Origin of the sequence: Kitasatospora sp. NBC_00039, from assembly GCF_045160625.1 — a bacterium.
In the GTDB taxonomy this organism is placed as follows: domain Bacteria; phylum Actinomycetota; class Actinomycetes; order Streptomycetales; family Streptomycetaceae; genus Kitasatospora.
In genome coordinates this window covers 4,794,835-4,848,203 of the sequence record NZ_CP108289.1, presented here as the reverse complement: position 1 = coordinate 4,848,203, position 53,369 = coordinate 4,794,835, and the positions used below count along the sequence as shown (strand labels likewise).

Below are 53,369 nucleotides of genomic sequence, written 5' to 3'. Positions count from 1 at the left end.
CTCAGGCCCAGACTGCTGCCAGCCGCCGTCACTCCTCGGCTTCGGGCCCAAAGTAGTCACGGAGCAGGGATGGAAGGCCGTCACTGGACGGCAGCTCTGCGGTAGCGGGTGAGGACGAGGGCGCCGACCTGCTCCGCCGACAGGCACTCCAGGTTCGTCGGCGGGCCGTCGGCCGGGAAGATCCTCTGGCCGGCGCCGAGGACGGTGGGGAAGGTCATCAGCCGGTACTCGTCGACCAGGTCCTCGGCCATCAGCTGGCGCACGATGCCGAGGCTGCCCATGACGACCACGTCGCGGTCCTCGCGCTTGACTGCGGCGACGAGATCGCCGTCAAGGGGCCGGGAGTTCGCCCAGGCCGAGGTGTCGGTCAGGGTACGGGTGGCGACCAGCTTCGGGACGGCGTTCATCTGCGCGGCGAACGGGCCCTCGCGGTGCGGCCAGAGATTCGAGAACTGCTGCCAGGTCCCCCGCCCCTGCAGCAGGACCCCCTTCTCCAGCGTGCTCCCGATCCGGAACTTGTCGCCGTCGATCTCCTCACGGCCGAACCGGAACATCCAGCCGCCCTCCGGCGTGCCCGCAGAGCCGTCGGGGTCGGACACGACCCCGTCCAAGGTGGTGAACGCGATGACGATGACGCTCATGACGAGTCTCCTTCGGTGTGGTGTTCACCAGTACGTACCGGCGGCACCGACCGGACTCATCGCTCCCCGCGCAGCTTTTCGGAAGAAATCCGCGGGGGGAGGCCGAAGACCTTCAACAGCCGTGGATCGGCAAAGACCACGTTGTGTGTGATTCGGCCACCGTGGACGGTAAAGACCTGCAGACTGTGGAGTCGGAAGGCGTCCTCTGGCTCTGCCTCAGGCAGGTACGTGGCGAGCGCGGGCTGGCCGTTGGCGGTGAGCTGCCGGGTGGCCCAGCCTCGGCCGCGCATCTCGAACACCCGGTCCATGAACCGGCCGTAGTCCTGACGGCCGAGGTACCACAGCGGGACGGGCGGCATCTCGAGGATTGCATCCTCGGCCAACAGCCGCACAAGGGCAGGGACATCGGCCGCCTCGAAGGCGCGGGCGTAGCGCTGGACTACCTCGCGCGCCTCGGGGTTGTCCGGCTCGGTGAGTTCGCTCAGCTCGGTGCGCCCACCGGCGATGGCGAGGGTGGCGCGGGCGCGCTGCAGTGTGCTGTTGACCGCCGCGACCGTGGTCTCCAACTGGCCGGCGACCTCTGCGGCGGTGAACCCGAGCACCTCACGCAGCACGAGTACGGCCCGCTGTCGCGCCGGCAGCAGTTGGACCGCCGCCACCCAGGCGAGTCGCAGGTCGGCGCGCGTCTCCAGATCGAAGCGGGCGTCGGGGAACGGCTCCAGCCAGGGAATGTCTGGAGCCGGCACGAGTGGCACCCTCGGGTCCTCACCAGGCGCGCCGAGACCGGACGGCAGCGGACGCCGCGCGCGGCCGTCCAGCGCGGTCAGGCACACGTTGGTCGCGATCCGGTACAGCCAGGTCCGCACCGACGCCCGGTCCGGGTCGTACCGGTCCCGCGCCTTCCAGGCGCGCAGCAGCGACTCCTGCACCTGGTCCTCGGCGTCCTCGTAGGAGCCCAGCATCCGGTAGCAGTACGCCGTCAGTTCACCCCGGTACGGCTCGAAGTCCACCGGTCCATCATGCCGGACCTCAGTGACGGAAGGCCTGGTCCGGGCTGACGGTCTCGAGCGGACCCGGCAGGCAGCCGGCCGGCCCAGATGAGCTGTTCGGCAGAACGGTGGAGACATTGGGCTGGCGGACTGCGACGGGGCCCCTGATGGCCTCGATCCCGCAGAGTGAGTTCGCGTCGTCGTCGTTCACGCGGTGGCGGCCGATCGTGGCGACACACCCGCGCTAGCCGGTTCTGGCCTTGCCTGACCAGGTCGAACGCGGCCAGCACTGGTTGCAGTTCTGGTTGCATTCACCCTCGTCCAGCGACGTCCGAAGCCTGGCGAGCGAATCGTTTCTCCGCAGGTCAGAACGCCCACACCCACCCCTGAACGGCCGGACGAACAGTTGGAAAGCGTGTTGGGAGCAATCCCTCACGAGTTCGAATCTCGTATCCTCCGCCGACAGAAGGCCCGGACCGCATCACGCGGTCCTGGCCTTCATCGCGTTCCGGCTCGGCCGAGGTGGCACCCTCCCCTGTCGCCCCAGACTTCCGCCCAGCAGTTCATGCATGTCATCATGTGATGACATCGTCTGATGACATCACGTGATGACATCTCTCTGCACTCGATCTCTGACGAAGGAGGGCGTCCATGGAGACCCTGACGGGCCGGTCGACGCGACGTGAGCGGGCTCTGGTGCCCGTCCTGGTGTTCCTCAGTGCCGTGGTGGCGGTGATCAGCAGTCTCGGTGCGCCGATGATCCCGACCATCGCGACAGTCGACCACGTGCCACTCTCCGAGGCTCAGTGGTCGCTGACCGTCACGATGCTGGTCGGGGCGGTGTCCACCCCGGTGCTGGGCCGTCTGGGCGACGGCCCAGCCCGCCGTACGGTCACGCTCAGCGCTGCCGCCGTGGTGGTCGTCGGCAGCGTGCTGGCCGCACTGCCGCTCGGCTTCGGCTGGCTGGTCGCGGGACGTGCGCTGCAGGGTGTCGGGCTCGGACTGACCCCGCTGGCCATCGCCACCGCGCGGGACAGCCTGCCCACCGCGGCCTCCCGCTCGGCGGTCGCGCTCCTCTCCATCACCACCGTCGCCGGCGTCGGCCTCGGCTACCCGATCACCGGCCTGATCGCCGAGTCCTTCGGCATCCACGCGGGCTTCTGGTTCGGCGCCGTGATCAGCGCCCTGGCCCTGGTGCTGGCCGCCCTGGTACTGCCCCCGACCACGGGCCGCGAACGGCGCCCGCCGGACGCGCTCGGCGCGGTGTTGCTCGGACTGGCACTGGTCGGACTGCTGCTGGTGCTCAGCGAGGGCGAGACCTGGGGCTGGGCCGGCGCCCGCCTGTGGACGATGGCGGCCGTCTCCGTGCTTCTGCTGATCGGCTGGATCTGGCACGAGCTGCGCACCGCCCACCCGCTGGTCGACCTGCGCAGCCTGACCAGCCCCGTCGTCCTGACCGCGGACGTGGCCGGCCTGGTCGCGGGCGTCGGGATGTACCTGCTGATGTCACTGGTGATCCGCTACGTCCAGACCCCGACCGGCACCGGCTACGGCCTGGGCGCCTCGGTCGTGATCGCCGGCCTCGTGCTGCTGCCGTTCTCGGCGTTCAGCCTGCTGTCCGGCAAGGTGGTCCCGGTCCTCGCCCGGCGCACCACGCCCGCCCTGGTGCTGCCACTGGGTTGTACGGTCTCGCTGGTCTCGACGCTCTTCTTCCTGTTCGCCCGCGACCACCTGTGGGAGCTCCTGGTGGTGATGGGGATCGCCGGGCTCGGTGTCGGCTGCACCTTCGCCGTGATGCCGGGGTTGATCGTCAACGCGGTGCCCGCCCACGAGGTCGGCAGCGCGGTCAGCTTCAACCAGGTGCTGCGCTACGTCGGCTACTCCACCGGCAGCGCGCTGTGCGGCGCCGTGCTCCAGGCGCACACCGAACCAGGACGACAGCTGCCCACCGACGACGGCTACCGGGACGCGGCGCTGATCGGCTGCGCGGTGTGGGTGGTGATCGGGCTGGTTACGATCGTCCTGCCGCGGCTCAGTGCCGTGACCGCCTCCCGCAGGGGTGCGCTCGTGGACGAGGAGCTGATGGTGGACGAGAGCATCGTCGACGGCGTGGCCGGCGAGAGCGAGGTGCCCGTGCTGCGGGCCGGCGAGAGCGAGGTGCCCGTGCTGCGGGCCGGGGCCGAGCGGTGACCGGGGCTGCCCCCGGGACCGGCCCCACCACCACCGGCGGCGGTCGGCCGGAGCCGACGGCGCCCCGCCGCCGGGACTCCGCCCGCAGCCGGGAACTCCTGGTCCGGGCGGCGATGGAACTCTTCGCGGATCGCGGCTTCGAGCGCACCACCATCCGCGAGATCGGTGAACGGGCCGGCGTGGACCCGGCGTTGATCGCCCGGTACTTCGGCGGCAAGACACAGCTCTACCTGGCCACCGTCCGCGTCGAGCTGGGCGACGCGGTACCGGCCGACCTCCTGGAGGAGGACCGCTTGCGCGCTCTGCTGGAGCGCTTCTCCCAGCGCGGCCCCAGCCCCTCCTTCCAGGCCGCGGTGCTGCCCAACGACAACACCCAGGTGCAGCAGACCGCCCGCACCTACCTCCACGAGCGACTGGTCGGGCCACTGCGCGACCGCTTCGCCGCCGAGCAGGTGGACCGGCCGCAGTTGCGGGCCGAGCTGGCGGCGGCGGCCTTCGCAGGAATCGTCCTGGCGCGATCCAGCGGGGCGTTCGGCGAACTCGCCGAGGCCGAACCCGAGGAACTGCTGCCGCTTCTGCACGACCTGCTGGCCGCGAGCCGCCCGGCCCGGTGACGGAGTCCGGCCCCCGGATCCGGCAGGCACCACCACCCCAGCCGGACAACCTGCTCGTGGTCTCAGTTCTGGTCTCGTTCACCCCCGTCCGGCCAGGTTCAGCCACTGCTGAGCGTCCCGCTCCGCCCCAGGTCGGAACGGGCGCGGACCCTGGCGGACAGCGTTCGTGAGAATTGGAAAGCGTGCGCACCCGCCTACCAGGGCGACGAAGGACCCGACCGCACTGCGGTCGGGTCCTTCGTCGTTCACAGTCTCAACGGCCAACTCTCATGCCTTGGAGCGGAGGAGGCGCCACCGGCAGTGACGCCCCACCGGCCCGAGCCTCGTGGCTGATGAGCACCGCAGCACCTACAGGCTGCGGTACACGTCGCGGCGGTTTCCGGCAGCCATCACCCACACGATCAGCTGGCCGTCCTCGATCGTGTACACGACGCGGTAGTCGCCGACCCTGAGACGCCAGCGCGAACTGTGCCCTTGAAGAGCCTTGATGTCGAAAGCCGCTGTGCCGCCCTCGTCCAGCCCCTTCTGGAGTTCGGTCAGGCGACAGAGGATCCGCAGAGCATCGGGGCGCGGGATCTTGAGCATGTCCCGTTGCGCGTGCGGGGTGAACCGCGTCACGTAGCCCATGGAGATCAGGCGTGGTGGGCGCGGAGCAGGGCGGCCATCTCTTCGAGCGAGACCGAACCTTCGGCGCCTTCGGATTCCGCCTCGTCGGCCAACCGGTTCAGCCAGGACTCCTCGGCCTGCTCAGCCAGCCGACTCAGACGCCGGTACTCGAGGATGTCGATCACGACGGCTTCCTGCTTGCCGCGCCGAGTAATGATCGTCGGGGTCTCGTCCCGACGAGCCCGGTCGAGGACGTCCGCCAAGTGGCTGCGGACCTCGGCCATGGATGCGATCACCGGTTCACTCATGTCACAAATGTAGCAGATGTACATGTGGACGTTCGGAACTTCTGGGCCACCTACCTCCCAGCTCCGCCATCCGGTGCCTGGTTCGACATGGAGCGCGCACTTCCCGCGCGCTGGGCCACCGCCTCACCGAGCTGAGATGGGACTGGGCAACCGCCATCCCGCTGTAGTCGTGCGCGAGGTCCGCAATCCGGAGCCGGTGCGGGCGATCTACGCAGCGGTGCGGGAGCCGTCATCCGCCCAACCCGCGCTGCACAGACTGCTCGACGCACTACGGAGCGCAGCCACTCGACTCACCGAGCACTGAGCATGCCCGGGCCTTCCGTCGCCGGGGCTGCTTCCCCGGCTTCCGGGCCGCCATATCGCGCGCCGGCCGTCCATCGAGGTCCGGACCTCGATGGACGGCCCCGTCGAGATGCCCGATCCTTCGCACGTCCGCGTCCTGTTCGCATCAGCTCCGATGGCGGCGGGTCACCCGAGGCGGATGGGGCGCGTTCCTGACCGGTCTCGTCAGGACGCCTCCGGAGCGGCCATGAGCTGCCGGATCGCGGCCAGAATCCCCTCGACGGCTCCGTCGTGGGCTGCCAGGGCGGCCAGGGGTGCCGACGGCCAGCCCTTGTAGCCCTTCCCCCGCTGCGCCTCCAGCTTCTCGGCCAGACCGGGGACGGCCGGCAGGGACGCCGCGAACGCGGCCGCGCGGTCGGCGCCGAGGTGGTGGGTGATCGATCCGAAGCTGAAGGCGAGGTCCTCCTTCGCGGGGCCGTCGTACAGGGAGAGCGTCCAGACCGGCACCTGCCGGCCGGCGGCGGGATAGTAGACGGACATGCTCGGGTACTTGGCCGTTCCGCCCTCCAGGCGGCCGTTGGCCGCGGCGTGGTCGAGCAGTGCGGCCGCAACCCGCCGTGGCCCCGGCGCGAGTCGGGCCCGTATCGCCGCGTCCATGTCGGCACGCGTGGTCCGCTGCGTGATGCCGCGGCGGGAGGGCGACTTCGCCGCCGTGGCGACCTCGCCGTGGATGCGCGGGACGAGGACGCGGAGGTCTCCGCCGCCGCCGTACCGGGTCAGTTCGACCGCGTACACCTCGGTCTGCCGCAGCTGCCTGTTGAGGAACTCGACGATCGCCCTCAGCTCCAGCGGGATCCGGTCCGCGACGAACAGCAGCCGCATCTGCCCGGCGGCCAGCCGTTCCTCGACGGTCGTCCAGAACTCCTCCGGGGAGCGGTCGCCGAGCAGGTCCCGGTACGCGTCGTCCGGCTCCCGGCCGTCCGCGCGGCAGGTCTCCTCGAAGGAGCGCCGGAGCAGCGCGCCGGGCCAGTACCGCGCGCCGTTCGCCGCGTAGTCCAGCATCTGGCCCACCACCTCGCGCCGGATCCGCGTGTCGCTCGCGCGCTTGACCTCCACCAGCGTCGGGACGCCGTCGGCGTCGACGAAGAGGTGGTCCAGCCGGTACGCCGGGCCGCCGTCCGCGCTGGTCGGGACACCCATCTCCCGTGCCACCAGCACCAGGCGCAACGGCCGGCCGTCGGCCAGCGAACCGAAGTCCAGCACCCGCGGGTGGCGCGCGAGCAGCGCCTGGAACTCCGCCTCCGTCTCGAACGCGGTCGGCTCCAGGGCGTGCAGGTCGTCGCCCAGCACGAACACCTCCTGATCGGTCACTCGCTTGCTCGCCCCCTGTTGTGTCTGTTCCGCCCCGGCCGTGGCCGGTGGCCGCTTCCGCGCCCATTGATACCGGAAGCGGCCGACAACGGTGCCCGGCCCGCGGGCGGCTCACCCGGAGGGGGCTAGGGTGTGGGCGGCCGTCGCGAGGCGGCGGGCGGCGGTGGCGAGGTCGGCGGGGTCGGCAGCGGCGGCGAAGCCGAGGCGCAGGTGGGCGGCGGGTGCTTCGGCGGGGAAGTGGCGTCGGCCGGCGTTGACGGAGACCCCGTGGGCGCGGGCGGCTTCGGCGACGGCGGTGTCGGTGAGCGTGGGCGGGAGCCGGAGCCAGAGGTGGAGGCCGCCGGCCGGGCTGCGGGCGAGGGTCCAGTCGGGGAGTTCGCGGGCGAGTGCGTCGGCCAGGACGGTGCAGCGCTCGCGCAGCGCGGTGGCCAGGGCCCGCAGGTGGCGGTCCCAGGCGGGGGTGCTGAGGAGTTCGACGGCCGCCTCCTGGAGCGGGCGGGCGATGAAGAAGTCGTCGACCAGTCGCATCCCCTGCAGGCGCCGCATCACGGGGCCGCGGGCGATCAGGGCACCGATCCGCAGGCTGGGTGAGGCCGGCTTGGTCAGCGAGGTCAGGTGGACGACGGTGCCGTCGCGGTCGTCGGCGACGAGGGGGCGCGGCACCGGACGGCCGTGGCCGAGGTGGCGGGCGAAGTCGTCCTCGATCAGGAACGCTCCGGCTGCCCGGGCCACGTCCACGACCTGGTGGCGGCGTTCGGTGGCGAGCACGGTGCCGGTGGGGTTGTGGAAGGTCGGCTGGCAGTAGAACAGCCGGGCTCCGGTCATGGCGAAGGCGTCGGCCAGCAGGTCGGGCCGGACCCCGTCGTCGTCGATGGGGACGGGTACCGGCCGCAGGCCGGCGGCGCGGGCGGCGGCGAGCGCCCCGGCGTAGGTGGGCGACTCGACCAGCACCGGGCTGCCGGGCGCGGAGACGGCGCGGAACAGCAGGGAGAGCGCGCCCTGGCCACCGCCGGTGACCAGTACGTCCTCGGGGCCCACGCCACTGCCGGCCTGCCGGGCGAGGATCGCGCGCAGGGGGGCCAGGCCGGCCGCGGGGGCGCGGTGCCAGGCGTCGGGCCGGCGGGCGGCGCGTGCGAGGGCGGCGCCGAGCGCGCGGGTGGGCTGGAGGTTCTCGTGCAGGTAGCCGCCGGAGAGCGTGATGGTCCCGGCGGGCAGCGGTTCTGACGCTCCGTCCGCCACGGCCGACTCGGCACCGCGATCGGCGCCGGGATCGTGGTCGCGGCCGGCCAGTGCGACGGCCTGCCAGGAGGTGTCCGGCGCGGTGTCGCCGCGGGGCGTTCTGCGGGCGGCGACGTAGGTGCCGCTGCCGGGGCGGGTGACCACCACTCCCTCGGCGGCGAGCAGTGCGATCGCACGGGACACGGTGACCGGGCCGACGCCGTGACGGGCGATCAGGTCGCGGCTGCTGGGCAGCCGGTCGCCCGGGGTGAGTGCGGCGATCTCCGCCCGGAGGATCGCCACCAAGGTCTCAGTACTGCTACCGTCAGACATGAAGAACCAGGATAGCGCTTTCGCGCCAGCGACGGAACCGCTCCTCGACATCGCCGCCCTGCGGGCCGACACCCCCGGCTGCGACTCGGTGATCCACTTCAACAACGCCGGCTGCGGCCTGATGGCCCGTCCGGTCCTCGAAGCGATGCTCGACCACCTGAGCCTGGAGGCCGCCATCGGCGGCTACGAAGCCTCGGCGGCCCGGGCCGCCGAGGTCGCCGACTTCCACGCCTCGGTCGCCGAGCTCATCAACGCCCGGCCCGGCAACATCGCCTTCGCCGGCAGCGCCACCCACGCCTACACCAAGGCCCTGTCCGCGATCGACTTCCGCCCCGGCGACGTCGTCCTCACCACGCGCAACGACTTCATCTCCAACCAGATCGCCTTCCTCGCACTGCGCCGGCGCCATGGCGTGGAGGTCGTCCACGCGCCCGACCACCCGGACGGCAGCGGCGTCGACGTCGAGGCGATGGCCGCGCTGATGCGCGCCCGACGCCCTCGGCTGGTCGCCGTCACCCATGTGCCGACCAACTCCGGCCTGGTCCAACCGGTGGCCGAGATCGGCCGCCACTGCCGCGAACTCGACCTGCTGTACCTGGTCGACGCCTGCCAGTCGGTCGGCCAGTACCCGATCGACGTCGAGCGGATCGGCTGTGACCTGCTCACCGCGACCTGTCGCAAGTTCCTGCGCGGACCGCGCGGTTCGGGCTTCCTGTACGTCTCCGACCGGGTGCTCGCGGCCGGCTACGAGCCGCTGTTCATCGACATGTACGGCGCCCGCTGGACCGGTCCCGACACCTACCGGGCGGTCGACACCGCGGCCCGGTTCGAGGAGTGGGAGTTCCCCTACGCCACCGTGCTCGGCTGCGCGGCCGCCGTCCGCTACGCGCTGCGGGTGGGGATCGAGCCCATCTCCTGGCGCACCCCCGCCCTGGCCGGGCGGCTGCGCTCGCACCTGGCCGGCCTGCCCGGCGTCCGGGTGCTCGACGGCGGTCCGACCCCCGCCGCACTGGTCACCTTCGCGATCGACGGGTGGCAGCCGCAGCCGTTCAAGGCGGCGATGGACGCGCGCGGGATCAACTCGGCTCTGAGCTTCCGGGAGTTCGCGCAGTTCGACTTCGCCGACAAGGACGTGGAGTGGTGCCTGCGGCTGTCGCCGCACTACTACAACACCGAGGACGAGGTCGACGCGGTGGCCGGCACGGTCGCCGAGCTGGCGGGAGGAGCCCGATGACCGCGACTTCGGCCGGATCCCCTCCGGTCGGCAGCACCCCCGACCCCGACCCCGACCCCGCCCCCGACGCCACCGCTGATCCTGCACCGGCACCGGCACCGGCACCGGCACCGGCACCGCCCGAGAGCCTGTGGCGCAACGGCGACTTCCTCAAGTTCTGGCTCGGCGAGACGGTCTCGCTGCTCGGCACCCAGGTCACCAACCTCGCCCTGCCGCTGACGGCGATCCGCGCCTTCCACGCCACCGACGAGCAGGTCGGGCTGCTGCGCTTCCTGCAGCTCGTCCCGTACCTCGGGCTGGCCCTGCTGATCGGGGTCTGGACCGACCGGGTGCGGCGCCGGCCCGTCATGGTCGGCGCCAACCTCGTCCGGCTGGTCCTCGTCGCACTGGTCCCGCTGCTGTACTGGTGGCACGCCCTCGACCTGACCGTCCTGCTGGTGATCGCCTGCGCCGTCGGCATCGCGTCGGTGGTCTTCGACGTGAGCTGGATGTCGTACGTGCCGGTGCTGGTGCGCAAGCCCGAGCACTACGTGGAGGCCAGTGCCCGGATGGGCACCAGCTCCTCCGCCGCCGACGTTGCCGGGCCCGGGCTCGCGGGGCTCCTGGTGTCGGCGCTCACCGCACCGGTGGCCCTGGTCGTGGACGCCTGCTCGTACGCGCTGTCCCTCGTGTCACTGCTGCTGATCCGCACCCCCGAGCCGCGCCCCGAACCGGCCGCGGACCGGCACCTGTTGCGCGAACTCCGGGACGGGCTGGGCTGGGTGATGCGCGACGGCGTCCTGCGGGCCCTGGCGCTCGTCGGCTTCTGCTGCAACTTCTCCATGGTGACCGTCTGGACCATGTTCCTGCTGCACGGCACCAACGACCTCCACCTCGGCTCGACCACGCTCGGCGCGGTCTTCGCGACGGCCTCCGTGGGCGGGCTGATCGGCGCGCTCGTCTCCCGCAGGGTCATCGCGCGGTTCCCGCTCGGCCGGGTCTATCTGACCGCCCAGTCGGCGCTGCTGCTCGGGCCCGCCCTGATCGCCGTCGCCGCCGGGCCCCGGCCGGTGATGATCGCGATGTTCGTGCTGTCCTTCTTCACCACGTACCTGGGGCTGGGCGTGGCCGGCGTCGTCATCGTCAGTCTGCGTCAGGCCCTCACTCCGCAGGCGATGATGGGACGGATGACGGCGGCCTTCCGGACCCTGCTGTTCGGCGGTGGCGCCCTCGGTGGCCTGTCCGCCGGCGTGCTCGCCGGCCGGATCGGCGCGGAGAACGCGCTGACCGTGGCGGCCGCGGCCTCCGCCCTCGTCGTGATCGGGCTGGTCGTCTCCCCCGTCAGCCGGCTCAAGGCCCTGCCGGTGGCGGCGGAGCCGGCCGGCACTCCCTGACCCTGGGCGGCCCCGGCAGCTCAGGCAGCCGGGGCCGCCGGCGTTCCGCGAGCGGCGACTGCTGCTCAGGCCGGCGGGCCGATCGGGTCGGCAGGGCGAGCCGGTCAGGCGGGTCGGGGCGGGCGAGCCGGCCGGGGCGGTCACGCCGGTCAGGCCGCACGGGTGTCGCGGCGGTAGCCGCCGGGGGCCTGTCCGTACTCGCGCTTGAAGGCCTTGGCGAAGGCGTACTCGGAGCCGTAGCCGGCCTGGGTGGCGATGGAGGTGAGCGGGGCCTCGGACTCGCGGAGGAGCCGGGCGGCGGTGGTGAGGCGCCAGCGGGTGAGGTAGGCCATGGGCGGTTCGCCGACGAGGTTGGTGAAGCGGCGGGCGAAGGCGGCACGGGAGAGGCCGACCCGTCCTGCCAGCGACTCGACGGTCCACGGGGTCGAGGGGGTCTCGTGGATGGCGGCCAGGGCCGGGGCGACGGCGCAGTCGCTGAGGGCGGCGGCCCAGCCGACGGCGGTCACGGTGGGCTGGTCCTCGAACCAGGCGCGCAGGATGTACAGCAGCAGCGAGTCGATCAGCGCGGGGACGATCCCGGTCGATCCGAGCCGGGGGTTCTCCAGTTCGGCGCCGAGGAGTTGGACGGCGGCGGTCAGCTCGGGGTGCCGTCCCTGCCCGGTGGCCAGGTGGATGACCTCGGGCAGGTTGCGCACCAGCGGGTGCGGGCGCCCCTGGTCCAGGTGGTAGTTGCCGCAGAGCAGGCTGGTCCGGGGGCCGTCACCGCCGAGGGTGACCGTGCCGATCGGGGTGCTCGGCCGGTACTGGTCGGGCCGTTCCGGCTCGGCGGGCGTCGCGGGGTGGTCGGCGAGGACGTGGCCGCTGCCGTCCCGCAGGAAGACCACGTCGCCGGGGCTGAGGGCGATCGGCTCCTGACTTGAGGCGCACCCGAGCGGGATCAGCCAGCACGTGCCGTGCAGCACGACGTGGAAGCCGGCGCCCGCGACCGGGGGCAGACGCAGTCCCCAGGGGGCGCGGCCCTCGGTGCGGACGGACGTGGGGTGTCCGGTCCTCATGGAGCCGAGCGCCTCGGTCAGGATGTCCATGGCCTTCCCCCCGTTCACCGTTCTCGGCCCCACCCTAGGACCCTGCCCCTGCCGCGCCATTCCCCCACCCCCGTCACGCCACTCCCCCACCCCTGTCCGGTGCCGGACGGGACCCACCCCCGTCGGATCCCGTCCGGCACCGCTCCCGTCCATCCCCGCCCCGTTCAGGCGACGGTGAGGACGACCTTGCCCTGCACCCGCCCGGAGCCGACCAGCTCGTGGGCCTTGGCGGCGTCGTCGAGCGGGAAGGTCTCGGCGACGTGCGGGCGGATCCTGCCGGCGTCGACGAGGGCGGCGATCGCCTCCAGCGCGGCGTAGTCGGGCTCGACCGAGACGCCCGCGAACTTCCGCCCGGCCGCCTCGATCTCGGCCGCCAGATCCAGCTTGAAGTGCTCCATGATGCTGACCAGGGTGCCGCCGGGCCGCAGCACCGACAGGGCGCGGGTGCCCTCGGAGGACGAGTCGAAGACGACGTCGACGTCGCGCACCACCTCGGTGTAGTCGGCGGTCCGGTAGTCGATGACCTCGTCGGCGCCCAGGCCGCGCAGGAACTCGTGCTTGGGCTCGCTGGCGAGGGCGATGACGTGGGCGCCGCGGGCCTTCGCGATCTGGACCGCGAAGTGGCCGACGCCGCCGGCCGCGCGGTGGATCAACACCCGCTGGCCCTCGGACAGTTGCGCCGCGTCGACCAGGCCCTGCCAGGCGGTGAGGGCGGCCAGCGGGATGGCGGCGGCCTGCACGTGGTCGAGCGTGGCGGGCTTGCGGGCCACCTGTCGGGACGGCACGGCGACGTAGTCGGCGTATCCGGTGGCGGCGCGGGGGAAGAAGGGCATTCCGAACACCTCGTCACCCACCTTGAACCGGGCCCCCGGGGCAGCCTCCTCGACGACACCGGAGATGTCCCAGCCGACCCCGTACGGCGGCTCGCCGAGCAGCGGGAGGGCGCCGGAACGGACCGCCAGGTCCACCGGGTTGACGCCGCTGGCGTGCACCCGGACGAGCACCTCGCCGCTGAGCGGGGCGGGACGCTCGGTCTCGACGGTCTCGAGAACCTCGGGGCCGCCGAAGGACTTCTGGATGACTGCGCGCATGGGAGTTCTTCCTTCCGGATCGTCCGGCCCGCTGCCGGGTCGGCTTCTGATGTCCTCAACTCTAGGAAGATTGAACGATCCTCTGAATATCCTTCAGTCTTGGAAAGATGTCCGATCGTCTCGCCGGACGAGCGCCTCGGCCCACGGCAGGATGCGAGAGACCGGTCCCTCCCAGCCCAGCTCCGTGAACGTCACGCTGAATTGACCCATGCTTACACCCTGGAAGTGCCCTTTCCTGCCGGTCTGTCAGCCCATAGATTCGTGGTCATGACGAACCCCCGCATCGACTTCGCCACCGCCGCCCCGAAGGCCTTCAAGGCCCTGATCGGCTTCGACGCCGCCGCCCGCGAGGGCCTCGACCCGGCCCTCGTCGAGCTGGTGCAGATCCGCGCCTCCCAGCTCAACGGCTGCGCCTACTGCCTCCACCTGCACACCTCCGACGCCCGCAAGGCCGGCGAGAGCGAGGAGCGGCTGCACATGGTCGCCGTCTGGAAGGACGCCGGCCACTTCTTCACCGCGCAGGAACGCGCCGCCCTCGCCCTCACCGAGGCCGTCACGCTCATCGGCCAGGGCGGTGTCCCGGACGACGTCTACGCCCTCGCCGCCGCCCACTTCACGGAGGAGGAACTGGCCCGCCTGCTGGCCATGATCCTCACCATCAACACCTGGAACCGCATCGCCCTCAGCACCGCCAAGGTCCCCGGCACCGACGAGCGCGCGGCCCACTGACGCCGACCCCTGGCAGCCGCCGGAAACACCACCGGCCTCCCCGCTCCGGGGCGAGGCCCGGGCCGGGGAGGCCGTCGGAACGGTCGGGCCGCCGGCACGGTCGGACCGGCGCAACGGTCACGCCGCCGGCACGGCCAGGCCATGGAAGCGATCAGGCCGGTTCGACCGGGTCCGTCGAGGCGGCGACCCGGTGACGGGTGGCGGCCACGGTGGCGCTGAGGGCCAGCAGGCCGGCCACGACGAGCAGGTTGCGCAGCAGGTCGGGCCCGCTGAACGGCGGCCGCCAGTAGTAGGGCGGTGCCAGCATGACCGTCCAGGGCAGGACGGCCAGCGCGACTCCGGCGGCGCGGACGCGGTCGGTGTCGCGGCGGGCGAGGTTGAGCAGCAGGGCGATGCTCATCACCACGGCCGGCCAGGCGGTGGACACGTCCAGCAGGGTGCGGTTGGCGTCCGAGAAGACGTGGTCGACGGCCAGACCCTCCTCCGGCCAGGGCCAGATGACGGCGATCGCGCCCATCGGCAGGGCGAGTGCGAGCGCGGTGGCCACCATCTCGGAGCGGGCACGACGGGTGACGTCGATGCCGTCCGGCGGGGCGAGGAGCAGCGCGCCGAGGAGGAGCCAGAAGCCGACCAGGGGGAGGTACTGGAACAGCGCCAGGCTCTCGTGGGCGAAGAAGGCCGCGGCGGCCGCGGTCCGCACGAGGGTGCCGGCCAGGACGAGGAGCCGGGCCGCTCCCCAGCGGCCGGACCCCGCGCAGACCAGGGCGAGGATCCACGGAACGGTCTGCGCCGCCCCCACCGCGACCCGGGCGGCGGGGTGGCCCTCGTCGCCGAACTGGTCGGGCAGGAAGAGCCCGAGCAGCAGGTGGACCATGGCCAGGCCCGCCCCGCCGGCCAGCAGGAACGGTGCGGCGCCGGCGAGGAACCGGCCGGCCGGGTCGCTGGAGCTGAGCCGGGTGCGCAGCCGGACGGCATGCGCGGCGACGGTGGCCCATTCGCGCAGCACCGTGCGGCGGTCGGCGCCCTGGAGGGACTCGGCGAGGACGGCGACGATCTCCTCGCCGTTCGCGGCCCGGTACTTGGCGGGGTAGAGGCCGAGCAGCGGGAGCCGGGTGGGCGAGCCGAGGTGGGGGGAGGAGCCGCTCATGCCGCACCCCCGGCCGGTGCGAGCCGCATGAAGCTCGCCTGGAGGCCGGGGCGGCGGCCGAGGGCGAGCCGGCGCTCGGCCTCGACGACCCCGGCGCGCAGGCGTTCCGTCTCCTCGGCCAGCACCCCGCGGCCGTCCTCGGTGAGGGCGAAGGTGCGGCGCAGCCGCCCGGCGACGACCTCCTCGTGGTCGATCCGGATCAGCCCCTGCTGGAGGAGCCGGTCCAGGGCCGTGTAGAGGGTGCCGGTGAGGAGCTTGGTCCGGCCGCCGGAGATGGCCAGGACCTCTTGGACGATGGCGTAGCCGTGCCGCGGGGCGTCGGCCAGCGCGGTGAGCACGAGCCTGGTCGGCTCCTGTAGTTGACGGTTTCCCATGATCGGGAGCATAGGTCAACCATTGGGATATGTCGATGGTTTAGCTATGGGTGCGTCAGATGCCGCTCGCGCCCCCTCCCGCGGCGTCGTCGAGGTGCAGCGCCGCGACCGCCGCGTACGCCGGTACCGCGCCCGCCACCGGACCGGCCCCGCCCTCCCGGACGGCCACGGCCGTCTGCACGGCGGCCGCCAGCGCCGCCCGGTAGAGCAGCGAGCCGAGGCTGACCCGGGCGACGCCGAGGTCCGCGAGCCGGCTCAGCGGCAGGCCGGCCGGGCTGTGGAGGATGTTGAGCGGGACGCGGAGCCGCCCGACCAGCGCCTCGATGGCCGCCGGGTCGGCCAGCCCCGGGACGAACACGCCGTCCGCGCCCGCCTGTTGGTAGACGGCGAGGCGCCGGACGGTCTCCGGCCCGGGGTCGGCGGTCCCGAGCCAGTGGGTGTCGGTGCGGGCGTTGACGAAGAGGCCGGGGGCGGCGGCCTTCACGGCCGCGACCTTCGCGGCGTGAACGGCGACGGGCGCGAGCGTCCCGTCCGCACGGCCGTCCTCCAGGTTGACTCCGGCCACCCCGAACGACGCCAACTCTGCAGCGAGATCGGCCACTTCGGCCGGGTCGTCGGAGAATCCGGACTCGACGTCGACCGTGAGCAGGAACCGCCCGCGCCCGAGCCGGCGGGCGAGCCGGACGGTCTCCCGGCGGGTGGCGGCGGCGCCGTCGGGCAGACCGGCGGCCGCGGCCACGCCGAGGCTGGTGGTGCCGATCGCGGCGAAGCCCTGCTCGGCGAGGGCGGCGGCGGAGGCGTGGTCCCAGGCGTTGGGGAGGAGCAGCGGCTCGCCGGGGCGGTGGTGGAGCGCGGCGAACGGAGTCATGGCCCGATCTCTTCCGCAACGGGGCGCAGGTCGCCCACCGGGCCCGCGTGGTACGCCGACTCGGCGACGCGGGCCCGCGCGACCACGGTGGCGGCCCGCGCGGAGTGCCACTCGAAGGCACGATCGGTGGCCCGTTCGGAGGCCTCGGAGCCCTCGGAGGTAACGGGGGTCTCCGAGTTCACGGAGGTACTCGGGGTGCTCATGCACGCCACGGTAGGAGCGGAACGTTTCGGCCCCGGCCGAACCGTGCCCGGGGCACCATGGACCCATGCCACTCGCCCAGCTCGCCGGACTGCTCGCCGACCCGACCCGCGCCGCCTTCTGCACCGCCCTGCTCGACGGCCGGGCCTGGACCGCCGGCGAGCTGGCCCGGCACGCCGGTGTCGCGCCGTCCACGGCCAGCGAGCACCTGTCCCGCCTGATCGCCGGCGGCCTGCTGGCCGAGGAGCGCCAGGGGCGCCACCGGTACGTCCGACTGGCCGGCCCGGAGGCGGCAGCGCTGATCGAGGACCTCACCGTCTTCGCGGAGACCTCGGCCACCGCGACGGCCCCCGCCAGGGCCCCGCGCAATCTGCGCGAGTCCACCCGGCTGAGCGCCGAGGCCCGCGCCCGGACCTGCTACGACCATCTGGCCGGCCGCCTCGGCGTGGCCGTCACCGACGCCGCGCTGGCCCGTGGCCTGGTGGCGGACGACGCCGGGCTCGCCGTCACCGAGCGCGGGCGGGATTGGCTGGCCGGCGCCGGCATCGAGCTGCCCGCCCGGGCGGGGCACGGCGGCGGCCGCCCGGTGGTGCGCGGCTGCCTGGACTGGACGGAGCGCCGCACCCACCTCGGCGGGGCGCTCGGTGCCGCACTGTGCCGGACGGCGCTGGACCGGGCCTGGGTGGAGCGGATCGGCTCAGGCCGGGCCCTGCGGGTGACGGCGGACGGCGACCGGGCCCTGCACGAGCTGCTCGGTCTCCAGCTCACCTGAGAGGGCTCGGGCTCACCTGGGACAACCCGCCAGGGTTGGGCCCGCCCTGGACGGCTCGGGCCCGAGAACCCCCACCCGAGAGCCCGAGATCCGGCCCCGCAAACCCGAGAGCCGGCCCCGGGAGCCAACCCCGGAGCCGGCCCCTCACCCCATCGTCTTCGCCCCGTCCAGCGACTCCCGGATGATGTCCGCGTGCCCGGCGTGCTGTGCCGTCTCCGCGATGATGTGCAGCAGGACCCGCCGTACAGACCAGCTCGCGCCCGGTTCGAACCACGGCGCCTCCGGCAGGGGGTGGGCGAGGTCCAGGTCGGGCAGGGTCGAGATCAGCTCGTCGGTCTCGTGCGCCACCCGCTCGTAGGCGGCGAGCAGCGAGGCCAGCGTCTCGCCGTCCGCCATCCGGAACTGGCCCTCCCAGTCGACGGGCTCGCTCCGCATCGCCTCCGCACCGCCGGTCGCGAACCGCATCCACCGGCTTTCGACACCCATGACGTGCTTGATCAGGCCACCCAGGCACAGCACACTCACGGTGGTGCGCCGGGCGGCCTGCTCGTCGGTGAGGTCGCGGACGGTGTAGCGCAGGAAGCCGCGGTGCTTGTCCAGCGTCTCCAGCAGGTCGGTCCGCTCGCTGCTCACCGGGCCACCCCGCACATCAGATGTCCGCCAGGACGGGCATGTCCCCGGACGTCGTGCCGAGGTCGATGATGCCGAAGGCCGCGCCCTGCGGGTCGCCGACCGCCGCGAACCGGCCGAACGGGCTGTCCATCGGACCGGCGTACACCTGTCCGCCGCGCTCGGTGATCTTGGCGGTGGTCGCGTCGCAGTCGTCCACGGCGAAGAACACGCTGACGTAGGACGGCGCCTCGGGCGGGAGGTCCTCCGGGCCCATCTTCATCCGGCCGATGACGGGCTGGCCGTCGACGTGGAAGATCTTGTAGTCCACCTCGTCGGTGTCCATCCTCTTGACGGTGAACGGGAAGACGGCGGGGAAGAACGCGTCCGCCTTGCCGGGCTCGCGGGTGAGCACCTCTGCCCAGGTGTACGCACCGGGCGCGCCCTGCTTCTCGAAGCCCTTGTGGCTGCCGGCCTGCCAGACGCCGAAGGTGACGCCGCCCGGGTCCTTGCCGATCACCATGGTGCCGAAGTCGCCGACCTGCATCGGGCCCATCAGGACCTCACCACCGTTGGCGCGGACGCCCTCCGCGGTGGCGGCGGCGTCGGGCGAGGCGAAGTACAGGCACCAGGCGGACGGCGGCGCGTCCTCGCCCGGCATCGGCGGCACGACGGCGGCGACCGCCTTGCCGTCGGAGTACGCCGTCGTGTAGTTGCCGAACTCCGACGAACTCTCGCCGAAGGTCCAGCCGAGCACGTCGCCGTAGAACGCCTTGGCGCCGTCCAGGTCGGCGAACATCGCGTCGGCCCAGCAGGGTGTGCCCTCGGGTAGCGCGGCCATGTCTCTGCACCTCTTCTTGTGGCATTGGTGACGTTTTGCCCCGATTCGTCACAGTAGCCAGTCCCCCGCCCGGCCGCGCCCCGAGCCACGCCTGGGTCACCTCGCCGCTGGCGACGGCCCGCCGGTGCACCCACCGGCGGGCCGTCCCGGAGCGAGCAGCCGCTACCCGGCCGTACCCACCGCACCGCCGGGAACGCCGGGCACGCCGGGCACGCCGGGGACGCCCGGAACGGTCGGACCAGCGGAAGCGGCCGGACCAGCCGGACCAGCCGGACCGGCCGCGGTGAACGGCGCCCGCGCCCCCGCCGTCCCGAAGCCGACCGGCCCGGACGGGACCAGCCCCCGCCGCGGCGCCGCCTCGGCCACACCGACACCCACACCGACGCCCGCGGGGACGCCCACCGGGACACCCGCCCCGACGCCCCCACCCGCCGGCGCCGCCGCCACCGCAACGCGCGCCCCCGACGTCCCCAGGCCCTTCGGCCCCAACGCCGCCGCCTCCGCCACGGCGGGCCCCGCCGGGAGCTCCTCCCGCCCGAAGTGCCGCTTCAGGTCGTCCTCCGTGTACCGCTTGCAGCCCCGGTGCCAGATCAGGATGCCCGCGAGCCAGTTCTCCAGCTCCTTGACGTACCCGTCCAGCAGCGCCCGGCCCTCCGGCCCCAGCTCGAAGTCGTCGTACAGCACCGGGAACTCGTTCTGTGCCACGTGCTGGAACTGCTGCACCCGCGAGTGCATCAGGTCGTCGACGATGCGGACGGCGGCCGGGTAGTCGCAGTTGAAGAAGTTCTGCACGACCAGCACCGCGTTGTGCACCTCGCCCTCGTACTCGACCTCCTTCTGGTACGAGAACAGGTCGTTCATCATGCACGCGTAGTCGGCGGCCGCGTTCTCCAGCGAGCGCATCGGCCCGCTCTCGTAGATCTCGGGCGGGACGGACTGGTCGTGGGCCAGTCGGCAGAGGCTCATGGTGAGGTCGGAGCCGAAGGTCTTGCGGCGCATCTCGACGTAGTCGACCGGGTCGGGGATCCGGTGCTGCGCCTGGTTGTCGAGCTCCCAGACCCAGCTCTCCACCATGTCCTCGACGGCCGTGCGGAACTTCCGCCGGGCGTCGGCGGCCATCGGCCCGGCGGTCCGCTCCCACAGGTCGGCGAGGCCGCGCTCCAGGGCGTTCACCGGCTCCGGCGCCGGGCCTCCGTCGACCGGCATGAACTCGGAGAAGCGTGCGGTCAGGAGCTTGGCGCCGGCCAGGTCGCGGGAGCGCCCGAACACCACCGGGTAGTAGTCGTCGCCGTAGGTGCCCCAGGTCAACCAGGCCGAGGTGAGGTCGAGTTGGTCGGCGGTGGCGTCCGGGTGGATGCCGGCCGAGCAGAGCGGGAAGTCGTAGTCGGCGACCTTCTCGGCCGTCCAGATGTCCGAGTGGGGCAGGCCCGGCTGCGCCTCCAGCATGCCCATCTTCTCGGCCCACGCGAGGGTGTTGCGCCGCGAGGTGTCCAGGTGCCTGCTCAGGTCGACGCTGAACGGGAGCTTGAACTCCGGCAGTCGGGACGGGCCGACGCGCTGGAACGGCACGTGGCTGTGCGAGCGGGCCCGCCGAACCGCCGGGTCGACGCCGCCCGGCGACCCGGGCGTGCCGTCCAGCGTGTTGATCCCGAACGCGCCGCTCAGCGATCCCAACTCGCCCAGCCCGCCCGGGAATGTACGCCCGGGGCCGGGCCGGAGCACGTCCAGCGCCGACGTGCCGACCCCGCCGATCGCGTATGGGTCCCACCAGTTGCTCTCGGCCGCCTTGGCGGCCGCCCCGCCGTCGTTCATGTACCGGCTGGACCGCATGTGCCACTCGTGGCCGCCGGACTGCCAGTCCTGGAGGCCCTTGACGTACGCCAGCACCTTGGCGCAGCCCGCCGGGTCCAGCCCGGTTTCGGCGAACAGCGGCGGTAGTTCGGTGAACACGGTGTTCTCGAACTGCTGGAGCCGCGAGGTGAGCAGGTCGTTGACGGCCTCGGCGGCCTCCTGGGTCGAGCAGCCCAGGAAGGTCTCCAGCACGAGGATGCCGTTGCTCAGCTCGCCCTCGTCCTCGACCTCGCGCTGGTAGGAGAAGATGTCGTTGCGCAGGTGGACGCCGTCCGAGAAGGCGTCCATCAGCACCCGCAGCGGCCGCGAGCCCGAAACCTCCTGCGGCACCTCGGCGTTGGCCGCGTACTCGATCAGCCCGGCGGACCACGGCGCGCCGCCGACCTTGCGGCGCATCTCGATGTACTCGACCGGGTTGGCGATCCGGCCCGCGTTGATGTTGGCGAGCTCCCAGAGCGACTCGTTGAGCAGGTTGCGGGTGCTCTCGGCGAACCGGATCCGCCAGTCCTCGCCCATCGTCGGCACGGTCCGCCGCCAGAGGTCGGCCAGCCCCGCCTCGACCGGGTTGGTGGGCTCGGGCGTCGGTGTGGACGGGTCGGCGGGCATGAACAGCGGCAGCCGGTCCAGGTAGGCCTTGCCGCCCTCACGGTCGTTGGTGCGCTTGTAGATCTCCAGGAAGTGGTCGTCGAAGAAGAAGACCCACACGTACCAGTCGGTGACCAGCGACAGCGCCTCGGCGGAGGCGTCCGGGTGGGTGTACGCGCAGAGCAGGCCGTAGTCGTGCGCCTCCAGGTCGGCCTGGTTCCAGATCCCCGAGCCCTCCAGCATCCCCATCTCCCGGGCCCACGCGGTGGAGTGGGTGCGGGCCTCCTCCAGATGGGGGTTGAGGCGTGCCGGGTGCGGCACGTAGAAGGAGGGCAGTTCGAACGGCTGAGTCACCGGGCGAGCCTTTCTGGACGTGTCGAGGAGGCCGACCGGCACGGCGAAGCACACCGCGGTCCTCTCAGCACCCGCCACCCGGTCGGCTCAGCATTACCCCTGCGCAACGATCTCCACCGACGAACGGGAACAGTCATATGAGATAGGCCCATTGACTCGAACGCCTGCCCAAATCCCCGCCGGCCACTGGATCACCCGTACGACCGGGCATTCATCCCTTCGGGCCGTTCTCGCCGGGCCACCGCCGGGCCGGGAAGTCCGCCCGGACCGGGTGCGCCGGTGGTCAAGGTATGCCGGCGATCCGGCTCCGGTGGGTGACGGGGGAATGCCGAAGGGCGGCGTAGGCCCGACGCGGTGTCGGGGTACGCCGCCCTGGGGCGGGACGGGTTGCGGGAGGTGGCCCGCGCTGTCACGGCGGTTACTTCGGGTCGCGGTTGAAGCTGGAGGTGGACCAGCGGTAGCCGAGTGCGGCCAGGCCCAGGCACCAGGCGACGGCGAGCCACCCGTTGTGGCCGATCTCGGTGCCGAGGAGCAGGCCACGCAGGGTCTCGATGGCGGGGGTGAAGGGCTGGTACTCGGCGATCGGCTGGAACCAGCCGGGCATGGAGTGGACCGGGACGAAGGCGCTGGAGATGAGCGGCAGGAAGATCAGCGGCATCGCGTTGTTGCTGGCCGCCTCGGCGCTCGGGCTGATCAGGCCCATGCCGACGGCGATCCAGGTCAGCGCCAGGGCGAAGAGCACGAGCAGCCCGAACGCGGCCAGCCACTCCAGGACGCTGGCATCCGTGGAGCGGAAGCCGATGGCCACGCCGACGGCGCCGACCAGGACCACGCTCGCCACCGACTGCAGGACGCTGCCGATGACGTGTCCGATGAGCACCGAGCCGCGGTGGATCGCCATCGTGCGGAAGCGGGCGATGATGCCCTCGGTCATGTCGTTGGAGACGGACACCGCGGTCCCGATCGTGGTGCTGCCGATGGTCATCAGCAGCAGCCCCGGGACGAGGTAGGCGATGTAGGCGGAGCGATCGGCACCGCCGCCCATGCCGGCGCTCATCGTGTCGCCGAAGACGTAGACGAAGAGCAGCAGCAGCATGATCGGCGTCAGCAGCAGGTTCAGCGTCAGCGACGGGTAGCGCCGGGCGTGCAGGAGGTTGCGGCGCAGCATGGTGGAGGAGTCGCGCACGGCGAGGGACAGGGAGCTCATCGGACGTTCTCCTTGGGCTGGTTCGGCTGGGTGGGCCGGCCGGTCTGGGTGGGGATGTGGGGGTCGTTGCCGGTGAGGGCGAAGAACACGTCGTCGAGGTCGGGGGTGTGGACGGTGAGTTCGTCGGCCTCGATGCCGGCGGTGTCGAGGCGGTCGAGGATGGCGCGCAGTTCGCGCTGGCTGCCGTCGCTGGGGATCTGCAGGGCCAGTGCCTCGTCGTCCCGGGTGACCTCGCGCAGGGCGGCGGTGGCGTCGCGGTAGGCGGAGGGGTCGGAGAACCGGAGCCGGACGTGGCCGCCGGGGATGAGGCGCTTGAGCTCCTCGGCGGTGCCCTCGGCGGCGATCCGGCCGTCGTTGAGGACGGCGATGCGGTCGGCGAGTTCGTCGGCCTCCTCCAGGTACTGGGTGGTGAGGAAGACGGTGACGCCGCCCGTGACCAGCTCGCGGATGATCTGCCACATGTTGTGGCGGGAGCGCGGGTCGAGGCCGGTGGTCGGCTCGTCGAGGAAGATGATGCGCGGGTTGCCGACCAGGGTCATCGCGATGTCCAGGCGGCGCTTCATGCCGCCGGAGTAGGTGGAGGCGGGCTTCTTCGCGGCCTCGACCAGGTCGAAGCGCTCCAGCAGCTCGGCGGTGACCCGGCGGCCCTCACGCTTGGACAGGTGGTGCAGGTCCGCCATGAGGAGCATGTTCTCCTCGCCGGTGATCAGGCCGTCGACGGCGGAGAACTGCCCGGTGACGCCGATCGCGGCCCGCACCGCCTGCGGGGCGGCGGCCAGGTCGTGGCCCGCGACCTGCGCCTGGCCGTCGTCGGCGGTGATGAGCGTGGAGAGGATCTTCACGGTGGTGGTCTTGCCGGCACCGTTCGGCCCGAGCAGGGCGAACACCGTTCCCTCGGGGACGGCCAGGTCGATGCCGTCGAGGACGGCCTTGTCGCCGTAGGACTTGCGCAGCCCGTTCGCCGCGATGGCCAGGTTGGTCATGAGAGGTGCTCCTTGTGAGGGCTGCGGTTGGTCAGATGCTGCGGGCGGTGATGTCGCCGTAGGAGGTGGTCGCGCGGATGGCGAGGCCGGGGGTGTCGTCGGCGTTCTTGAGCGCGTTGTGGATGCGGCCGTACGCGGTGCCGGCGTCCAGGGAGGCGGAGACGCCGCGGGCGGCGCCGACGGTGATGTCGCCGGACTGGGTGCTCAGTTCGACGGTGCCGCGCATGGCCTCGGCGATCTCGATGTCGCCCCGCTGGGTGGTGATGCGGGCGAGGCCGGAGAGGCGGCCGACCGTGATGTCGCCGTCCTGGACGGTGATGGTGGCGTCGGCGGTCTCGTCGAGCTTGACCGTGCCCTGGGCGGTGTCCAGGGTGACGTCGCCGAGGCGTCCGACGCCGCGGAACTCGCTGGCGGCGGTCTTCGCCTCGACACGGGATCCGGCGGGCAGCTGGATGGTGACCTCGACGGCTCCGGAGTTGCCGAAGATCCGGTTCTTGGCCTCCGGGGCCTCGATCCGCAGGACGCCGTCCTGGTAGTCGACGGCCATCTGCTCGGCCGCCTTGACGTCGCGGCTCTTGGCGGCGTTGGCGGGGAGGATCTCGACGGTGGTGTCGGCCCGGTCGGCGGCGATGAGGCGGACGCGTCCGGCGGGGATGTCCAGGACGGCGGTGATCGGGGCGGCGGTGGCGAACTTCTGCATGGTGTCTCTCCTGCGCTCGTTGTTTCTAACAACGGAAAAGCTACGTTGCATTCGAGATCCACGCAACAAGTACGTTGCGTACGGCGAGCATCAGTGCAGGTCAGAGTGCAAATATCGTTGCAACAGTGCTAAATCTAACGCAACGCCAGGCGCCCCTTGCGTTGCATTGGATTGAAAGTGAACGCTACTCTGGGGTCCGGAGACACCACGGACCACGAAGGAGACCGCAATGCCGGGAGGCAGGCTCACCCAGCAGGAACGCCAACAGATCGCACTGGGACTGGCCGACGGCCTCGCCTACGCGGAGATCGCCCGGCGCCTCGACCGCCCCACCTCGACCGTCACGCGCGAGGTCATGCGCAACGGCGGCCCCACCGCCTACCGCGCCGACCTGGCCCACCGGGCGACCGAACGCCGCACCCACCGGCGCAGGCAGACCACGCCCCAAGGGCCGCAGACGCCCGAGCAGCCCCACGGACGCGACCCCGAAGCCGTGCGCGAGTACGAGGAGCTCTTCACCACCATCCTCATCGCCTCGGGCCTGCCCAACATGACGGCCCGGGTGCTGACCTGCCTCACCCTCGCGGACGAGGGCAGCCTCACCGCCGCCGAACTCGCCCACCGCCTCCAGGTCAGCCCGGCGTCCATCTCCAAGGCGATCACGTTCCTCGAAGGCCAGGGCCTCGTCAGCCGGGAACGCGACGAACGCCGCCGCGAGCGCTACCGCGTCGACGACGACGTCTGGTACCAGTCGATGATGGCCAGCGCCCGCAGCACCGCTCAGCTCGCCGAGACCGCACGGCAGGGCGTCGGCATCCTCGGCCCCCAGACCCCGGCCGCCATCCGCCTGGAGAACATCGCCCGCTTCGTCGCCTTCATCAGCGAGAGCATCACCCGCGCCGCGGAGCAGGCCCGCGACATCCTCCACACGAAGTCCACGACGCCCTCGGACCGCACCACCTGAGCCGTGGTCGGACCGGGCGGACCGGGCGGTGCGGCCGGTGAGGAACCCCGTGTCCCCACCGGCCCCGCCCCGCCTCAGACCGTCTTCACCGAACCGCCGTCGATCAGGAAGTCCGCCCCGGTGACGCTCCCCGCGAGCGGCGAGGCCAGGTGGACGACCAGTGCCGCCACCTCCGCCGGTTCGACCAGCCGGCCGGTGGTCATGCCGGCCGTCCCCGGCAGTGCGGCCAGCAGCTGCTCCTGCTCCAGCCCCAACGCCGTGGCCAGAGCTGCACCGTAACCGGTCGGCGACTCCCACATCGCCGTCCGCACCGGGCCGGGCGAGACGGTGTTGACCCGCACCCCGCTCGACCCGAACTCCTCGGCCAGCGCCTTCCCGAAGGCCGTCAGCGCGGCCTTGGCCACCGTGTACGGGACGGGCCCGGCGTGCGGCATCCGGGCGCCGTTGGAGGAGATGTTGACGATCGTGCCGCGCCGCCGCACCAGCCCGGGCAGCGCGGCCCGGGTGGTGCGGACGGCCGCCATCAGGTTGAGGTCGAAGGACTGCCGCCACTGCTCGTCGTCGCACGAGAGGAAGCCGCCCAGCTGCTCCCCACCGCCGTCACCGCCGCCCACGTTGTTCACCAACAGGTCGACGTCGTCGCCGAGTTCGGCCGTCGCCACCTCGATCAACCGGGCCGGACCGTCCGGCGTCGACAGGTCGACCGGGACGGCGACGGCCCCGGTCGCCGCCAGCTCGGGCGTCACCGTGCGGGCACCCGCCACCACCCGCACCCCCTCGGCCGCCAGCGCGGCCACCACGGCCAGCCCGATCCCCCGGCTCGCCCCGGTCACCACAGCGGCCTTGCCGCTCAGCTGCATGTCCATGTTGCACCCCTCCAACGCCCACAACGTTGCGTCACTCATGATGCAAGTAAGCTAAGATATGCATCACTAATGTTGCAACTATCGGGCGAGTAGCAACTCCGCTGTACCCTTCGGCCGAACCACGAGGCCCGACCAACCGAACGAGCCCGACCACACGAACGAGAGAGGGGCGGCCGATGCGAGCGGACACCGAGCGCACCGTCCGGGCGATCCTGGAAGCCGCCGAACGCGTCCTGAGCGCCAACCCGGCCGCCACGATGGAGCAGATCGCCGAGGCCGCCGGCGTCGCCCGCACCACCGTCCACCGCCGCTTCGCCACCCGCGACGCCCTGCTCGCCGCCCTCACCGCCTGGGCCACCCGGCAGTTCCACGCGGCGGTCGAGGCGGTCGGCGACCACACCCCGCCGCTCGTCGCCCTGCACCAGGTGACCGCCAACGTCCTCCGGGTGAAGATCGGTTGGGGGTTCGCGATGGGCACCGCCCTCCCCGACGACCCGGAGACCGCCCGCATCCACGCCGAGGTGCTGGACCGCTGCAACCGCCTGTTCGCAGACGCCCGCGACGCCGGCATCCTGCGCCCCGACGCCGACCTCGCCTGGGTTCGCCGCGTCTACTACGCCTTGATCCACGAGGCCGCCCAGCCGCACCCCGGCACCGACGACACCCCGGAGGAACTCGCCGCCCGGGTCGTCGACACCCTCCTCGACGGCCTCGGCCCCCGCTGAAACGCCGGGAGGGGCGAGCGGATGACCCGGCTCCCCCCTCCCCCGCCCGACCGCTCAGACGAACAGCACCGCCTCGGCCGGCGGGAGGTCGGTCGCTGGCCGGGCGCTCTCCGCCTCGCGCCCGGCGACGATCGCGACGAGGTCCTGATGATCCTGGCGCCGCTCTGACGCCCGGACGCGCGAGATCCCGTGTTCGTCCCGGTGAACACGGGATCTCGCCCGTCGGGCCGACCCCTTCCGGCAACTCGACTTGAGGACAGGGGGAGTTGGCGACAAGTCCACTGCGGACGGGCTCACCCGCGAAGTCCCTTGCGGATGAGGTCGGTGAGCCGCTCGATGACGTCCGCCCGGACGGCGCCCAGGTCGATCAGCACAACGCCCGTGGTCCGGGCCGACCGCCAGTCCACGCCCGCTGAGGGGAGGGTGAGACCGGCGGCGGCGAGGGTGGCCTGAAAGTCGTCGAAGGCATCGGCGGCGCGCCGGCGGTCGTGGGCCGTCATCCTGCCCAGCATGCTCATGGTGGCTCCTCGGGTGCGGAGTTGAGTGACTCAGAAGGCGGCGGGCGCCGTCGGCGGCTTGTGCTGCGAGAGCCAGCGGGGGTCGGTGTCCCACTCGACGCCGCCGCCGAACGGGCGGAGGAAGACCACGCCGTGGTGGAAGGCCATGAACGCGCCCCACCGCCCACTGCGGACGTCGAAGACGGCCTCACCCCGGCGGACGGGCCGGTACGGCAGGACCGGCGGGACGGCGGTCGGGACGGGCGCGGGCGCGACGGGGGTGAGGCTGTCGCTGTTGAGACGGGCCTCGGGGATGGCGTCGTTGCAGTTCGCGCAGAGGCACGGCGGGAAGTTCCGCTCGATGATGAGGTTCGTCATATCTAATCCACTGTTCGAGGACGATCCGATGCGGGAGGAGCGCAGGAGGAACGCGAGAGCCGTCGCGTTTTCGCGAATCCCTTGCGATGGAAGTGTCGGTCTGTGACCGTGGGATAACCAAGGGTTTCCACAAGACACTTCAGGCGCTCTTACAGCGGGGGAGGTGGGCCGAGATGGCTCGCAGGAAGGTGGATCCGGGCGACCGGCCCAGGACCTGGGGAGACGAACTCGCCCACTGGCGACAGGCGGCGGGCCTGCGACAGGACGAACTGGCCGTGATGGTGAGCATCCATCAGACCCGCGTGTCGCAGTTCGAGTTGAGCAAGGCACCGCCGACGCTCAAGGATGCGGCGATGTTCGACAAGGCGCTCGGAGCCGGCGGCCACCTGGTTCGAAGCTATGAGCTAGTCGCGCCGTACTTGCACGATTACCACCCGGACTGGTTCCAGGAGTTCGCGAGGTCGGAGGCGAAGGCGCTCGCCATCCGAGAGCTGCACACAGGTCGAATCTCAGGTCTTCTACAGACCGAGAGTTACATGCGGGCACTCTTCGATGCCCAAAACGGGGATCTCGGCCCCGAGGAGATCGACTCTCTGGTGCGCGCTCGGCTGGAGCGTCAAGAACGTCTCCTCATCGGCGGCAACGAACCGTTCCTCATCGCGATCCAGGAACAAGCGACGCTGGAGAGGCCGATCGGCGGCCCCGCAGTGATGCGTGAGCAACTGCAGCACCTTCTTGCACGTATGCAGCGTCGAAACGTCGTCGTTCAGGTGCTCCCGTACGCGGCAGCAGCGAGCGTCAGAATGTCCGGGATGGTGCTGTTGGAGATGCCGAACGGGCGTAGCCGCATCTACTCCGAGAGCCTGGACCGCGGGCACTTCATCGACGAACCAGACCAGGTCCGGAGTTGGGTCGCTGACTATGATCGGATCCGTGCAGCAGCGCTGTCCGAGGCGGAGTCTGTCCGACTGATCCGCGGAATCATGAGAGGACTGAACGCCCATGTCCCTGGCCCCAGATCTGACGACCGCACTGTGGCGCAAGAGCAGCTACTCAGACGGCAACGGCGGCAACTGCATCGAGGTGGCCCCCGGCTACCCCCACCACGTCCCGGTGCGTGACAGCACGGACCCCCACGGCCCCGCCCTCCTCTTCACCCCCGCCGCCTGGGACGCCTTCATCGCCGCCGTCCACACCGGCGAGTTCGACGCCTGAGCTGCCGGACAGCGACGCCCGTCAGAGCTGATCCCGCCGCACCTCGACGTACGTCCGCTCGCCCTGCGCGTCCGTGACGTCGATGACGACGCCCGTCCACTCCTCGTCGGGCTCTTCCGGCACCTCACCCGTTCGGTACTCGGCGTCCCGCAACAGCTCCCCGGTCACCCGTACGCCCGCGAGGCGCTCGGCCAGCGCCAGGACGGCGGCCTTGCGATCGACGGCGGGATCGCCGTCGCCGGCCGGGTCGAGTCCGACCTCCCTCATCACGGCGTTCAGCTCGTCGGGGGTGCTGCCGCTCCGGTGCGCGGGCCCCTCGAAGGTGGTCCGCAACGCGCCGTTCTCGTACCAGCGGAAGAAGTCCATGGGCTTCCCGGCGTTGCCCGAATGCGAGACGGCCCGCGTGCCGGCGGACAGGGCTTCCATGAGTCGCGGCCGCATCCCCAGGTCGCCTCCGAGTTCCAGGGCGAGCACCCAGTCGCCCCCGTCTCCCGGCACGGTGAACGCCCCCACGAGCGAGGACTCCGCCCAGTCGTCCTGCTCCTCCGCGAACTCCTGGTGCTCCTCGATCAGTTCTTCGAACCCCTCGCACTCACCACGCGGCTCGGCCCCCACCAGCGTGAGCAGTTCCTCCGGCGAGACACCCCGCACCAGCGTGAGGGAGTACCCGACACCGAAGGCGTACCGGAACGGCGAGCCCGAGGAGCGGATCCAGCTGTAGTCGGCCGCTGTCACTGAGTTCATGCACCGCATCCTGTCAGCGACCACTGACGAAGCCGCTGCCAGGCGACCGCGCCCGGCGTGACGCCCCGGAGCACCGTCCCGATCGAGGCGATGCCGGCCGGGACCAGCATCAGGAGAACCACTGGTCGAACGTGAACTGGACGGCTTCCCGCACCAGCTGCTCCTGGATCTCGGCCTGCAGGGCACCCGTAGGGGCAGGAGCGGGCGCCGGCTGGACCTCCCACCACGGATCGCCCCCTGGCATCGCCGCCACGGCATTGAAGCGGATGTCTCCCGCGAACCAGATGAGGCCGCGCCCGTCGGTCATCCCGAGCCAGGCCGACTCGGGCAGGTTCTGGTAGGCCGCGGCGACCGTCCCGTCGGGCGCCAGCAGAAGTACTCTGCGCGGCACGGATCCGCTCACGTCCACGAGGCGACACGGCCAGACCTGCCACGGCTGCTCGACGAGGATCTTCCGCCGCGCTTCCAGCACGCCTATTCGACCCTTAGTGATGGCACCGAACAGGGAGCTCATGATTGCCGCCCCCAGGAGTGCCCCTATGAATGCGGCACCGGGGCCTGCCCATGCCCAGCCGCCGATTCCGAGCGGAATTCCCCCCAGCACGTATCCCGCTATCGCGTCCCTGCCGACCTGCCGCCGCACCTCGGCCACCGCCGAATCCAGTGCCTCGAGCGTGTGGGGCGTCACCTCCCCGGCAGGGCGCTCCGACACCCGGTACCCGTAGTCGCGTGCCAGCACTGGCAGCACCTCCCCTTGTGCCCACCCCACGCCCGCCAAGCGATGGTAGGCCGTGAAGCCTCGGAGGAACACCGTCCTCGACCGATGCATCGGCGGAGGCGCTACGCGACTGTCGCGCCCACGGGCGGCGAGTCGACCAACCCGAAGTGGCACGCCGGCCCGGCCGCCGAGCCGGTCGTCGGTGGTTCGCACACCCTCGCTCGGTTCGACCGAACCGAGCGAGGGCTGCAAGAGCTCAAGCAACCGTCGCGCCCCCACGCCCAGAACCCGCCAGCGCCGCCTTCCCGGCCAGCAGGACCGCCCGTGCCCGTGCCACACCCCTGGCAGTCGCCGCCGCTCCGCCGCCGACGGCCACCGGCCGCCTTCCGAGGCCCGCGCAGGGACGGCAGATGCCCGGTTCCGGCACCGGATCGCGGCACTCGGCGCACTCCGCGAGCCGGGGCGCCGCAGCAGGCGGCTCGGGAGCACGCGCGGGCGGCTTCTTCTGCTTCAACCGGTACCGCAGGACCGACGCCGCCGAGTGCATCGGGACGGGCAACCCGGGCAGCAACGCCCGGGCCATGTCCTCCACGCTGCACCCCCGCTCCAGCCACTCCACGACGAGCGGCGCCAGGGCCATCGCCTCCGCCTCGCCCAGCCGCAGCCGGGGCTCCGGCCGGATCACCCGGAACAGCACGGCCACCGCCTCCCGCACCCGCCCGTCCGGCTCGCCGACCTCGCCGACCTCGTCGGCCACATCGGCCGCACCGACCGCACCAGCCGCACCGGCCGTTCCAGCCAGATCCGCCGCCTCGGCCGCCTCGGCCTCGTCGGCCGTGCCGACGAACTCCGGGGGGAGGGAGGGTTCTTGCTCTCGGTCCTTTAAAAGGGTGTCTGCGGACCCGGCGCTCCCTCCACCGGCCGCCGGACGGGTGACACCCGGGGCCGCCGCCCGGCCCCGCTGCGGGGTGTCGTACACGTGCGCCTCGCTGCGGATCGTCCCGTCGGGCATCCGGATCTTCTCGACCCGGTAGTACCCGGCGTCGACCAGCTCCTTCAGCGCCCGCCGGACGGCTCCGCGCCCCTGCGGGCTGGTGTCGGCCATGTGCCGGCCGTCCTCGCGCCATCCGTCGGGCCGGGAGAGGAGGTCCGCGAGCAGCCCGCGGGCGGTGTAGCTCAGCCGCCGGTCCTGCAACAGGCCGTTGGGAAGCACGGTGAAGTGGCGTACCTGTTCGGTACGATGGATACGCATCGGGAGTTGCTCTCCTGGTGCCGGGCCCCGGGGTGTTCGCAGCACCGCCGGGGTCGCCTATTTTCCGTTAGGCCACGGAACGTACCACAACAGCCTTTTACGCAAATCCTGTTGACGTTATCGGCGCCAAACGACCGTTCCCGCCCGCAGTTGATTGAGCCGGCCTCCGGAAAACCGATCGATCCGGACACGATTGATCAAGCCCCGCGCCGGGCAAGCAGACGAATATCCCGCGCAATACCTGACGGCGCAACAACTACGCCAACGAACCACCCAGTCACTCCAGGGATTCCCCACCTCTGGGCGTGTTGACCCCGCCCCCTCCTCCCCCGTCCACCAGACTGGGCGGCGACCCGCGTCTCCACGATCCGAGGAGGGCTTGCCCATGAACGTCACCGTCCGGCTCGCGCAGCAGCCTGAGGCCGACGAACTGCTCGGGCGCAGCGCGCTCGCCGCGCTCGTCGGGATGTTGCTCGATCAGCAGGTGCCCATGGAATGGGCGTTCGCCGGCCCGCTCACCATCGCGCAGCGGCTCGGGCGGGAGGACCTCGACGCGCACGAGATCGCCGTCCACGACCCGGAGGCGTTCGTCGCCATCCTCTCCGCCAAGCCGGCCGTCCACCGCTACCCGGCCGCGATGGCCAAGCGGGTGCAGCAGCTCTGCCAGTTCCTCGTCGCCCAGTACGACGGGGACGCGTCCGGCCTCTGGCGGGACGTCAAGTCCGGCCGGGAGCTGCTCAGCCGCCTCAACGCCCTCCCCGGATTCGGAAAGCAGAAGTCGCAGATCTTCCTCGCACTCCTCGGCAAGCAGTACGGCGTGCAGCCCGAGGGCTGGCGCGAGGCGGCCGGCACGTACGGCGAGGAGGGGGCGTACCACTCGGTCGCGGACATCACCGGCCCGGAGTCCCTGGAGAAGGTGCGCGCCCACAAGCAGGAGGTGAAGCGCGCCGCCAAGGAGGCCAAGGCGAAGGCCTGATCACGCCGCGGCCGCCCGTGCCCGGCCCTCGCGAGGAGTGCCGGGCACGGGCGGCGCGACGGAGAGCCTCCGCCTCAGGAGAACAACACCAGCGACGCGGCGGCCGGCGCCCTCCGGGCCCTCAGCGATCCGCTGCGCGACGACGGCGCAGGTGGATCCCGCCTCCGGCGACCACCAGTACGGCCGCCGCCCCGGCGGCCGCGGTCTGCCAGGATCCGGCGGTATGCGACTCGGCCGATGCCACCGGCTGCGCGTCGGGCGCCGGCTGCGCGTCGGCCACCGGCTGCTCGGTCACCGACTGCGCGTCGGCCACCGGCTGCTCCCCGACCGCCGCCTGGGCGCCATCCACCAGTCCGAAGCCGCCGGCCAGGCCCTTCTGGTCGTACCCGGAGCCGGGCTGCTTGTCCGCATACCGCCCGGACACCAGCTTCTGATAGTCCGCCAGCGTGATGTTCTGGCGACCCCCCAAGCCCTTGGTGGCCTCGGAGTTGAGCGGCACGACGTCACCGCTCGGCGTGAGCCGGTACCAGGCGTGGATCTGCGGTTCGCCGAAGGTGCGGGCACCGGCGGTGGCGCCCTCCGCCAGCTTGACCTCGCTGTCTCCGTCCCGGATGCCGGCCAGTTGCCAGGCGTTGCCGCCCTTCGCCTGGGGCGCGAGCAGCACGGCCGCCTGATGGCCGTCGGCGGCGTTCACCCGCGAGACGAGGTAGGAGAGGTTCAACGCGCCCTGCGCCGTCGGCTGGGCCTTGCCCGAGACGAAGCCCGGCGACAGCTCGTACAGCGGGACGGGGTCCTTCAGTTCGAACGCCGGCGCACCCACCGCCTTCGGGGCGTTCGGCCGCGCGCCCGTGGCGCCCCCGTCGGCACCCGTGCCGCCACCTCCGGGCGCGGCGGCGTTCTTCACGGCACCGAGGAAGCGGGAGACGGTGGTCTGCGTCTGTCCGGAGTGGAGCACCTGCTGTGCGGCGCCGTAGTCCGGCACGTCGGCCGCGACGCTCGGCCCGGTCCCGCCCTCGGCCCACGCCGGTGTAGTGGCGGCAACCACCCCAGCCAGTGCCACGGCCGTGAGAGCGACAATGCTCGGCTTCTGCATGTCCGTTCGCCTCCTCATGCGTGGATGCCCGTTCGCGAGTGGGTCCACTGGAACGAGTTGTTGTTGACGTAGGTGTCGAAGTTCCACCAGGTGTAGGTCTGCGTGCTGGGCCACGGATCGCCCACCGCGATCATGTTGCTGGTGCTGTCGTAGCCGTAGATGACGTTCATGTGGCCGCCACCCGACCGCCAGCCGATCCGCACGGCGAGCGGGCGGCCGCCGGCTATCTCGTTGGAGACCTCGCTGAACGTCGCGTTGCGGCTCAGGCCGTAGCCGGTGTTGCGGAAGCCGATCCGGGAGAGGCCGTTGGCCATGTCCTCCAGCGTTGCGGGCTTGTCGTTGCAGTCCAGCCAACGGCCCTGCGCAGCGAGGCGGCAGAAGTCGTACTGGTTGTACTGGGTGTAGCCCCAGTAGTTGGCGATGGTCAGGCCGGAGGCGTCCCAGCACCACTGGTCCTGGACCTGCTTCTGCATGGTGATGTCGAGCGCCGTCCAGCTGGTCGGCCGGGTGGAGCTGCAGACCGGCAGGTTGCCGGTGTTCTCCCTGATGAAGGCGTCTGCGATGTAGAAGGCGCCGGACCAGATCCATCGGTTGTTGCTCTCGACCGTGTCGCCCGTGGTGCGGCAGATCATCGGAATCCGGTCGCCCACCTGGGCCTGGCCGGTGGTCTGGGCCGAAAGTGACGGCAGCACACGCTCGTTGACGGTGCTGTAGTTGCCCTGTCCCCCGACGACAGTGCCCTTGACCAGGTCCGCCTGGGCCGTCACACCCAGGCCGAACGCGATCGTGCCGGCCAGCAGGGTGGCGGCGGCCGCCACCACCGCCGTCCGACGTGACTTTCTACGGTGTCTGCTCATGCGTCAGATCGCACTCCCCGTTTGCGGTGAAAACTGAATTCCGGGGAGTCTGGCAGAACCACACGATGACCGGAACGAGCGATTCCGAACACGGTGATCCCGCTTTCAACCCAAGGATGTGACGTTTAGTCAACTTTGTTCATTATCCCGCATGTTGTCGACTGGTCACGCGACTTGGTCTAGTCCACAGTTACACAATCATTACCGCCCGGAGAAGATTCCAAGACATCTCGCCGATGCGTAAAATTGCACACAGTTAGTGCAATGTTACTGTCGATGATGATTCCAGAAGCGGCGATTCGGCATTCCGAAGCAGTGCTTATGGAGCGTCTCCCGCCCCGTCGGTCGGTCGACGCCTGTGCCCGGCACTCGCGAGGAGTGCCGGGCACGGGCGCTGCGGTGAGCCACCGTCAGGCGAACAGCACCAGCGAGGCGGCGGCCGGCGCCAGGTAGATCAGCGGGAACGCGATGTGCCCGTACGCCTTCGCCCGGGCCACGGTGATGGCCGCACCGCCGAAGTACAGCACCAGGCCGATCGCGGCCAGCACCCCGATCACCGGCAGGAAGAACCCGACCACCAGGCCGACCGCCCCCGCGACCTTCGCCGCGCCCAGCCAGTTCCACCACGACTGCGGCACCCCGTAGTCGGCCAGCGGCTGCACCACGTACGCGGCGCGGGCGAAGATCGACCCGCCCGAGAAGCCCGCCATCACGGCGGCCAGGACGGTGACGACGACGTAAGCGACGGACATCGGATTCTCCTCGGTTGCGGGTCTCTCGCGCTCTCTCACCCCTCTGACCCGCCGCACCGCGCGAACGTGACACGCCTGCCGAAGATTTGTCCGGATGCTGCGTCAGGCCCGTGCGAGTGCCTTCTCGTCCGCGTCGGCGAGCCAGAAGTACAGCGCGGACAGGGCGAGTTCGAGCACCATCAGGCCCACCTGGAACCCGTGCGGCCACCCCTCCACGGCGATCGAGAGCACCCGCCCGAGCGCGCCCAGCAGGAAGACGCCTGTCAGCACCCGGACCGCCGCGGCCGGGACCGGCGTCTGCCGGGCCGCCCAGATCCACGCGAGCCCGTACCCGGCGAAGATCGCGCCGAAGAACCGGCCCATGCTGTCGACCGTCGGGCCGGCGTCCGCCGCGCCCGGGACGGCGGCGTTGCCGCCCAGGACGTGGAGGAGCCCGATCGCCACGTCGGCGATCCCCATCGCCCACGCAAGTAACCGCAGAGCCTTGACCCTTGCCATGACCGACTCACCCCTCACTGCTGGTTGACACACGTCTACTTAAGTAGGGACCTCTAGTGGACACGTGTCAAGTAGGCTTCCCCCGTGCCTCCCCGCCAGCAGAGTCAGCAAAGCCCACAGAGCCCACAGAGCCCACAGGACCGGCCCCGCCGACGCCTCAGCCCCGCCGACCGCCGCGCCCAGCTCCTCGCCGTCGGCGCGCAGCTCTTCGCCGCGCGCCCCTACGAGGACGTGCTGATGGAGGACATCGCCGAGCAGGCGGGCGTCTCCCGCGCGCTGCTCTACCGCCACTTCCCGGGCAAGCAGGACCTCTTCGCCGCGGTGTACCAGCAGGCAGCCGACCAGCTGCTCGCCGAGACGCGGTTCGACCCCGCCGACACCCTGGCCGAGCAGCTCGCCCAGGGCATGGACACCCACCTCGACTACTTCATCGCCAACCGCAACGCCGTCCTCGCCGCCAACCGGGTCCTCGCCGGCGACCCGGTGATCCAGACGATCATGACCAACGAGCTGGACGCCCTCCGCGCCCGCCTGCTCGGCGTCCTCCCGCTCGCCGACGCGGGCGCGCGCGAGGCCGTCTCCGGGGTCCTGAAGAGCTGGCTGGTCTTCGTCCAGGTGCTCTGCGTGGACTGGCTCACCAAGGAGACCTGCACCCGCACCGAGCTGCGCGACGTCTGCATCGGCGCCGTGCTGGGGGCCGTCCGCCCGCTCCTCGCCACCGACCCCGCCCCGGACTGGCCGCGGTAACGACCGGGCGAAAACGTGTTGCCCGCCCACCTCGTGCCGCGCGACGCTCGACGGATGACCGACACCACCGCGCCCAGCGTGTCCGCCCTCTTCTCCGGCGAGGGCCGGCTGACCACGATCCCCCGCAAGGCGGCCCGCCGCGAGCAGCTGCTCACCCACCTCGCCGGCACCCTCTTCGACGCGGACCGCGCCTACACCGAGCACCAGGTCAACGACGCGCTGCGGACGGTCCACGACGACTACCCGGCCCTGCGCCGCCTCCTGGTCGAGGGCGGCCACCTCACCCGCCCCAAGGACGGCAGCAGCTACCGCCGCACCTCCTGACCACCCCCCGATCCACCCGCGCAACCCTCAGGCCGGCCGCGAAACCCTCAGGTCAGCCGCCGGTACGCGTACGCCCCCGGACCTCCCGGACGAAGTACCGCCCGTGGCTCTCCGCCGCCATCAACTCCCGGTGCACCCGGCCGGGCACGGCCTCGTACACGTAGACGTGCCCGCTGGTGAACTCCAGCTCCAGCACGAGCAGCGCCGCGTCGTACCCGACCGAGCGCAGCGCCGACGAGTCCACCGCCTGCCGCCTCATCGCGCTCCCAGTGTGCGCACGAGGGCCCCGGCCGCGCATCGCGACCGGGGCCCCTCACACACCGACCGTCAGACCAGGACGGGCTGCCGCTCCTCCGGCGCCTCCGCCACCGCGGCGTCCGCAGCCGGCGCCGCCTTCCGCTTCGGCAGCGCGCACATCAGCAGGAACACCACCACCAGCACCCCCGCGACCCACCACATCGCGTGGACGAACGCCCCGTTGAACGCCGTCCCGACCGCGGCCGGAGCCGGCATCTCGGGCATCGCGCCGAAGAACGCGACCGACACCAGGCCCAGCCCCAGCGCGTTCCCCACCTGCTGCACCGTGTTGATCAGGCCCGATGCCGAGCCGGCGTGCTCACGCGGCACCTCCGCCAGGACGGCGTCCGTGATCGGCGCGACGATCAGCCCCATCCCGAGGCCCATCACCACCAGCGGCAGCGCCATCTGCCACGGCGCGATGGCCGTCCCGTACCGCTCGGCCTCCCAGATGTACGTCAGGACGCCCGCCGCCATCACCAACGCGCCCGCCTGGAGCACCTTCCGCCCGAACCGCGGCACCAACTGCTGCACCGAGAGCCCGGCCGCCACCGAGACCGCGATCGAGAACGGGATGCCGGTCGTGCCGGCCTTCAGCGGGCTCCAGCCCAGGCCCAGCTGCATGTAGAGCGTCCAGACCAGGAAGAAGATCCCGGAGACGACACCGAAGGCCAGCTGCACGCCGATGCCGGCCGCGAAGCTCTTCACCCGGAACAGCGACAGCTCGACCAGCGGCGAGCCGTCCCGCCGCGTCTTGATCCGCTCGTACGCCACGAAGAGCGCGAACACCGGCAGCGAACCGGCCATCGAGAGGTAGCCCCAGAGCGGCCAGCCGGCCTCCCGGCCGTGGGTGAGCGGGTAGATCAGCATCAGCAGGCCGACGCTGGCCAGCGCCACACCCAGCAGGTCCAGCTTCAGCGCCTTCTCCGCCCGGGACTCCCCGATGAACGCCCGGCCGAGCAGCAGCCCGGCGATGCCGACCGGCAGGTTGATCAGGAAGATCGGCCGCCAGGCCAGGCCGAAGAGGTCCCACTCGGTCAGCAGCGCGCCGATCATCGGGCCGGAGACGGCGCCGAGGCCGACCACCGCGCCGAACATGCCGAACACCTTGCCGCGCTCCTCCGCCGGGAAGGTCGCGTGGATGATCGACAGCACCTGCGGCACCATCAGCGCCGCCGTCGCGCCCTGCACCACCCGCATCGCGACCAGCATCTCGGCGCCGCTCGCCAGGCCGCAGAGCGCGGAGGCGACGGTGAAGCCGCCGATGCCGAGCAGGAAGAGCCGCTTGCGGCCGTAGATGTCGCCGAGCCGGCCGCCGGTGATCAGCCCGATCGCGAAGGCCAGGGCGTAGCCGCCGGTCACCCACTGGACCGCGCTGAACGAGGCGCCGGTGTCCGCCTGGATGCTCGGCACGGCGATGTTCACGATCGTGACGTCCACCAGGTCCATGAACGAGGCCGTCATCACGATCGCCAGCGCGATCCACCTCCGCCGGTCGGAATCCACTGCACCCATCACGTTCTCCTCCGCTACCTCGCTCTTCGGCACGTCTGCGACAGTAGAGGTCATGTAGGTCAGATCCTGTCCTCCTTGTCCGGCATCCTGGTCGTCATGACGGACACACCGGCACGGCTGCTGAATCTGCTCTCCCTCCTTCAGACCCCGCGCGAGTGGCCCGGCAGCGAGCTGGCCGAGCGCCTCCAGGTCAGCCCGCGGACGATCCGCCGTGACATCGACCGGCTCCGCGAACTGGGCTACCCCGTCGAGGCGACGATGGGCGCGATCGGCGGCTACCGGCTGGTGGCCGGGACGGCGATGCCGCCGCTGCTGCTGGACGACGAGGAGGCGGTGGCCATCGCGGTCGGCCTCCGGGCGGCGGCCGGTCACGCCGTGGTCGGCATCGAGGAGGCGTCCGTCCGCGCGCTCGGCAAGCTGCTCCAGGTGCTGCCGGGCCGCCTGCGCCACCGGGTCGGCGCGCTGAACACGGCCACCGTCCCGCTGCTCACCGGGGACGGGCCGACCGTCGACCCCGAGGACCTCACCGTGCTCGCCAACGCCGTCACCAACCGCGAGCGGCTCCGCTTCGGCTACCGGGCGGGCAACGGCGCCGAGACCCGCCGCCAGGTCGAGCCCAACCGCCTGGTCTCGGCCGGACGGCGCTGGTACCTCGTCGGGTACGACCTCGACCGCGACGACTGGCGGCTCTTCCGGGTGGACCGGATCAGCGAGCCCTTCGCCACCGGCGCCCGCTCCACCCCGCGCGAGCTCCCCGCCGAGGACGCCGCCGCGTACGTGGCGAGCAAACTCCGCCGCCTCAGCCCCACGTACACCCTGGTCGCCACCCTGCACACGCCGGCCGCCGACGTCGAGCGCTGGCTCACCCGGAACAACGACTCCTCGGTCGAGGCGATCGACGAGCAGAGCTGCCTCATCCGCTCCCGGGCGGATTCCCTCGAATACCTGGCCATGCGCCTGCTCATGCTGGGCTGCGAGTTCGAGGTGCACGAGCCGCCGGAGATGAACACCCACCTGCGCGCCCTCGCCGCCCGCGCCAACCGGGCGGTCGACAACGCGGACGGTGCGAACAGCGGCAGCTAGGCCGCCACCCGGTACCAGCCGTTCCCCATCCGGAACCAGAGCACGCCGTCCCGCCCGTACGCCCGCGTCCGGTCGAGCTCGCCCGGCAGCCGGAGCCCGGCCCGTCGACGCTCCTTCCACACCCCGCCCACGAGCTCGCACCACGTCAGCCCGGCCGAACGCAGGAGGAAGACCGCTCGTTCGCCGCCAACGGCGAACCCGACCGGCTCGCGCGCCGGGAGCGGCAGCGACAGCGCCGCCGCGCCCGACGGGTCGATCCGGGTGAGAAAGCTCCCCTTGGTGTCCGGGTACCAGGCCAGCCAGACCGCCCGGCCCTCGGTGGCGGCGGCGAGCCCCTCCAGCGGGTACGCGGGCAGCTCACCCCGCTGCGGGCTCCAGACCGTACGGCCGGCCGCGTCCATCCCGTGCAGCCCGGTCTGCGAGGCGAAGTGGCCGCCGTAGACGCCCTCGTCCCCGTAGACCAGCCAGATCAGACCGGCCCGGTCGGTCACCAGCGCCTGGATGTCGTGGCCGAGCGTCAACTCCCGCTTCGGCGTCCCGTCCGGCCCGTACACGACGGCGTTGCGTTCCCACCCGTCCGGCTCTTCCTCGGCACCCGCACACGCCACCAGGGTCCGGCCGCCGGGCAGCAGCGCCAGGTGGTCCGGGTGCACGCCGACACCGCGCAGCGGCATCCGCCACTCGCCCTCCGGCGTCACCGTCACCAACTCGGCATCGCAGGGCAGGTCGAGGCGCATCCAACCGTGGGGCTCCGACAGGTTCTCATCGGACACCACCAGTACGACCAGCTCGCCGCCCGGCCCGACCGTCCAGCCGAAGGCCCGGCGGCCCGCCCTGAACTCCTGCTCGGGCAGCCGCCAGACCTCGACCGGTTCGTTCATCCGATGATGATCTCAGACCCCGTACTCGGCGGTGATCACCGCACGCGCCAGCGTGTGGAAGGTGATGTGGAACCCGATCTGGGCCGCGGGCGTCTCGGCGGTGACGTCCAGCGCGTCCACGTCCAGCGCGTGCACGGCGAACGCGTACCGGTGGGCCGGGCCGGGCGGCGGGGCGGCCCCGTCGTACTTGTTGCCGGGGAAGTCGTTGCGGGCGTGGAAGGAGGCGTCGCCCGGCAGGTCGGCATCGGACGAGCCCGCGCCGCGCGCCAGGGCGGCCGTGCCGGCGGGCAGGTTGAGGGCGAGCCAGTGCCACCAGCCGGAGCCGGTCGGGGCGTCCGGGTCGTAGCAGGTGACGGCGATGGACCGGGTGCCCGCCGGCAGACCCGACCAGGCCAGCTGCGGCGAGAGGTTGCCGCCGGCGTGGATGAACTCCTTGGCCAGCGTGCCGCCTTCGGCGATGTCCTCGCTGGTCAGAGCGAAGGACGGCACCTGCGGCAGGAATTCGTACGGCAGCGGCGGACGGACACTCATGAAGGGTCACCTCTCGGCGGGCTGCGCGGCGCAGCTCAGGCTGAATGACGCGATTCACTGTAGTGGGGTGCCGCCACCGGCCACCCCGTCCTAGAGTCGGGACATGGCCTCCAAAACCGCCCGCCTGCTCGCCGACTCCCGACAAGCGCTCTTCACCATGCTCGGCGTCCTGGCCGTCCTCTGGCTGGTCCAGCTGGTGAACTGGACGGACGACTACGGGCTCTCCCGCGAGTGGGGCCTGCGCTCGCAACGCCTGGACGAGCTGCCCGACATTCTCACCATGCCTCTGCTGCACGGCAGTTGGGACCACATCGAGGCCAACTCCTGGCCGCTGTTCGCCTTCGGCTTCCTCGCCGCCTACCGCGGCATGAAGAAGTTCCTCTGGGTCTCCCTGGTCGTCCTCCTCACCGGCGGCCTGACGGTCTGGCTGTTCGAGCGGCCCGAGGCGGTGACGGTCGGCGCGAGCGGCATGGTCTACGGCTACTTCGGCTACGTGGTGCTGCGCGGCCTCCTCGACCGCAACCTGCTGGACGCGGTGATCGGCGTCGTGGTCGCGGCGGCGTACGCGTACGTCCTGCTCGGCGTGGTGCCCGGCGACCCGGGGATCAGCTGGCTGGGCCACCTCGGCGGGCTGATCGGCGGGCTGGGCGGCGCCTGGCTCTTCCGCAACCGCGGCCCGAAGCCCGCCACCGCACCCGCGCCCGCGCCCGCCGCACGGCAGGCCGCCGCACTGCAGGCCACCGGCCCCCGTTCCGCCCTGCTCAAGGAGCTGGACGACCTCGGTCTCTGAGCCACCACCCGCCCACCCCAGCCAGGTCTAGACCAACCCACCCCCGGCGGCTAGCGTGAGAGGGCACCCGCCCCCCTGCTCCGGAGCCGCACCGTGGAGTCGTCCGTCCTCGCCTTCGCCACCGACCTGCTCGACGAAGGCGCCGACACCTTCTTCGGCAACCTCACCGACCGGGCGGGCGTCGGCGGCGTCACCCTCGCCTCGGTCTACCACGAGGCCCGGGACGTCTTCCCGCACAACCCGCACCGGGTGATCCGCTACCTGGAGCCCGGCGCCGCCTACTTCCGGCCCGACCCGGCCCGCTGGGCCGGCCGCCGGCTGCGGCCCGCCCCCTCCACCGCGATCGGCGACCGCGACCCCTTCGCCGAGGCCGCCGCCGAGGCCCGCCGCCGCGGGCTCAAGCTGCATGCGTGGACGGTCTTCTGCCACAACGACCGGCTCGGCTTCGAGCACCCGGACTGCGCCCCCGCCAACGCCTTCGGCGACCGCTACCTCACCGAGCTCTGCCCCGCCGGCCCGGAGGTCCGCGAGTACGCGGTGACCCTGGTCGGCGAGCTGGCCCGGTACGGGGTGGACGCGATCCGGGCCGAGTCGCTGCACTTCCACGGCCTGCGCCACGGCTACCACCACGAGCGCTACTTCGAGGAGCCGGGCCCCGTCGCCGAGGCCCTGCTCGGGATCTGCTTCTGCGACCACTGCCGCACGGCCGCGGGCCGCGCGGGCGTACCGGCCGACGAGGTGGCCGCCGCCGTCCGCACCGAAGTGCGCCGCCGGCTGGCCGACGACGCGGCCGCCGCCGAGCCGGGCGCCCTGGACGAACTGGCCGGCGGCGCGTTCGCCGCCTACGTGGACGCCTCCGCCGCGACGGTGACCTCGCTCGCCGCCGAGGTGGCCGCGGAGGCGCGGCGGCACGGCATGCGGCTGAGCTTCATGGACGGCGGCGGCCCGGGGAAGGGCTGGCTCTCCGGCATCGACCTGCCCGCGCTCACGAAGGCCGCCGACCAGATCGAGACGCTCGGCTACGCGAAGACCCCGGAGGCCGTCCGCGAGAAGATCGCCGCGTTCGCCCTGCACGGCGTCCGCCCCCAGGAGATGGCGGTGATCCTGCGCCCGATGGCCTCGGACTGCGACGGCCCGGCCAACCTCGCCGCCAAGATCGCCACCCTGCGCGAGCTGGGCGTGCCGGAGGTCGAGTTCTACCACTACGGCCTGATGCGGCTCTCCTCGCTGGACCGGATCGGCGCCGCCCTGTCCGGCTGACCGCCGCCCGACCGGGCGAAGGGACGTCAGCGCCGCCGCCGGGACGTCCCGAACAGGCTGCGCGAGATCTCCCGCCCGAGCTGCGTCCCCGCCGAGCGGGCGAAGGACTTGAGCGCCGGGTTGCTCAGCAACGACCCGAGCAGCCCGCCGCCGTCCTTCTCCTCCCGCTCCTGCCGACGCGACTCCGACGGCGCCCGCTCCTGCGAGGACGCCGGAGCGGACTCCCGAGCAGTCTCCGGAGCAGGAGCCGGCACCGGCGCCGCCTCGGGCCGCGCCGCCCGGGCCGCCAGCTTCTCGTACGCCGACTCCCGGTCGACGGCGTCCCGGTACCGGGCCGTCAGGGCGGACGCGTCCACCGCCGCCCGCAACGCCCCCGCCTCGACCGGCCCCATCAGCGACTGCGGCGCCCGCAGCCTGGTCGCCGCCACCGGCGTCGGCGCGCCCTTCTCGGAGAGCACCGTCACCACCGCCTCGCCGGTGCCGAGCGAGGTCAGCACCTCCCCCAGGTCGTACGCGGGCGACCTGGGGAAGGTCGAGACCGTCGCCTTGAGCGCCTTGGCGTCGTCCGGGGTGAAGGCCCGCAGCGCGTGCTGCACCCGGTTGCCGAGCTGGGCCAGCACGTCCCGCGGCACGTCCTTCGGCGTCTGGGTGACGAAGAAGATCCCGACGCCCTTGGAGCGGATCAGCCGGACGGTCTGGGTGATCGCCTCCAGGAAGGCCTTGGACGCGCCCTTGAACAGCAGGTGCGCCTCGTCGAAGAAGAAGACCAGCTTGGGCTTGTCCACGTCCCCCACCTCGGGCAGCTCCTGGTAGAGGTCGGCCAGCAGCCACATCAGGAAGGTGGAGAAGAGCCGCGGCCGGTCCTGCACGGCGGGCAGCTCCAGCACCGAGACGATGCCCCGCCCTCCCCCGCCCTCCGGGTGGGAGGCGCCTCCGTCGGTCGTCCGCAGCAGCTCGGCGGTGTCGAACTCCGGCTCGCCGAAGAACGCCCCCGCGCCCTCGTTCTCCAGCAGGGTGAGCGACCGCAGGATCACTCCGGCGGTCGCCGCGGAGAGCCCGCCGATGCCCTTCAGCTCCTCCTTGCCCTCCGGCGAGGCGAGGAAGGTGATGACGGCGGTGAGGTCCTTGAGGTCGTACAGCTCCAGGCCGCTCCGGTCGGCGTAGTGGAAGACCAGCCCGAGCGAGGCCTCCTGGGTCTCGTTCAGGTCCAGCACCTTGGCGAGCAGCAGCGGGCCGAAGCTGGTGACGGTGGCCCGGATCGGGATGCCCGTGCCCAGGCCGCCGAGTGCGTAGAACTCGCTCGGGCAGCCCTGCGGCGACCAGCTCTGCCCGACCTCGGCCGCGCGGGCGGCCGTCCGCGCGCTCGGCGCGCCGGGTGCGCAGACGCCGGAGACGTCGCCCTTGACGTCGGCCAGGAACACCGGCACGCCCTGGGCGGAGAGCTGTTCGGCGATCAGCTGGAGGGTCTTGGTCTTGCCGGTGCCGGTGGCACCCGCCACCAGCCCGTGCCGGTTGAGCACTCCGAGCGGGATCCGCACCGGGGCAGCGGGGTAGGCGGTGCCGTCCAGCAGCACCGCGCCGAGGTCGAGGGCGGGCCCGGTGAAGGCGTATCCGTCGGCGATCTCCCGCACCTGATCGGGTACGACGGCGGAGGACGGCGGCTCGGCGGTGGACATCGGGCACACTCCAGAGGGAGAGCTGAGGAACGATGTTCGCGACATTTCCCATGAAACAGCCGCATTCGTCCGCCCGCAGCTCGCACCGGAGCGCGTGGCGGGGCCGCCGCTGCTGCGCCATCCGCCGCCCAAACGGTAGGCTTTCCGTGTGATCTTCAAGCGCATCGGCAATGGGCGGCCGTACCCGGATCACGGCCGGACCAGCACCCGCCAGTGGGCGGACGTCGCCCCGCGCCCGGTGCGGCTGGACCAGCTGGTGACCACCAAGGGCCAACTCGACCTGGAGACCCTCCTCGCGGAGGACTCCACCTTCTACGGCGATCTCTTCGCCCACGTCGTGAAGTGGCACGGCGACCTCTACCTGGAGGACGGGCTGCACCGGGCCGTACGCGCCGCGCTGCAACAGCGCCAGGTGCTGCACGCCCGCGTCCTCGAAATGGAGTGACGGGCCGCTCACGCGCGCCCTCGCACCGCCTTCCGGTCATCCGCCGGAGGGCGGTCCGTTCGTACCCGGATACCTCCTTTCGGGTACCGGCATACTCCAGATGATGATCATTTAGTACCTTCGCAGCCGTCCGGCACTAGTCTGCTGACTACGGCCGCGACCACGGCGAACGCCAAACCCGGCCGACCCGTCACCCGATCCCCGCCCTGGCACGAGGGGGAGACAAACCGTGAGCATGTTGACTCCCCAAGGCCTGAAGGGGAAGCAGTACCGCATCACCGGCAACAGCTATCCACGGCTGGGCCGGCCGCCCAAGAAGAGCCGCAAGGTCATGGCCCTGATCGGCTCGCTGCTCGCGCTGGCGCTGATCGCGCTCGGCGGCGTCCAGCTCTACGACATCTTCACCGGCAAGGGCAAGAACGCCTCCGCCCAGGCCTGTGCGTCCCCGTCCGGCAAACCGCTGGCCGCACCCGCCCCCACCCCGGACGCGTCCCCGGGCGCCCCGGGCGCCCCCGCCGGCGACCCGCACGCCATCCCGCAGCCGGCCGGCTTCAAGCTGAACGTCTTCAACGCCACCACCAAGTCCGGCCTGGCCGGGCGAACGGCCGACGAGTTCACGAAGCGCGGCTTCACCGTGGACAAGAAGGGCAACGCCCCGGCCGAGCTGGACAAGAAGGTGCCCGGCACCGCCGTGGTGATCGCCGGCCCGGCCGGCGCCGGCGCCGCCACCCTGATCAGCTCGCAGATCGCCGGAGCCACCGTCACCACGGACGCCCGCACCGACAACAGCGTGGACGTCGTCGTCGGCGACAGCTACAACACCCTGCTGGACGAGACCCAGGCCGCCGCCGCACTGGCCCTGGCCACCAAGCCCTCGCCCACCCCCAGCACCACCGGCAGCTGCTGAGCCCGCCGGCCGCCCGCGAACGTACGAGAGCCCCCCGGCACGGTGCCGGGGGGCTCTCCTCGTCAGTACAGGGGGTCAGCCGGCCGTGCCGTACAGACGGTCGCCCGCGTCGCCCAGGCCGGGGACGATGTAGCCGTTCTCGTTCAGCCGCTCGTCGACCGCGGCGGTGACGACGGTGACCGGCAGGCCGGCCAGCTCCTTCTCCATCACCGCGACGCCCTCGGGCGCAGCCAGCAGCACCACGGCGGTGACGTCGGTGGCGCCCCGCTCGATCAGCATCCGGATCGCCGCGACCAGCGTGCCGCCGGTGGCCAGCATCGGGTCGAGCACGTACACCTGGCGGCCGGAGAGGTCGTCCGGCATCCGGGTGGCGTAGGTGGAGGCCTCCAGGGTCTCCTCGTTGCGCACCATGCCGAGGAAGCCCACCTCGGCGGTCGGCAGCAGCCGGGTCATCCCGTCCAGCATGCCGAGGCCGGCCCGGAGGATCGGCACCACCAGCGGGCGCGGGTAGCTGAGCCGGGTGCCGGTGGTGACCGCCACCGGCGTGGTGATCTCCACCTCCTCGGTGCGGACGTCCCGGGTGGCCTCGTACGCGAGGAGGGTCACCAGCTCGTCGGTCAGGCGACGGAAGGTCGGCGAGTCGGTGCGCTCGTCGCGCAGGGTGGAGAGCTTGTGGGCGACCAGGGGGTGGTCGACGACGTGGATCCGCATGCATCGAGGTTAGCCCGGCCCGGACGCCCGTACGACACGCCGCGGCGGGCCGCGGTCACTCTGCCGTGACACGCCGTGACGCACCGCGAATGTCCGGACGGAACGGCCTCCTGTGGTATCAATCGGGCCGATCTGGGAAAGTCACGTCCTATGACGAGCAACCCGAGGACCGGGGACGGCTCGGCGGACGGGCTCGCGGGCCCGTCGGGCGGGCGCTCGGACCAACCCCCGGAGCATCCGGAGACCGAGGCGGAACGCCGTAAGCGGCGGGCTGTCTTCCTGCGCGAGCTCGCCGAGGCTCGCGAACTGCGGGAGCGGGTGCAGCCCCGCCGCACCAAGGAACGCCGGATGCGCGAAGCGATGCGGATGCGAACCTTCCGGATCTGACGGGCCTCCCACCCCCTCCCGGTGCCGTCCGGCCGCCGTTCGAGCGGTCCCGGCCGGCCCGGCCTCCCTTCACCGGCTCCCGGCCAACCCTTCCGACACGACCTGCGAAGACGCGCTGCCGAACACCCCCCGCAAAGCCGGGCTTTCTGTCACGATTCCGATGGGACGGTCCGAACAGCGGACCGCCTCTGGCGCGGGGGCGGCCAGATTCCGCGTTGCCCGAGCGCGCCGACAGCCGAGACCGAGATCTTGGGAGTGTCCCTGGTGGCGTACTTCGCTGCAGTGCTTGCTCGCACCGAGGACGGGTGGGATGTGAGCGAGACGGAACTCGATGACGTCGAAACCCTGGCCGATCTGGCCGACCTGGCCCGCGAGGCCGCCCAGGACGACGACAGCGTCCTGGTCTTCATCGAACAGGAGGACGTCTGGTTCGCCGTCGTCCGGGTGGACGGTGAGGAGGACCCGCGGATCTTCGTGTCGGACGGCGCCGCCGCCGCCCGCAGCTCGTACGGCTCCGTCCTCACCGACGAGCTGGTCGACCAGGCCGGCGAGAGCGAGTTCGGCGACCTCGACAACCTCGTCGCCGAGCTGGAGGAAGAGGAGGAGGCACAGGAGCAGGAGGAGGACGACGCCGGCACCCGCGGCGGCGTCCCCGTCGGCCCGCTGGGCGACTCCCACCTGCTCTCCGAGTTCGGGCTGCCCTCCGAGGAGCTGCTCGCCCTCAGCGGCGAGGGCGCCGTTCCGGGCGACGCCCTGGAGGAGATCGCCGAGGCCCTCGGCTGTGGCGAGGTCCTGGAGTCGGTCCGGTAACGGCCGGCGGCGACCGGTGCCCGCCACCGGATGCCGGACACTGGATGCCATGCAGCCCGCGTCCGCCAGCCCGGCAGTCCCGCAGGAAGCCCCCCGGGCTGTCCCGCGGATAGCCCCGCTTCCCGCCCCCGTCCGCCCCGACCCGGTCCGCGACCGCTGGGCGGCGCCGATGCGCCTCGCCATCGCCGAGGCCGCACTGGCGCCGGCCACCGGGGACGTCCCGGTCGGGGCACTCGTCCTGGGTCCGGACGGCGAGGTGATCGGACGCGGCCACAACGAGCGCGAGGCGGTCGGCGACCCGACCGCCCACGCCGAGGTGGTGGCGATCCGCGACGCCGCCGCGAATTTGCGGAGGGCCGCGCGAAGCGCGCCGGACAAGGACGGTGGCGGGCGACGGGAGGGCGAGTGGCGGCTCAGCGGCTGCACCCTCGTCGTCACCCTGGAGCCCTGCACCATGTGCGCGGGCGCCATCGTCCTCTCCCGGATCGACCGGGTGGTCTACGGCGCCCTCGACGAGAAGGCAGGCGCCGCCGGCTCGCTCTTCGACGTGATGCGCGACCGCCGGCTCAACCACCGCCCCGAGGTCGTCTGGGGCGTCCTCGCCGACGACTGCGCCGAACAGCTCCGCGCGTTCTTCGACACCCACCGCTGAAACCCCGACCGCCGAACCCCCACCGCCGAACCCCCACCGCCGAACCCCGAGCACCGAACCCCGAGCACCGAACCCCCACCGCCGCGCCCCCACGCTGAACACCCGGCCCGACACCCTCGGGACCGGCCGCCCCGATACGGATTTCGTGACGGCGCCACCCGTCCGGTAGAGTTCCCCTCGGTAGCGTGTCCGAGCGGCCAAAGGAGCACGCCTCGAAAGCGTGTGTGGGGGCAACTCCACCGTGGGTTCGAATCCCACCGCTACCGCCAGCAACACGAGGGCCCCGTCCGAACCGGACGGGGCCCTCGTCGTTTCCGCGCACCCTCATACGCGGAAAGGGCTCCGAACCCGGGGCCGATGACCACCAACGCCCTTCGAGTACGGAGCTTCGAAGGGGGAGCGGTTCGGGGGGAACAACCGCTCCCCCGGCGGAGTCCCACAACCGGGGCCGCGTCGGGGGAAGCCGCGGCACCGGTCCCACAGCGGGGAGCTCCGGATCCATCTACCGGGGATTCCTGCCAGATCCTCGGCACATCAACCATCCTGCTCGACGCCTCGCTCGCGGGCACCCGGAGAAAGGCCCCAGTCGCGGGGACCTTCGTCCCGCCGGGTGAACGCGTCGCACACTTGATAGGCCGTCCGGTCGATAAGCTGCCCAATGCAGAGGGACGCTCGGGGACCGAATGGCGGCGGCCCACAGCAGGGAGGAAGGTCACCCGATGGCGCAGGCGAAGAAGATCGGCATGGTTCTCCTGCTCGTCTTCGTGCTCTACACGATCATCACCTCGCCGGCCCGCGCCGCCGAACTCGTCCAGCTGGGCTTCGAGGGCATCTCGAACGCCGCCAAGGCGATCGGCACCTTCATGACCGGGCTGGTGAAGTAGCTCCTCCGGCACCGGCTACGGTGGGCCCGTCCCTCAACCCCCGTCCGCGAGGAGCGGCATCGTGATCCGGCACCTGGTCCTGTTCAAGCTCAACGAAGGCGTCAGCAAGGATGACGAGCGCGCGCTCGCCGGCGCCAAGGCCTTCGAGGCACTCGGCCCGGTCATCCCCGAGCTGCGCGAGTGGGAGTGCGGCTGGAACACCACCGAGCGCGACATCGCCCACGACTACGCGATCAACAGCCTGGTCGAGGACCGCGAGGCGCTGCAGGCCTACCTCACCCACCCGGCCCACCAGGCCGCGGCCGGCCAGTGGCGCGAGTTCGCCACCTGGGTGATCGCCGACATCGAGGTCTGATCCCGGGACATCCCCCGGACGGCCCCAGGCGCCCCTCCCGAGACCCGGGCGGGGCGCCTTGCCGTGTCCCGGAACGGTCCTTCCGCGCCCCCGCCGGGAGACCTGATGAAACGCCACCACACCACCAACACACCTCTGTGTGGTGCTTGCCCGACCTGCGCCCGCCTTGTGATGCTATGACCGGTTTTGCCGGACATGGCGAGGTGGTGCACCGAGACGCGACACCCGATCCGCAAGTCCCACCATTGTCGACTTTGGGAGGGGTGACGTGTCCGTGCGGACACCAGGGAGCGCGCCGGGAACCGATACCGGGCCGGGCGCTGCACAGACCAGTACGACGGCCGCCACACCGGCGCCGGCACCATCCGCCCGAGGTCCGGCCCAGCCCCCGGCCCACACGCCGGCCCGGGCCCGGCCACCGGCCGGGACCCAGCCACCGCCCCGACCACCGGTCCGGACCCAGCCACCGACCCAGAGCCAGCCCCCGGACCAGCCCCAGAGCCCGACCCGGCCCGCGAACCAGAGCCCGAGCCCGAGCCCGAGCCCGACTCAGAGCCAGACCCTGAGCCAGACCGTGAGCCAACCCCAGCCGTCGACCCAGGCCATGCCGCCCGACGAGGTCCTGGCCGCCATCATCAGCCCGGCCGGCGAACTGCGCCCGGACAGCCTGCGCGGCCCCGGCGGCCGCCCCGTGGTGGACGTCCGGACCCTGACCCGGGTGCTCTTCGAGCGGCTCGCCGAACTGCCCCCGGACGCCCCCGAGCGGGAGCGGGTCCGGGCCGCCCTGATCGAGGTCAACATCCCGCTGGTGCGCTACGCGGCCACCCGCTTCCGCAGCCGCAGCGAGCCGATGGAGGACGTGGTCCAGGTCGGCACGATCGGCCTGATCAACGCGATCGACCGGTTCGACCCGGAGCGCGGTGTCCAGTTCCCGACCTACGCCCTGCCCACCATCCTCGGCGAGATCAAGCGGTACTTCCGGGACAACGTCCGCACCATGCACGTCCCGCGCCGGCTCCAGGAGCTCTGGGTGCAGGTCAGCGGCGCGATGGAGGAGCTGACGGTGGTCCACGGCCGCACCCCCAAGGTGCCGGAGATCGCCGCCAGCCTGCGCATCCCCGAGGAGGACGTCCGGGCCTGCCTGGACGCCGGGCGGGCGTACAACGCGGCCTCGCTGGAGGCCGCGCAGGAGCACGAGGGCGGGCTCGCCCTGCTGGACAGGCTCGGCTACGAGGACTCGGCCCTCGCCGAGGTCGAACACCGGGACATGGTCCGCCACCTCCTGGTGCAGTTGCCGGAACGGGAACGGCGGATCGTCATGCTGCGGTTCTTCGCCAATCTGACGCAATCGCAGATCAGCACCGAGCTGGGAATGTCCCAGATGCACGTCTCGCGCCTGTTGTCCCGAATCCTGACCAGGCTTCGGACCGGCAATTCCTGGGAAGACTGACCATCACAATCCCGGCAGAACACCGCGAAAAGGCAATCGGCCCCGAGATTGCTCCGCGTTACCGGCGCGTGACGTCTTGCGACGTTCGGGTTTGCCGGGGACCGTGTTCCGGTATGGAGGGGGAGGGCGTCGCCGGGAACCTCCGCGCGACAGCGCCCGTTCACGTGTCAGTCACAAGGGGGTGGGTGCATGTCCGGAGATCTGGGCGCTGCGGAGATCCACGGTGGTCAGGCCAGTGGCACGACGGTCGCCGTCGACCTGATCCCGGTCCAGCGGGGCCAGGCCGAAGCCCCGCCCGCCCCCGACGCCCCGCCGGGAGCAGCGGAGCAGGCCCTGACGGCGGCCCAGCCGCCCGCGGAGGCCACCTCCGGCGCCGGGCTGGACACCCGGACGCTCTCCCGCTCGCTCTTCCTGCGGCTGGCCGCCCTGGAGGCCGGCAGCACCGAGCACACGTACGTCCGCGACACCCTGATCGAGCTCAACCTGCCGCTGGTCCGGTACGCCTCGGCCCGGTTCCGCAGCCGCAACGAGCCGATGGAGGACATCGTCCAGGTCGGCACGATCGGCCTGATCAAGGCGATCGACCGGTTCGACCCGGAGCGCGGGGTGGAGTTCCCCACCTTCGCGATGCCGACCGTCGTCGGCGAGATCAAGCGCTTCTTCCGGGACACCAGCTGGTCGGTCCGGGTGCCCCGGCGGCTCCAGGAGCTGCGGCTGGCGCTTACCAAGGCCGGCGACGAGCTGGCCCAGCGGCTGGACCGCTCCCCCACCGTCGCCGAGCTGGCCACCTGCCTGGGCGTCAGCGAGGAGGACGTGGTCGAGGGCCTCGCGGTGGGCAACGCGTACACCGCCAGCTCGCTGGACTCCAGCCCCGGCGAGGAGGACGGCGACGGCCCGCTGGCCGAGCGGCTCGGCTACGAGGACCTCGCGCTGGAGGGCGTCGAGTACCGCGAGTCGCTGAAGCCGCTGCTGGCCAAGCTGCCGCCGCGCGAGCGCCGGATCATCATGCTGCGGTTCTTCGGCAACCTCACCCAGTCGCAGATCGGCGACGAGATCGGCATCTCGCAGATGCACGTCTCCCGGCTGCTGACCAAGACCCTCACGCAGCTGCGCGAGGGCCTGATCAGCGAGGGCTGAGCGGCCGGGCCCCGGCCGGGCCGGGCGAGGGGCCGGGCGGGGCCTGAGGACCGGGCGGAGCCTGAGGACCGGGCGGAGCCGCAGGGTCAGGGCGCCGTGAGCAGGTTGGCCCGCAGGCCCGCCAGCACCTCGTCGTCCAGCCCCAGGCCGTCCTGCCAGAACTTCTCGAAGGTGACCCAGCCGGCCGCGACCTCCTCGAAGGCCGCCTCCAGGTAGGCGCGCTCCGCCCGGAAGACCGGGAGCAGCAGCTCCGGCTCCTGCATCAGACCGCGGGTGAAGAAGCTGTCGACGATGGTCTCGACGATCGCGGCGGAGCGCTCGTTGGTGAGCAGGTAGTCGGCGAAGACCGTCTCCCGGTCCACCCCGAGGGCGGTCAGCAGCACCGCGGCCGTCCAGCCGGTGCGGTCCTTGCCGGCCGAGCAGTGGAAGAGCAGCG

59 protein-coding genes, 1 tRNA gene and 2 pseudogenes (1 of these 62 running past the window's edge) are annotated in these 53,369 nt (G+C 71.9%); 27 read left to right on the top strand and 35 right to left on the bottom strand.

The features are described from left to right. Positions 1-80: 80 nt before the first annotated feature. Both OG286_RS21490 and OG286_RS21485 read right to left on the bottom strand, forming a co-directional pair. On the bottom strand, positions 81-641 hold the full coding sequence (locus OG286_RS21490) for a dihydrofolate reductase family protein (RefSeq protein WP_396324024.1): 561 nt from the start codon (positions 639-641) through the stop codon (positions 81-83). Positions 642-697: 56 nt separating this feature from the next. After that, a pseudogene (locus tag OG286_RS21485) lies at positions 698-1,675 on the bottom strand (sigma-70 family RNA polymerase sigma factor); the annotation flags it as partial. 606 nt (positions 1,676-2,281) lie between these two features. Here OG286_RS21485 and OG286_RS21480 point away from each other — a divergent pair. Both OG286_RS21480 and OG286_RS21475 read left to right on the top strand, forming a co-directional pair. Continuing rightward, positions 2,282-3,820 carry an MFS transporter gene (locus OG286_RS21480; RefSeq protein WP_405365683.1) on the top strand — a complete coding sequence of 513 codons (1,539 nt, stop codon included), beginning with the start codon at positions 2,282-2,284 and terminating at the stop codon, positions 3,818-3,820. Beyond that, entirely contained in the window at positions 3,817-4,434 is a 618-nt protein-coding gene (locus tag OG286_RS21475) for a helix-turn-helix domain-containing protein (protein ID WP_405365682.1), read from the top strand. Before OG286_RS21480 ends, OG286_RS21475 begins: the two co-directional genes overlap by 4 nt. A 348-nt stretch (positions 4,435-4,782) precedes the next feature. Here the strand turns inward: OG286_RS21475 and OG286_RS21470 are convergent, their stop codons facing one another. The 4 genes from OG286_RS21470 to OG286_RS21455 all read right to left on the bottom strand — a co-directional run bounded on the left by OG286_RS21470 (position 4,783) and on the right by OG286_RS21455 (position 8,552). Further along, positions 4,783-5,061, bottom strand: a complete 279-nt coding sequence (locus OG286_RS21470; RefSeq protein WP_405365681.1) for a type II toxin-antitoxin system RelE/ParE family toxin — start codon at positions 5,059-5,061, stop codon at positions 4,783-4,785. A 5-nt stretch (positions 5,062-5,066) separates the two neighbouring features. Next, positions 5,067-5,348, bottom strand: coding sequence for a type II toxin-antitoxin system Phd/YefM family antitoxin (locus OG286_RS21465; RefSeq protein WP_396324028.1), 282 nt, complete (start codon positions 5,346-5,348; stop codon positions 5,067-5,069). A 507-nt stretch (positions 5,349-5,855) separates the two neighbouring features. After that, positions 5,856-7,001, bottom strand: a complete 1,146-nt coding sequence (locus OG286_RS21460; RefSeq protein WP_396324030.1) for a hypothetical protein — start codon at positions 6,999-7,001, stop codon at positions 5,856-5,858. A gap of 111 nt (positions 7,002-7,112) precedes the next feature. Further along, entirely contained in the window at positions 7,113-8,552 is a 1,440-nt protein-coding gene (locus tag OG286_RS21455) for a PLP-dependent aminotransferase family protein (RefSeq protein ID WP_405365680.1), read from the bottom strand. On the opposite strand from OG286_RS21455, the gene OG286_RS21450 reads away from it, so the two are divergent. Together OG286_RS21450 and OG286_RS21445 are read left to right on the top strand one after the other, a co-directional pair. After that, the gene (locus OG286_RS21450) at positions 8,551-9,786 is read left to right on the top strand and encodes an aminotransferase class V-fold PLP-dependent enzyme (RefSeq protein WP_396324032.1); all 1,236 of its coding nucleotides are present in this window, start codon (positions 8,551-8,553) and stop codon (positions 9,784-9,786) included. The two genes, OG286_RS21455 and OG286_RS21450, sit on opposite strands and share 2 nt — an antisense overlap. Further along, positions 9,783-11,159 carry an MFS transporter gene (locus OG286_RS21445; protein WP_405365679.1) on the top strand — a complete coding sequence of 459 codons (1,377 nt, stop codon included), beginning with the start codon at positions 9,783-9,785 and terminating at the stop codon, positions 11,157-11,159. The genes OG286_RS21450 and OG286_RS21445 overlap by 4 nt, the downstream gene beginning before the upstream one ends. A 149-nt stretch (positions 11,160-11,308) precedes the next feature. Here the strand turns inward: OG286_RS21445 and OG286_RS21440 are convergent, their stop codons facing one another. Both OG286_RS21440 and OG286_RS21435 read right to left on the bottom strand, forming a co-directional pair. Continuing rightward, positions 11,309-12,244: an AraC family transcriptional regulator gene (locus OG286_RS21440; protein WP_396324034.1), complete on the bottom strand. Its 936-nt coding sequence runs from the start codon at positions 12,242-12,244 to the stop codon at positions 11,309-11,311. Positions 12,245-12,408: 164 nt separating this feature from the next. Further along, positions 12,409-13,335 carry an NADP-dependent oxidoreductase gene (locus OG286_RS21435; RefSeq protein WP_405360425.1) on the bottom strand — a complete coding sequence of 309 codons (927 nt, stop codon included), beginning with the start codon at positions 13,333-13,335 and terminating at the stop codon, positions 12,409-12,411. Positions 13,336-13,602: 267 nt separating this feature from the next. Here OG286_RS21435 and OG286_RS21430 point away from each other — a divergent pair, with 267 nt between their 5' ends. After that, the gene (locus OG286_RS21430; RefSeq protein ID WP_405360427.1) at positions 13,603-14,064 is read left to right on the top strand and encodes a carboxymuconolactone decarboxylase family protein; all 462 of its coding nucleotides are present in this window, start codon (positions 13,603-13,605) and stop codon (positions 14,062-14,064) included. Between the two features lie 151 nt (positions 14,065-14,215). On the opposite strand, the gene OG286_RS21425 is transcribed toward OG286_RS21430, so the two are convergent. The 4 genes from OG286_RS21425 to OG286_RS21410 are packed head-to-tail and all read right to left on the bottom strand — an operon-like array spanning position 14,216 to position 16,656. Then, positions 14,216-15,211: a hypothetical protein gene (locus OG286_RS21425; protein ID WP_405365678.1), complete on the bottom strand. Its 996-nt coding sequence runs from the start codon at positions 15,209-15,211 to the stop codon at positions 14,216-14,218. Beyond that, on the bottom strand, positions 15,208-15,585 hold the full coding sequence (locus OG286_RS21420) for a PadR family transcriptional regulator (RefSeq protein ID WP_396324038.1): 378 nt from the start codon (positions 15,583-15,585) through the stop codon (positions 15,208-15,210). The genes OG286_RS21425 and OG286_RS21420 overlap by 4 nt, the downstream gene beginning before the upstream one ends. A 55-nt stretch (positions 15,586-15,640) precedes the next feature. Beyond that, the gene (locus OG286_RS21415) at positions 15,641-16,453 is read right to left on the bottom strand and encodes an isocitrate lyase/phosphoenolpyruvate mutase family protein (RefSeq protein WP_396324039.1); all 813 of its coding nucleotides are present in this window, start codon (positions 16,451-16,453) and stop codon (positions 15,641-15,643) included. Further along, positions 16,450-16,656 carry a hypothetical protein gene (locus tag OG286_RS21410; protein ID WP_405360430.1) on the bottom strand — a complete coding sequence of 69 codons (207 nt, stop codon included), beginning with the start codon at positions 16,654-16,656 and terminating at the stop codon, positions 16,450-16,452. Before OG286_RS21410 ends, OG286_RS21415 begins: the two co-directional genes overlap by 4 nt. Before the next feature lie 65 nt (positions 16,657-16,721). Here OG286_RS21410 and OG286_RS21405 point away from each other — a divergent pair, with 65 nt between their 5' ends. Continuing rightward, on the top strand, positions 16,722-17,426 hold the full coding sequence (locus tag OG286_RS21405; protein ID WP_405360432.1) for an ArsR/SmtB family transcription factor: 705 nt from the start codon (positions 16,722-16,724) through the stop codon (positions 17,424-17,426). Between the two features lie 144 nt (positions 17,427-17,570). Here the strand turns inward: OG286_RS21405 and OG286_RS21400 are convergent, their stop codons facing one another. The 6 genes from OG286_RS21400 to OG286_RS21375 form a co-directional block, all read right to left on the bottom strand. Then, complete coding sequence (locus OG286_RS21400) at positions 17,571-18,059, bottom strand: DinB family protein (RefSeq protein WP_396324042.1); 489 nt, start codon at positions 18,057-18,059, stop codon at positions 17,571-17,573. A gap of 16 nt (positions 18,060-18,075) precedes the next feature. Then, positions 18,076-18,876, bottom strand: a complete 801-nt coding sequence (locus tag OG286_RS21395; protein WP_405365677.1) for a VOC family protein — start codon at positions 18,874-18,876, stop codon at positions 18,076-18,078. 162 nt (positions 18,877-19,038) lie between these two features. After that, positions 19,039-21,666: a germacradienol/geosmin synthase gene (locus OG286_RS21390; protein ID WP_405365676.1), complete on the bottom strand. Its 2,628-nt coding sequence runs from the start codon at positions 21,664-21,666 to the stop codon at positions 19,039-19,041. Positions 21,667-22,084: 418 nt separating this feature from the next. After that, complete coding sequence (locus tag OG286_RS21385) at positions 22,085-22,873, bottom strand: ABC transporter permease (protein WP_396324045.1); 789 nt, start codon at positions 22,871-22,873, stop codon at positions 22,085-22,087. Beyond that, positions 22,870-23,856 (bottom strand): ATP-binding cassette domain-containing protein, encoded by a 987-nt coding sequence (locus tag OG286_RS21380; protein ID WP_405360436.1) that lies wholly within the window; start codon positions 23,854-23,856, stop codon positions 22,870-22,872. The genes OG286_RS21385 and OG286_RS21380 overlap by 4 nt, the downstream gene beginning before the upstream one ends. Before the next feature lie 31 nt (positions 23,857-23,887). Continuing rightward, positions 23,888-24,556, bottom strand: coding sequence for a DUF4097 family beta strand repeat-containing protein (locus OG286_RS21375; protein ID WP_396324047.1), 669 nt, complete (start codon positions 24,554-24,556; stop codon positions 23,888-23,890). Between the two features lie 229 nt (positions 24,557-24,785). Here OG286_RS21375 and OG286_RS21370 point away from each other — a divergent pair, with 229 nt between their 5' ends. Beyond that, positions 24,786-25,520: a helix-turn-helix domain-containing protein gene (locus OG286_RS21370; protein WP_405365675.1), complete on the top strand. Its 735-nt coding sequence runs from the start codon at positions 24,786-24,788 to the stop codon at positions 25,518-25,520. A 74-nt stretch (positions 25,521-25,594) separates the two neighbouring features. On the opposite strand, the gene OG286_RS21365 is transcribed toward OG286_RS21370, so the two are convergent. Then, the gene (locus tag OG286_RS21365) at positions 25,595-26,386 is read right to left on the bottom strand and encodes an SDR family NAD(P)-dependent oxidoreductase (RefSeq protein ID WP_396324125.1); all 792 of its coding nucleotides are present in this window, start codon (positions 26,384-26,386) and stop codon (positions 25,595-25,597) included. A 176-nt stretch (positions 26,387-26,562) separates the two neighbouring features. Between OG286_RS21365 and OG286_RS21360 the strand changes: the two genes are divergently transcribed. Together OG286_RS21360 and OG286_RS21355 are read left to right on the top strand one after the other, a co-directional pair. Further along, entirely contained in the window at positions 26,563-27,111 is a 549-nt protein-coding gene (locus OG286_RS21360) for a TetR/AcrR family transcriptional regulator (RefSeq protein WP_396324049.1), read from the top strand. A 69-nt stretch (positions 27,112-27,180) separates the two neighbouring features. Next, positions 27,181-27,279: pseudogene (locus tag OG286_RS21355) on the top strand (GNAT family N-acetyltransferase); the annotation flags it as partial. A 125-nt stretch (positions 27,280-27,404) separates the two neighbouring features. On the opposite strand, the gene OG286_RS21350 reads toward OG286_RS21355, so the two are convergent. Together OG286_RS21350 and OG286_RS21345 are read right to left on the bottom strand one after the other, a co-directional pair. Further along, a complete protein-coding gene (locus tag OG286_RS21350; protein WP_396324050.1) occupies positions 27,405-27,629 on the bottom strand; it encodes a hypothetical protein in 225 nt (74 codons plus the stop codon). Positions 27,630-27,659: 30 nt separating this feature from the next. After that, a complete protein-coding gene (locus tag OG286_RS21345) occupies positions 27,660-27,986 on the bottom strand; it encodes a hypothetical protein (RefSeq protein ID WP_396324051.1) in 327 nt (108 codons plus the stop codon). Between the two features lie 173 nt (positions 27,987-28,159). Between OG286_RS21345 and OG286_RS21340 the strand changes: the two genes are divergently transcribed. Both OG286_RS21340 and OG286_RS21335 read left to right on the top strand, forming a co-directional pair. Continuing rightward, a complete protein-coding gene (locus OG286_RS21340) occupies positions 28,160-29,107 on the top strand; it encodes a helix-turn-helix domain-containing protein (protein WP_396324052.1) in 948 nt (315 codons plus the stop codon). After that, entirely contained in the window at positions 29,070-29,201 is a 132-nt protein-coding gene (locus OG286_RS21335) for a DUF397 domain-containing protein (RefSeq protein WP_396324053.1), read from the top strand. Before OG286_RS21340 ends, OG286_RS21335 begins: the two co-directional genes overlap by 38 nt. Positions 29,202-29,222: 21 nt before the next feature. On the opposite strand, the gene OG286_RS21330 is transcribed toward OG286_RS21335, so the two are convergent. The 3 genes from OG286_RS21330 to OG286_RS21320 form a co-directional block, all read right to left on the bottom strand. After that, positions 29,223-29,945, bottom strand: coding sequence for a DUF6461 domain-containing protein (locus tag OG286_RS21330; RefSeq protein WP_396324054.1), 723 nt, complete (start codon positions 29,943-29,945; stop codon positions 29,223-29,225). Positions 29,946-30,054: 109 nt separating this feature from the next. Then, positions 30,055-30,684: a hypothetical protein gene (locus tag OG286_RS21325; RefSeq protein ID WP_396324055.1), complete on the bottom strand. Its 630-nt coding sequence runs from the start codon at positions 30,682-30,684 to the stop codon at positions 30,055-30,057. A 235-nt stretch (positions 30,685-30,919) separates the two neighbouring features. Next, positions 30,920-31,915, bottom strand: coding sequence for a hypothetical protein (locus OG286_RS21320; RefSeq protein WP_396324056.1), 996 nt, complete (start codon positions 31,913-31,915; stop codon positions 30,920-30,922). 385 nt (positions 31,916-32,300) lie between these two features. On the opposite strand from OG286_RS21320, the gene OG286_RS21315 reads away from it, so the two are divergent. Further along, entirely contained in the window at positions 32,301-32,891 is a 591-nt protein-coding gene (locus tag OG286_RS21315) for an HhH-GPD-type base excision DNA repair protein (RefSeq protein ID WP_396324057.1), read from the top strand. Between the two features lie 121 nt (positions 32,892-33,012). Here the strand turns inward: OG286_RS21315 and OG286_RS21310 are convergent, their stop codons facing one another. The 4 genes from OG286_RS21310 to OG286_RS21295 all read right to left on the bottom strand — a co-directional run bounded on the left by OG286_RS21310 (position 33,013) and on the right by OG286_RS21295 (position 36,091). Further along, the gene (locus tag OG286_RS21310) at positions 33,013-33,984 is read right to left on the bottom strand and encodes a hypothetical protein (protein ID WP_405365674.1); all 972 of its coding nucleotides are present in this window, start codon (positions 33,982-33,984) and stop codon (positions 33,013-33,015) included. A gap of 14 nt (positions 33,985-33,998) precedes the next feature. After that, positions 33,999-34,841 (bottom strand): papain-like cysteine protease family protein, encoded by an 843-nt coding sequence (locus tag OG286_RS21305; RefSeq protein ID WP_396324059.1) that lies wholly within the window; start codon positions 34,839-34,841, stop codon positions 33,999-34,001. A gap of 410 nt (positions 34,842-35,251) precedes the next feature. Beyond that, the gene (locus tag OG286_RS21300; RefSeq protein WP_396324060.1) at positions 35,252-35,593 is read right to left on the bottom strand and encodes a DoxX family protein; all 342 of its coding nucleotides are present in this window, start codon (positions 35,591-35,593) and stop codon (positions 35,252-35,254) included. 102 nt (positions 35,594-35,695) lie between these two features. Continuing rightward, positions 35,696-36,091, bottom strand: coding sequence for a DUF4345 domain-containing protein (locus OG286_RS21295; protein WP_396324061.1), 396 nt, complete (start codon positions 36,089-36,091; stop codon positions 35,696-35,698). Positions 36,092-36,175: 84 nt separating this feature from the next. Here OG286_RS21295 and OG286_RS21290 point away from each other — a divergent pair, with 84 nt between their 5' ends. Both OG286_RS21290 and OG286_RS21285 read left to right on the top strand, forming a co-directional pair. Continuing rightward, complete coding sequence (locus tag OG286_RS21290) at positions 36,176-36,838, top strand: TetR/AcrR family transcriptional regulator (protein ID WP_405365673.1); 663 nt, start codon at positions 36,176-36,178, stop codon at positions 36,836-36,838. 54 nt (positions 36,839-36,892) lie between these two features. Further along, positions 36,893-37,162 (top strand): DUF2087 domain-containing protein, encoded by a 270-nt coding sequence (locus OG286_RS21285; protein WP_405360441.1) that lies wholly within the window; start codon positions 36,893-36,895, stop codon positions 37,160-37,162. Between the two features lie 52 nt (positions 37,163-37,214). On the opposite strand, the gene OG286_RS21280 is transcribed toward OG286_RS21285, so the two are convergent. Next, on the bottom strand, positions 37,215-37,421 hold the full coding sequence (locus tag OG286_RS21280) for a KTSC domain-containing protein (RefSeq protein WP_405360443.1): 207 nt from the start codon (positions 37,419-37,421) through the stop codon (positions 37,215-37,217). Positions 37,422-37,489: 68 nt separating this feature from the next. Continuing rightward, positions 37,490-38,974 (bottom strand): MFS transporter, encoded by a 1,485-nt coding sequence (locus OG286_RS21275; protein WP_396324126.1) that lies wholly within the window; start codon positions 38,972-38,974, stop codon positions 37,490-37,492. 96 nt (positions 38,975-39,070) lie between these two features. Between OG286_RS21275 and OG286_RS21270 the strand changes: the two genes are divergently transcribed. Beyond that, the gene (locus tag OG286_RS21270) at positions 39,071-40,057 is read left to right on the top strand and encodes a helix-turn-helix transcriptional regulator (protein WP_396324065.1); all 987 of its coding nucleotides are present in this window, start codon (positions 39,071-39,073) and stop codon (positions 40,055-40,057) included. On the opposite strand, the gene OG286_RS21265 is transcribed toward OG286_RS21270, so the two are convergent. Together OG286_RS21265 and OG286_RS21260 are read right to left on the bottom strand one after the other, a co-directional pair. After that, positions 40,054-40,938 carry a hypothetical protein gene (locus tag OG286_RS21265; RefSeq protein ID WP_405360445.1) on the bottom strand — a complete coding sequence of 295 codons (885 nt, stop codon included), beginning with the start codon at positions 40,936-40,938 and terminating at the stop codon, positions 40,054-40,056. The genes OG286_RS21270 and OG286_RS21265 overlap by 4 nt on opposite strands. Positions 40,939-40,950: 12 nt before the next feature. Beyond that, the gene (locus OG286_RS21260; protein ID WP_396324067.1) at positions 40,951-41,469 is read right to left on the bottom strand and encodes a YbhB/YbcL family Raf kinase inhibitor-like protein; all 519 of its coding nucleotides are present in this window, start codon (positions 41,467-41,469) and stop codon (positions 40,951-40,953) included. A 103-nt stretch (positions 41,470-41,572) separates the two neighbouring features. Between OG286_RS21260 and OG286_RS21255 the strand changes: the two genes are divergently transcribed. Next, entirely contained in the window at positions 41,573-42,259 is a 687-nt protein-coding gene (locus tag OG286_RS21255) for a rhomboid family intramembrane serine protease (RefSeq protein ID WP_405360447.1), read from the top strand. A gap of 93 nt (positions 42,260-42,352) precedes the next feature. Continuing rightward, positions 42,353-43,519: a hypothetical protein gene (locus OG286_RS21250; RefSeq protein WP_396324069.1), complete on the top strand. Its 1,167-nt coding sequence runs from the start codon at positions 42,353-42,355 to the stop codon at positions 43,517-43,519. Positions 43,520-43,545: 26 nt separating this feature from the next. Here the strand turns inward: OG286_RS21250 and OG286_RS21245 are convergent, their stop codons facing one another. Then, on the bottom strand, positions 43,546-45,195 hold the full coding sequence (locus tag OG286_RS21245; RefSeq protein WP_396324070.1) for a helicase HerA-like domain-containing protein: 1,650 nt from the start codon (positions 45,193-45,195) through the stop codon (positions 43,546-43,548). A 148-nt stretch (positions 45,196-45,343) separates the two neighbouring features. Between OG286_RS21245 and OG286_RS21240 the strand changes: the two genes are divergently transcribed. Both OG286_RS21240 and OG286_RS21235 read left to right on the top strand, forming a co-directional pair. Further along, positions 45,344-45,640, top strand: coding sequence for a type II toxin-antitoxin system VapB family antitoxin (locus OG286_RS21240; protein WP_030061387.1), 297 nt, complete (start codon positions 45,344-45,346; stop codon positions 45,638-45,640). Positions 45,641-45,875: 235 nt separating this feature from the next. Beyond that, positions 45,876-46,547 (top strand): LytR C-terminal domain-containing protein, encoded by a 672-nt coding sequence (locus OG286_RS21235; RefSeq protein ID WP_405363741.1) that lies wholly within the window; start codon positions 45,876-45,878, stop codon positions 46,545-46,547. 75 nt (positions 46,548-46,622) lie between these two features. On the opposite strand, the gene upp is transcribed toward OG286_RS21235, so the two are convergent. Beyond that, positions 46,623-47,258, bottom strand: coding sequence for a uracil phosphoribosyltransferase (gene upp / locus OG286_RS21230; RefSeq protein WP_329488640.1), 636 nt, complete (start codon positions 47,256-47,258; stop codon positions 46,623-46,625). Positions 47,259-47,408: 150 nt separating this feature from the next. On the opposite strand from upp, the gene OG286_RS21225 reads away from it, so the two are divergent. The 8 genes from OG286_RS21225 to OG286_RS21190 all read left to right on the top strand — a co-directional run bounded on the left by OG286_RS21225 (position 47,409) and on the right by OG286_RS21190 (position 52,933). Beyond that, complete coding sequence (locus tag OG286_RS21225; RefSeq protein WP_396324071.1) at positions 47,409-47,645, top strand: hypothetical protein; 237 nt, start codon at positions 47,409-47,411, stop codon at positions 47,643-47,645. 264 nt (positions 47,646-47,909) lie between these two features. Continuing rightward, entirely contained in the window at positions 47,910-48,455 is a 546-nt protein-coding gene (locus OG286_RS21220) for a tRNA adenosine deaminase-associated protein (RefSeq protein ID WP_396324072.1), read from the top strand. 49 nt (positions 48,456-48,504) lie between these two features. Further along, positions 48,505-49,107, top strand: coding sequence for a nucleoside deaminase (locus OG286_RS21215; protein ID WP_396324073.1), 603 nt, complete (start codon positions 48,505-48,507; stop codon positions 49,105-49,107). A 179-nt stretch (positions 49,108-49,286) separates the two neighbouring features. Next, positions 49,287-49,376: transfer RNA gene (locus OG286_RS21210), tRNA-Ser, on the top strand. A gap of 450 nt (positions 49,377-49,826) precedes the next feature. Then, the gene (locus OG286_RS21205; RefSeq protein WP_174315669.1) at positions 49,827-49,991 is read left to right on the top strand and encodes a hypothetical protein; all 165 of its coding nucleotides are present in this window, start codon (positions 49,827-49,829) and stop codon (positions 49,989-49,991) included. Positions 49,992-50,052: 61 nt separating this feature from the next. After that, positions 50,053-50,346 (top strand): Dabb family protein, encoded by a 294-nt coding sequence (locus tag OG286_RS21200; RefSeq protein ID WP_148643967.1) that lies wholly within the window; start codon positions 50,053-50,055, stop codon positions 50,344-50,346. Between the two features lie 574 nt (positions 50,347-50,920). Continuing rightward, positions 50,921-51,796, top strand: coding sequence for an RNA polymerase sigma factor SigF (locus tag OG286_RS21195; protein ID WP_396324074.1), 876 nt, complete (start codon positions 50,921-50,923; stop codon positions 51,794-51,796). Between the two features lie 189 nt (positions 51,797-51,985). Further along, positions 51,986-52,933, top strand: a complete 948-nt coding sequence (locus OG286_RS21190; RefSeq protein ID WP_396324075.1) for an RNA polymerase sigma factor SigF — start codon at positions 51,986-51,988, stop codon at positions 52,931-52,933. Between the two features lie 86 nt (positions 52,934-53,019). Here OG286_RS21190 and OG286_RS21185 read toward each other — a convergent pair whose 3' ends face one another. After that, positions 53,020-53,369, bottom strand: partial view of a tyrosine-protein phosphatase gene (locus OG286_RS21185; protein WP_396324076.1) — the end only. The gene runs 616 nt beyond the window's last position; 350 of the gene's 966 nt are visible here — the last part of the coding sequence; the start codon falls outside the window, past its right edge; it ends in the stop codon at positions 53,020-53,022.

What these genes read in the sequence shown, in the direction of transcription:
- upp (WP_329488640.1), bottom strand. Translation starts at nt 47,258, where the DNA reads ATGCGGATCCACGTCGTCGACCACCCCCTGGTCGCCCACAAGCTCTCC.
- OG286_RS21330 (WP_396324054.1), bottom strand. Translation starts at nt 29,945, where the DNA reads ATGAACTCAGTGACAGCGGCCGACTACAGCTGGATCCGCTCCTCGGGC.
- OG286_RS21385 (WP_396324045.1), bottom strand. Translation starts at nt 22,873, where the DNA reads ATGAGCTCCCTGTCCCTCGCCGTGCGCGACTCCTCCACCATGCTGCGC.
- OG286_RS21315 (WP_396324057.1), top strand. Translation starts at nt 32,301, where the DNA reads ATGAACGTCACCGTCCGGCTCGCGCAGCAGCCTGAGGCCGACGAACTG.
- OG286_RS21275 (WP_396324126.1), bottom strand. Translation starts at nt 38,974, where the DNA reads ATGGGTGCAGTGGATTCCGACCGGCGGAGGTGGATCGCGCTGGCGATC.
- OG286_RS21360 (WP_396324049.1), top strand. Translation starts at nt 26,563, where the DNA reads ATGCGAGCGGACACCGAGCGCACCGTCCGGGCGATCCTGGAAGCCGCC.
- OG286_RS21320 (WP_396324056.1), bottom strand. Translation starts at nt 31,915, where the DNA reads ATGCGTATCCATCGTACCGAACAGGTACGCCACTTCACCGTGCTTCCC.
- OG286_RS21425 (WP_405365678.1), bottom strand. Translation starts at nt 15,211, where the DNA reads ATGAGCGGCTCCTCCCCCCACCTCGGCTCGCCCACCCGGCTCCCGCTG.
- OG286_RS21375 (WP_396324047.1), bottom strand. Translation starts at nt 24,556, where the DNA reads ATGCAGAAGTTCGCCACCGCCGCCCCGATCACCGCCGTCCTGGACATC.
- OG286_RS21190 (WP_396324075.1), top strand. Translation starts at nt 51,986, where the DNA reads ATGTCCGGAGATCTGGGCGCTGCGGAGATCCACGGTGGTCAGGCCAGT.
- OG286_RS21370 (WP_405365675.1), top strand. Translation starts at nt 24,786, where the DNA reads ATGCCGGGAGGCAGGCTCACCCAGCAGGAACGCCAACAGATCGCACTG.
- OG286_RS21280 (WP_405360443.1), bottom strand. Translation starts at nt 37,421, where the DNA reads ATGAGGCGGCAGGCGGTGGACTCGTCGGCGCTGCGCTCGGTCGGGTAC.
- OG286_RS21365 (WP_396324125.1), bottom strand. Translation starts at nt 26,386, where the DNA reads ATGGACATGCAGCTGAGCGGCAAGGCCGCTGTGGTGACCGGGGCGAGC.
- OG286_RS21205 (WP_174315669.1), top strand. Translation starts at nt 49,827, where the DNA reads ATGGCGCAGGCGAAGAAGATCGGCATGGTTCTCCTGCTCGTCTTCGTG.
- OG286_RS21285 (WP_405360441.1), top strand. Translation starts at nt 36,893, where the DNA reads ATGACCGACACCACCGCGCCCAGCGTGTCCGCCCTCTTCTCCGGCGAG.
- OG286_RS21235 (WP_405363741.1), top strand. Translation starts at nt 45,876, where the DNA reads ATGTTGACTCCCCAAGGCCTGAAGGGGAAGCAGTACCGCATCACCGGC.
- OG286_RS21445 (WP_405365679.1), top strand. Translation starts at nt 9,783, where the DNA reads ATGACCGCGACTTCGGCCGGATCCCCTCCGGTCGGCAGCACCCCCGAC.
- OG286_RS21295 (WP_396324061.1), bottom strand. Translation starts at nt 36,091, where the DNA reads ATGGCAAGGGTCAAGGCTCTGCGGTTACTTGCGTGGGCGATGGGGATC.
- OG286_RS21450 (WP_396324032.1), top strand. Translation starts at nt 8,551, where the DNA reads ATGAAGAACCAGGATAGCGCTTTCGCGCCAGCGACGGAACCGCTCCTC.
- OG286_RS21340 (WP_396324052.1), top strand. Translation starts at nt 28,160, where the DNA reads ATGGCTCGCAGGAAGGTGGATCCGGGCGACCGGCCCAGGACCTGGGGA.
- OG286_RS21350 (WP_396324050.1), bottom strand. Translation starts at nt 27,629, where the DNA reads ATGAGCATGCTGGGCAGGATGACGGCCCACGACCGCCGGCGCGCCGCC.
- OG286_RS21470 (WP_405365681.1), bottom strand. Translation starts at nt 5,061, where the DNA reads ATGGGCTACGTGACGCGGTTCACCCCGCACGCGCAACGGGACATGCTC.
- OG286_RS21490 (WP_396324024.1), bottom strand. Translation starts at nt 641, where the DNA reads ATGAGCGTCATCGTCATCGCGTTCACCACCTTGGACGGGGTCGTGTCC.
- OG286_RS21265 (WP_405360445.1), bottom strand. Translation starts at nt 40,938, where the DNA reads ATGAACGAACCGGTCGAGGTCTGGCGGCTGCCCGAGCAGGAGTTCAGG.
- OG286_RS21310 (WP_405365674.1), bottom strand. Translation starts at nt 33,984, where the DNA reads ATGCAGAAGCCGAGCATTGTCGCTCTCACGGCCGTGGCACTGGCTGGG.
- OG286_RS21410 (WP_405360430.1), bottom strand. Translation starts at nt 16,656, where the DNA reads ATGAGCACCCCGAGTACCTCCGTGAACTCGGAGACCCCCGTTACCTCC.
- OG286_RS21380 (WP_405360436.1), bottom strand. Translation starts at nt 23,856, where the DNA reads ATGACCAACCTGGCCATCGCGGCGAACGGGCTGCGCAAGTCCTACGGC.
- OG286_RS21465 (WP_396324028.1), bottom strand. Translation starts at nt 5,348, where the DNA reads ATGAGTGAACCGGTGATCGCATCCATGGCCGAGGTCCGCAGCCACTTG.
- OG286_RS21245 (WP_396324070.1), bottom strand. Translation starts at nt 45,195, where the DNA reads ATGTCCACCGCCGAGCCGCCGTCCTCCGCCGTCGTACCCGATCAGGTG.
- OG286_RS21440 (WP_396324034.1), bottom strand. Translation starts at nt 12,244, where the DNA reads ATGGACATCCTGACCGAGGCGCTCGGCTCCATGAGGACCGGACACCCC.
- OG286_RS21270 (WP_396324065.1), top strand. Translation starts at nt 39,071, where the DNA reads ATGACGGACACACCGGCACGGCTGCTGAATCTGCTCTCCCTCCTTCAG.
- OG286_RS21430 (WP_405360427.1), top strand. Translation starts at nt 13,603, where the DNA reads ATGACGAACCCCCGCATCGACTTCGCCACCGCCGCCCCGAAGGCCTTC.
- OG286_RS21300 (WP_396324060.1), bottom strand. Translation starts at nt 35,593, where the DNA reads ATGTCCGTCGCTTACGTCGTCGTCACCGTCCTGGCCGCCGTGATGGCG.
- OG286_RS21480 (WP_405365683.1), top strand. Translation starts at nt 2,282, where the DNA reads ATGGAGACCCTGACGGGCCGGTCGACGCGACGTGAGCGGGCTCTGGTG.
- OG286_RS21255 (WP_405360447.1), top strand. Translation starts at nt 41,573, where the DNA reads ATGGCCTCCAAAACCGCCCGCCTGCTCGCCGACTCCCGACAAGCGCTC.
- OG286_RS21405 (WP_405360432.1), top strand. Translation starts at nt 16,722, where the DNA reads ATGCCACTCGCCCAGCTCGCCGGACTGCTCGCCGACCCGACCCGCGCC.
- OG286_RS21415 (WP_396324039.1), bottom strand. Translation starts at nt 16,453, where the DNA reads ATGACTCCGTTCGCCGCGCTCCACCACCGCCCCGGCGAGCCGCTGCTC.
- OG286_RS21225 (WP_396324071.1), top strand. Translation starts at nt 47,409, where the DNA reads ATGACGAGCAACCCGAGGACCGGGGACGGCTCGGCGGACGGGCTCGCG.
- OG286_RS21345 (WP_396324051.1), bottom strand. Translation starts at nt 27,986, where the DNA reads ATGACGAACCTCATCATCGAGCGGAACTTCCCGCCGTGCCTCTGCGCG.
- OG286_RS21395 (WP_405365677.1), bottom strand. Translation starts at nt 18,876, where the DNA reads ATGGCCGCGCTACCCGAGGGCACACCCTGCTGGGCCGACGCGATGTTC.
- OG286_RS21260 (WP_396324067.1), bottom strand. Translation starts at nt 41,469, where the DNA reads ATGAGTGTCCGTCCGCCGCTGCCGTACGAATTCCTGCCGCAGGTGCCG.
- OG286_RS21435 (WP_405360425.1), bottom strand. Translation starts at nt 13,335, where the DNA reads ATGCGCGCAGTCATCCAGAAGTCCTTCGGCGGCCCCGAGGTTCTCGAG.
- OG286_RS21455 (WP_405365680.1), bottom strand. Translation starts at nt 8,552, where the DNA reads ATGTCTGACGGTAGCAGTACTGAGACCTTGGTGGCGATCCTCCGGGCG.
- OG286_RS21215 (WP_396324073.1), top strand. Translation starts at nt 48,505, where the DNA reads ATGCAGCCCGCGTCCGCCAGCCCGGCAGTCCCGCAGGAAGCCCCCCGG.
- OG286_RS21420 (WP_396324038.1), bottom strand. Translation starts at nt 15,585, where the DNA reads ATGGGAAACCGTCAACTACAGGAGCCGACCAGGCTCGTGCTCACCGCG.
- OG286_RS21305 (WP_396324059.1), bottom strand. Translation starts at nt 34,841, where the DNA reads ATGAGCAGACACCGTAGAAAGTCACGTCGGACGGCGGTGGTGGCGGCC.